Here is a 57,671-nt window from a genome sequence, read left to right as displayed (position 1 = left end):
CGTCCGGGGGGTCGTCGAACTCACACCCGTCCTGCTCACCTCTCCGGACGACGGCGGGGCGCTGGTCTACGCCGCGGATCCGGGGCAGATCGCCGAGGTCCTGCGCTCCCAGGGAGTACAGCTCACGGACGGGATGGTCCTGGCCCCGCAGGACTGGACACAGCGGGAAGTGACCCTGGAGACAGCCGACGGGGCACGGACCCTGCCGGTCACGACGACCGAGGCGGCGTTCTTCCTGCCGCTGATCACCACCGGAACGCTGCAGCAGCTGGGGGGTGCGCCGACCGACGCCCTGACGACCTATCTCGGGGATGCGGGCGGGACCGAACCGGTCGCCGAGGACGAACAGCTCGCCGGATACTTCGGCTCCACCTTCTGGATCACGCTGGACGATGCACAGGATGCGCAGGGCGTCGTCGACATCCAGTCCAGCATCGTGGACGCGACTGGAGTCTCCGAGTACCAGGTCACAGGTGCGGCGATCGAACGCGCGGCCTACAACCAGGTCATCGACGTCATGCTCCTGATCGTGACGGCCCTGCTCGCCGTTGCCGTGCTGATCGCACTCATCGGCGTCGCGAACACCCTCTCCCTGTCGGTGCTGGAAAGGCGCCGGGAGAACTCCCTGCTCCGTGCCCTCGGTCTCACCCGGGGGCAGCTGCGCGGGATGCTCGCGGTCGAGGCAGTACTCATCGCGGGTGTGGCGGCGCTGCTCGGATCAGCACTCGGGGTCCTCTACGGCTGGCTCGGCGCTCAATCCGCACTGGGCGGGACCCTCCCCGTCACCCCCTCCGTGCCGGTCGCCCAGATCGGGCTGGTCCTGGCGGTAGCCGTCGCGGCCGGGCTCATGGCTTCCGTGCTGCCCGCTCGCCGGGCGGCCCGCCTGTCTCCCGTCGCGGGTCTCGCCGCCGACTGACCAACGGCCTACGGCGCCTCCCGACCTCGGCCGACGGCCTATATTAGGAGCATTGCAGGAGAGGTCGGAGAGGACGCCGTGGGGCAGCACGAGGTAGTAGGGACTCGCGGTGAAGCGTTCGCCGTCGTCGCGTCCCCGTCGGCGCAGGAGCGCGCCGAGATGCAGCGCGTCCTCGGCAGCCACGGTCATCGCTCGACCACCGTGGCCACGGCACCGGACGTGCTGAACGAGGTCCTCGTCACGCGACCCGACATCCTGCTGGTGGACCTGGACCTCGCGCTCGCCTACGCCGGTTCCCTGGCCGAGGTGGTCGGCGAACATCCCGAGCTCTCCGGCCTCCCGGTCATCGTCCTCCTTCCGGAGGGCGGCGTCGACGCGCTGCCGGCGACGCTGGCGCCCTACGTCTCGGACGTCGTCTTCCGCCCGGTGGACCCCGTCGAACTGCTGCACCGGACGCGTGCCGTGATCTCGCGGCGCCGCCGGTACGAGGAGCAGCGGGCACTCTCGTCGCAGCTACGGGAGGACATGAGGTCCATCTCGGCCAGGATCAGGGCCACGAACGACCCTGCCGTGATGATCGACCAGTTCCTTCCGGGGATCGGGCGGGCGCTGGGCGCCCGCCACCTCGCGCTGCAGATCTTCGACGACGACCGCGTCGGCGTCGGGAGCAGCAGCTGGACCAGCGGACCGGGCGCAACCCGCTCGAGCCCCGCCACCCCCGAGCCGGAGCACCAGGATGCGGCCCTCACCCTGGCGCTGCGGCTGTGGGAGGATGCGACCACCGTGCCCTTCCACACCGGATCTGCCGCTGCCGGGGCCGGTGCCGTCGCGGCGCCGCCCTGGCTCCGGGACGGCCTCGGTGGTGATCGGACCGCCAGCGGTTTCGTGGCCGCGCTCGGCGAGGGCGACACTCCCTTCGGATTGCTCTGGGTCGTCAACGACACAGCACCCCCGGCCCGGTCGGGAGTCGAGGGTGCGCTGACCCAGCACGTCCTCGGCAACCTCGCTCACGGGCTGATCCAGGCCCAGCTCATCTCGCGGCAGCAGCAGGCGGTGCGCAAGCTGCGTGCGCTCAACCAGGCGAAGACCGATTTCGTCGGTACCGTGAACCACGAACTCCGGACCCCGCTGGCGTCGATCTCCGGGTACCTCGAGATGCTCATCGACGGCGCCGGCGGCGAGCTGCCGCCCGAAGCGAGCACCATGCTGCAGGCCGTCGAGCGCAACGCGATGAAGCTGAGTCGGCTCATCGAGGACATCTCGGCCCTCTCGGCGCAGCAGACCGATGCCTCCGAGCACGGGCCCGTGGACATCGTGCACCTGGTGTCGCACCTGACCGACCGCCTGGCGCTGCAGGCGTCGACCGGTGGGATACACCTGGCATGCTCGCTCCCGGACCACCCTGTCACCGTGGCCGGAGATCGTGACGAGCTCTCCGCCGCCATCGTCATCCTGCTGTCGAACGCACTCAAGTTCACCCGCGCGGACGGCAGTGTGTTCGTCGACCTGACGGTCGAGCCCGACAACGGCCACATGGTCCTGGTGATCAGGGACACCGGAATCGGGATCCCCGCGGAGGATCTGCCCCGCCTCTTCGACTCCTTCCACCGGGCCTCGAATGCGCAGCAGTCGCTGCCGGGTGCCGGAGTAGGACTGTCCATCGCGAAGAAAACCTTCGAAGCGCACCACGGAACCATCTCGATCGACTCCACGCTGGGCGTGGGGACGTCGGTCGGCGTCACGCTTCCGCTCCTGAATCATGCTGCCGTAGGGTGATGTGCTGAAGATTCCACGGGAGGAACGCTCATGACGCGCGCCACGGACGGCATTCCGGTACGACAGCTGGACCTGGGCACGCTCCTGCCCTACCTCGACCTGCATCTCGTCGGCGCCACGAACGGCGTGCGGCTCTTCGGGGCGGCCCGGGTGTCTTGGGCGGGGACGCCGTACGAGGAGGACTTCTCACGGCTCCGGCAGGAGATCGGTCAGGAGCGGGCGTTCCTGAAGCGCCTGATCAAGGCCCTCGGGCACCGGCCGAGCCTCCTCAAGATGGCTTTCGCCCGCGTGATGTCCGTCGTCGCCGAACTGGATCCGCTGAATCCGGCGCGCCGGAAGAAGACCGCCGGAGCGCAGCTCGAGCTCGAGGCACTTCAGTCGCTCCTGCGCGGCAAGGAAGCCCTGTGGGCCACGCTGCTCGCCCTCTCCCCCGACACCGGGGCCACTGCCGGCGAGGATGTCCTCGACCGGACGGTCCTCCAGCGGTTGCTCGAGGCGTCCAAGCGGCAGCAGGACACCGTGGCGCGGGTCATGACGGAGACGGCGTCAGCACGCTTCCTGAAGGGCTGACGCCGTCTCCGCTCCTGCCCGTCAGGATTCCGCGGGTTCTTCGTACTTGGGGAACACCGGCGATGGCGCGGGCAACGCGGTTCCGGGCTCGATCCTGCGGGCGATCGCGCTGAAGAGGCGGCTGGCGTCGTCGCTCCCCGTTCCCTGACCGAGTGCGGTGAGGATCTGGCCGGCGCTGGTCGGCATGACCGGCTGGGCAAGGATCGCCACCACCCGGAGCACCTCCAGCGTCACGTACAGGACGGTGTTCATGCGCTCGGTATCGGTCTTGCGGAGCACCCAGGGCTGCTGGTCCGCGAAGTAGGCGTTCGTGTCGCCGAGGACGGTCCACACGCTCTCGAGCGCGCGGGAGAACTCCTGCTTGTCGTACGCCACCCGGCTCGCCTCGAGCAGTGCATGCGCCTGCTCCAGGATCTCCGTGTCGGCAGGTGCGAACTCGCCGGGCTCGGGCACCGCTCCACCGCAGTTCTTGGCGACCATCGAGAGCGAACGCTGCGCCAGATTCCCGAAGTTGTTCGCCAGATCAGAGTTCATGCGTCCGACGACCGCCTCGTGGCTGTAGGAGCCGTCGGCGCCGAACGGGACCTCGCGCAGCAGGAAGAAGCGCACCTGGTCCAGGCCGTACTGGTCCACCCAGTCGGCAGGGGCCACGGTGTTGCCGAGCGACTTGGACATCTTCACGCCCCGGTTGTGCAGGAAACCGTGGATCATCACGCGCTTGGGCGTCCCCAGCCCCGCGGACATGAGGAATGCCGGCCAATAGATGGCGTGGAAACGGGAGATGTCCTTGCCGATGACGTGGACGTCGGCCGGCCAGAACGTCCGGAAGCGCTCCGAATCCGTGTCCGGGAAACCCACCCCGGTCAGGTAATTGGTCAGCGCATCGACCCAGACGTACATGACGTGGCGGTCGTTGCCCGGAACCGGCACGCCCCAGTCGAAGGTCGTGCGGCTGATGGAGAGATCCTCCAGACCACGCTTGACGAACGAGATGACCTCGTTGAACCGGGGCTGGGGTGCGCCGAACTCCGGCTCCGCCTCGTAGAGGTCCAGCAGCTTCTGCTGGTATGCCGAGAGCCGGAAGAAGTAGCTCTCCTCCTCCGTCCAGGTGACCTCGGTGTCGGTCTCCTTCGCGTACCGCACGCCGTCCTCGCGGACCTCCGTCTCGTCCTCGCCCCAGAACGCCTCGTCCCGCACGGAGTACCAACCTGCGTACTTGTCGAGGTAGATGTCCCCGTTCGCCTCCATGCGCTTCCAGATCTCGGTCGCGGCGGCGTAGTGGTCCTCATCCGTGGTGCGGATGAAGCGGTCGTAGGAGGTGCCGACGGCGTCGTTCATGTCCCGAAAAGCCAGCGCGTTCCGTGTGGCGAGCTCGCGGACCGGGATGCCTTCGCGATCAGCCGCCTGCTGCATCTTGAGTCCGTGCTCGTCCGTCCCGGTCAGGTACATGACGTCGAAGCCGTCGAGCCGCTTGAACCGCGCCATGGCGTCGACGGCGATCGTCTCGTAGGCATGCCCGATGTGCGGCACCCCGTTGGGGTAGGAGATGGCCGTGGTGATATAGAACGAGGGCTTTGCGTCTGCGGAGGTCACCCTATGAAATTACCCCGGTCGGTGCGTATTTACCCAAGTGCGAAGGTCCGTCCCCGGTCAGCCCTGCCCTACGGCGTCGATTGCCAGCACGGCGTGGACGCCCCACGTGTGGTTCGCGATCTGAGTGACCCGGAGGTCGACGACGGAGCTGGCGAGGGCGAGCGCCACCTTACGCTCCACCCCGTGAAGCTGCTGGAGCCAGGTGAGCATGGCACCGAGCGCCTCCGCCGTCGCCCGGTTAAGGTCCGCGTCGAACCCGAACGTGATGCGCGACGTCGGAGTGACCGCGTGAATGGAGCGGAGGGGCGCGTCCCGCACGATGTCGACCGTGAGCGTGGTCGTCATGCCGCACTCGATGGCGGTGCCACCCACCTCGCCGTCGCCCTGTGCCGCGTGGCCGTCACCGAGGTGTAGCAACGCGCCGGGCACCGTGACCGGCAGGAACAGCGTCGAGCCGGCCGTGAGCTCACGGCAGTCGATGTTGCCGCCGCCCTGCGTGCGCGGCGGCGTCGTCGAGTGCTCGCCCGGCTCGATCGGCGGAAGCCCCACCACGCCGAGGAACGGAGCGAGCCGGACGACATGCCCATACTGGTTCGTGCCCGTTCCGGCCCCGCTGTCCAGTTCCCACAGGAGCCAGGCCGGATCGGTGCCCTCCAGTCCCATGCTGCGCATGAAGGCGTCATCGCGGCGTCCGGCCGCCGTCCAGCCCCACTCGGCGGTCTCGAGCGTGTCGAAGCCTACCGACAGCACGTCCCTCGGCATGGCGCCGGCCACCTCGATCGGTCCGGTCAGCGCATGGCCCCGACGATCCTCGAACCGGTAGGGTGTCACCGCTCCCGGTGCCTCCTGGCGTTCGAGGTGCCCCCACGCGTCGAGGGATTCGACGACGACACGGTCTCCGGGCTGGATCCGCAGGACGGGCGGGGTGTCCCGCGACAGGACCTGCGTGGCCGTCTCCGGCGCCGCGGGCAATCGGTGGGTCGCCATTCTCGGCTCCCGTCAGTCCTGAAGATCCACTTCCCGGGCCACGGTGGCACCGATCTCGGCGCGGATCGCGTCGAGGACGTCTTGCGGCACGGAGCTGTCGACGGTCAGGAGCGACAGCGCCTGGCCGCCTTCCTTGTTGCGTGCCACCTGCATGCCGGCGATGTTGATGCCGCGCTCCCCGAGGAGCCGTCCCAGGGCGCCGATCACGCCGGGCCGGTCGGTGTACAGCAGCACCAGGAGGTGGTCGCTGATCGGGATCTCCAGGTCGTAGCCGTTCACCCCGACGAGCTTCTCCACCTGCTTCGGCCCGGTCAGGGTCCCGGCGACCGAGATCTGCGACCCGTCGGACAGCGCACCGCGCAGGCGCAGCACGTTACGGTACTCCTCCGACTCCGGCGTGGTGACGAGGCGGCACGTCACGCCGCGCTGCTCCGCCAGGACGGGGGCGTTGACGTACGAGACCTGCTCGGACACGACGTCGGTGAAGACACCCTTGAGCGCGGCGAGCTCCAGGGCCTTGACGTCCAGGGAGGCGATCTCCCCGGCCACCTCGATGTCGATCTGTGTGAGGGAGGCGTGCGTCAGTGCCGTGAAGATGCGACCCAGCTTCTCCATGAGCGGGATGCCGGGGCGCACCGCGGGGTCGATGACGCCGCCCGCGACGTTCACGGCGTCGGGTACGAGTTCACCCGCGAGTGCGAGGCGCACGGACTTCGCGACGGAGATGCCCGCTTTCTCCTGGGCTTCCTCCGTGGACGCCCCGAGGTGCGGCGTGACGACGACGCTGTCGTGCGCGAAGAACGGAAGATCGGTGCTGGGCTCCTTCACGAAGACGTCAACGCCTGCGCCGGCGATCTGGCCCTGCTCCAGCGCCGTGTGCAGCGCCTCCTCGTCGACGAGACCACCGCGGGCCACGTTGACGACGTACGCGGTGTCCTTCATCAGGGCGAAGGCATCGGCGCCGAGCATGCCGACGGTCTCGGGCGTCTTCGGCATGTGGATGGTCACGAAGTCCGACTCACGCAGCAGCTCGTCCAGCGACACGAGGCGCACCCCGAGCTGAGCTGCGCGCGCCGAGGTGACATAGGGGTCGTAGGCGAGGATCGTGGTGCCGAACCCCTGCAGCCGCGCCGCGACCAGTGCACCGATGCGGCCCAGGCCGATGATGCCGATGTTCTTCTCGTACAACTCCGTGCCCGAGTACTTCGAGCGCTTCCACTCCCCCGCCTTCAGGGCCGCACTGGCCTGCGGGATGTTCCTCGCGAGGCTGAGGATGTGGCCGACGGTGAGTTCCGCGGCGGAGATGATGTTCGACGTCGGAGCGTTCACGACCATGACGCCGGCCTGGGTGGCCGCCTTGATGTCGACGTTGTCCAGGCCCACTCCGGCGCGTGCGATGACCTTCAGTTTCGGGGCAGCCCTGATGGCCTCCTCGTCCATCTGCGTCGCCGAGCGCACCAGGACGGCATCGACGTCCGCCAGCGCCGCGATGAGCTGGGTGGGATCGGCGCCGTCGGTGCTGCGGATCTCGAAATCGGGTCCCAGTGCTTCGACGGTTGCGGGTGAGAGTTCCTCGGCGAGGAGGACGACGGGCTTGGTGGTCACGGGATTTCCTTCTGCGGGGAACTGGCTGTATCGAACGGGATCGAACCGGATCAGGCGGGATCGAACGGGATCAGGCGGTGTGGGACGTCCTCGGGCGGTGTCGCGAGCGCACCGGCCGTGAGCCGGACAGGAGCGGACACGACTCCGGCAGGGCACGTGCTCGTCACTGAGCGTCGATCACGTGTCCTGCCGGAAGGACCGAAGGGGGCTGGCGCTAGCGCGCGACCGAACCCTCGGTGTAGTCGTCGTTCGTCTTGATCCAGGAGAAGAGCTTGCGCAGTTCGCGGCCCGTGCTCTCGATCGGGTGATCCTCGCCCTTCTTACGCAGCGCCGTGAACTCGGGAGCTCCGGCATCCTGGTCGTCGATGAAGCGCTTGGCGAAGGCACCGTTCTGGATGTCCGCGAGGACTGCCTTCATGTTCTCCTTCACCTCGGGGGTGATCACGCGCGGGCCGGAGACGTAGTCGCCGTACTCCGCCGTGTCGGAGACGCTCCAGCGCTGCTTGGCGATACCACCCTCGACCATGAGGTCGACGATGAGCTTGAGCTCGTGCAGCACCTCGAAGTACGCAACCTCAGGCTTGTAGCCTGCTTCGGTCAGCGTCTCGAAGCCGTACTGGACGAGCTGCGACGCGCCGCCGCACAGAACGGCCTGCTCGCCGAACAGGTCGGTCTCGGTCTCCTCCGTGAAGGTGGTCTCGATGACCCCCGCGCGGGTTCCGCCGATCGCTTTCGCGTAGGACAGGGCGAGGTCGCGGGCCTTGCCCGAGGCGTCCTGCTCGACGGCGATGAGGTCGGGGACGCCGCGGCCGGCCTCGAACTCGCGGCGGACGATGTGGCCGGGACCCTTGGGGGCCACGAGGGCGACGTCGACGTCCGAGGGCGGCTGGATGTAGCCGTAGCGGATGTTGAAGCCGTGGCCGAAGAACAGGGCGTCACCAGCCTGCAGGTTCGGTGCGATGTCGGCCTTGTACACGTGCCGCTGCACCTGGTCGGGGGTCAGCACCATGATGAGGTCCGCTTCGGCGGTCGCCTCGGCGACGGAGAGCACCCGCAGCCCCTCGGCCTCTGCCTTGGCGCGCGACGCCGATCCTTCCTTCAGCCCAACGCGCACGTCGACGCCGGAGTCCCTGAGGCTCAGGGCGTGGGCGTGGCCCTGGCTGCCGTAGCCGATGACTGCCACGGTGCGGCCCTGGATGATGGAAAGGTCTGCGTCGTCGTCATAGAACATCTCGGTCACGGGTGTTTCTCCTTGGGTGGGTGATGCTGGAAAGGGGTTGGGAAGGGTGCGTCAGGCGCTGCGCAGGGCGCGGTCGCTCATCGACTTCGCACCTCGGCCGATCGCGAGGGTGCCTGACTGGACGATCTCGCGGATGCCGAACGGCTCGAGCACGGACAGGAGCGCCGAGAGCTTCTCGGGGGTGCCCGTGGCCTCGATGATCAGCGAGTCGATCGACACGTCGACGACGGAGGCCCGGAACAGGTCCGCGGCCTGGGTCACCTGCAGGCGCGTCGCGGCGTCGGCCCTGACCTTGATCAGGACGTGGTCGCGCTGCACGGACTGCTCCGAGGTGAGCTCGACGATCTTGATGACGTTGATGAGCTTGTTCAGCTGCTTGGTGACCTGCTCGAGGAGGTCACCCTCGGCTTCCACCACAACGGTGATGCGGGACATTCCCGCTACCTCGGTCGGTCCGACCGCGAGGGAGTTGATGTTGAACGCCCGCCGCGCGAACAGGCTGGCGACTCGCGTCAGGACGCCGGGCACGTCCTCGACGAGCACGGAAAGGGTGTGTCGTGCCACCGTCAGTCCTCCTGTTCCCACGTGGGGGTCATGTTGCGGGCGATCTGGATGAGGTCGTTGCTGACGCCCGAGGGCACCATCGGCCATACCATCGAGTCGCGGCTCACGACGAAGTCGATGACGACGGGGCGGTCGTTGATGGCCAGTGCCTGCTCGATGGTCGCATCGATGTCCTCGTCCCGCTCGCATCGCAGGCCGACGCAACCGTATGCGTCGGCGAGCTTCACGAAGTCCGGGACGCGCACGGTGTCGTGGCCTGTGTTGAGGTCCGTGTTCGAGTAGCGGCCCTCGTAGAAGAGCGTCTGCCACTGCCGCACCATGCCGAGCGACGAATTGTTGATCACCGCGACCTTAATCGGGATGTTGTTGATGACGCAGGTCGCGAGTTCCTGGTTGGTCATCTGGAAACAGCCATCGCCGTCGATCGCCCAGACGACGCGGTCCGGGTTGCCCACCTTGGCACCCATCGCGGCGGGGACGGAGTACCCCATGGTGCCCAGGCCGCCGGAGTTGAGCCAGGCATGGGGGCGCTCGTACTGGATGAACTGGGCAGCCCACATCTGGTGCTGGCCGACGCCCGAGACGAAGACGCCCTCGGGTCCGGTCAACTCGCCGATGCGCTTGATGACCTGCTGCGGAGCCGACAGGCCGTCGTCGGGCTGGGTGAAGCCGACCGGGTACGTCTCGCGCAGGTGGCGGATGGTCTTCCACCATGCCGAGATGTCCGGCCGCTCCTGTGCGTCGAACGCCTCGCGTACCGCAGCAGTCAGTTCAGGGATGATCTCCTTGACCGAGCCGACGATGGGGACGTCCGCGGTCCGGTTCTTTGAGATCTCGGCAGGATCGATGTCCGCGTGGATCACCTTCGCATGCGGGGCGAAGCTGGACAGCACGCCTGTCACGCGGTCGTCGAAGCGCGCACCCAGGGTGATCAGGAGATCCGCCTGCTGCAGCGCCGTCACCGCGGACACCGAGCCGTGCATGCCCGGCATTCCCACATGCTGGTCGTGCGAGTCGGGGAACACACCCCGCGCCATGAGGGTCGTGACAACCGGGGCGCCGACGAGCTCGGCGAGCTCCTTCAGCTCGACCGAGGCATGCGCCTTGACCACGCCACCGCCCACGTAGAAGACGGGGCGCTGCGAGGCACCGATGAGGCGTGCAGCCTCGCGCACCTGCTTGGAGTGTCCGCGGACGACGGGCCGGTAACCGGGGATGTCCACCTTGGGCGGCCAGGAGAAGGTCATGGACGACTGCTGGGCGTCCTTGGCGACGTCGACCAGCACGGGCCCGGGACGTCCCGTCGTGGCGATGTGGAACGCCTCGGCCAGGACGCGCGGGATGTCCTCGGCCTTCGTGACGAGGTACGAGTGCTTCGTGATCGGCATCGTGATGCCGACGATGTCCGCCTCCTGGAACGCGTCGGACCCGATGAAGGCGCTGGAGACCTGGCCGGTGATCGCGACCATGGGCACCGAGTCCATGTGGGCATCGGCGATCGCCGTCACGAGGTTGGTGGCACCGGGACCCGAGGTGGCGATGCAGACACCAGGACGCCCTGTCACCATGGCGTACCCCTGTGCCGCGTGGCCGGCTCCCTGCTCGTGGCGGACGAGGATGTGACGGAGCTTCGTCGACGCCAGCAGCGGGTCATAGGTCGGGAGGATGGCTCCGCCGGGGAGACCGAAGACGTCGTCGACGCCGAGCTCCTCGAGGGACCGGACGATCGCCGCCGACCCGAGCATCTCGGTGGGCGGGACGACCCTGTTCGGGCCGCGCACCGCGCTCACAGGGACGACGGGGGCCGTCTCACGCGCGGGTGCTGCGGGAGGTGCTGGCCTTGCTGCCAGCAGCGCTGGGCTGATGGGCGATCCCTTGGACATCTGAGACTTCCTTTGGAACGGGTGCTGCACTGCTGCAGCTATGACTGCGGACGGACTTCCACGGGCTTCCTTGCCGACAGGTTGTGTCAACAAAAAAACCCCTCAGCCGTATGAGGCTCTGCGAGGGGTTGCGCGTGACTGTAGTCGTCTACCGGACGGGGTTCAGGCCACGCGCTGTATAAGGACGACGACTACGGGTTCGAGCTGCATACCTGTAGTTTCCACGCCCTGCGGAAAGGGTGTCAACCGCACCTGTCCCCGTCTCGCATCGTGGACAGGCTGTCCGGTGAGTGGACGTCACCCGCCTGATCGGCACGATCCGGGCCGGAGTTCCTCCTCCAGCCCGGATCCCCCTCTGGCACCCCTAGCCCGTGTACGCACCCTCGGATGCGGAGTGCACGAGCTTTGCATACTTCGACAGGACGCCTTTCGTATAGCGGGCCGGCAGGGGCGCCCAGCCCTCCTTGCGCCGCTCGAGCTCCGCTTCGTCGACCAGGAGGTCGAAGCTCTTGGCTGCGATGTCGACGCGGATGCGGTCGCCGTCACGGACTAAGGCGATGGGACCGCCGTCGACAGCCTCCGGGGCCACATGGCCGATGCAGAGGCCGGTCGTGCCTCCGGAGAAGCGGCCGTCGGTCAGCAGGAGCACGTCCTTGCCCAGACCGGCACCCTTGATCGCGCCGGTGATCGCGAGCATCTCCCGCATGCCGGGTCCGCCCTTCGGCCCCTCGTAGCGGATCACGACGACGTCGCCCGCGTGGATCCCGCCGGCGTCGAGTGCGTCGAGCGCCCCCTGCTCGCGCTCGAAGACGCGCGCGGTGCCCTCGAAGACGTCGGCGTCGAAACCCGCGCTCTTGACGACGGCACCCTCGGGAGCCATCGAACCGTGCAGGATGGTGATGCCACCGGTCTTGTGCATCGGGTTGTCGAGCGCGCGGAGGATCTTGCCATCGAGGTCCGGCGGCTCGATCTCCGCGAGGTTCTCCGCAAGGGTCTTGCCGGTCACCGTCAGGCAGTCCCCGTGCAGCAAGCCGGCCTCGAGCAGTGCCTTCATGATGACCGGCACGCCGCCCACCTTGTCGACGTCGAACATGACGTAGCGGCCGAAGGGCTTGAGGTCGCCGAGGTGCGGGATCCGGTCACCGATCCGCGTGAAGTCGTCGAGCGTCAGTTCGACCTCCGCCTCGCGGGCGATCGCCAGCAGGTGCAGCACCGCGTTCGTCGAGCCGCCGAACGCCATGGTGACTGCGATGGCGTTCTCGAACGCCTTCTTCGTCATAATGTCGCGGGCCGTGATGCCGAGGCGCAGCAGGTTCACGACCGCCTCGCCCGACTTCTGCGCGAACATGTCGCGACGGCGGTCGACCGAGGGCGGCGCTGCCGAGCCCGGCAGGGACATCCCGAGGGCCTCGCCGATGCAGGCCATCGTGTTCGCCGTGTACATCCCACCGCACGCGCCCTCGCCCGGGCAGACGGCGCGTTCGATGCTGTCGAGGTCCTTGAGGCTCATCTTGCCTGCAGCGCAGGCTCCGACCGCCTCGAAGGCGTCGATCAGGGTGACCTCCTTCTCGGTGCCATCCTCGAGTTTCGCGAAGCCGGGCATGATGGTGCCCGCGTACAGGAACACGGAGGCGAGGTCGAGGCGGGCCGCCGCCATGAGCATGCCCGGAAGCGATTTGTCACACCCGGCGAGGAGCACCGACCCGTCGATACGTTCGGCCTGCATCACCGTCTCCACCGAATCCGCGATGACCTCACGGGAAACGAGCGAGAAGTGCATTCCCTCGTGGCCCATCGAGATGCCGTCGGACACCGAGATCGTACCGAACTGCATGGGGAACCCGCCCGCGTCACGCACGCCCGCCTTTGCGCCTTCCGCCAGGCGGTTGAGCGACAGGTTGCAGGGAGTGATCTCGTTCCAGGAGCTTGCCACGCCGACCTGCGGCTTCGCGAAGTCGTCGTCGCCCATGCCCACGGCTCGCAGCATCCCGCGGGACGGTGCCGCATGGATGCCGTCTGTGACGACCCGGCTTCTTGGCTTGATGTCTGGGGTTGTTTCCGCGCTCATGGGTTCAAGTCTAGGCCCGCGTTACAGGCCCGTTTCGCCGTATGACCCTCCTGTTACAACCCCCCGCGACGGAGACAGAAGCCCGGAGCTCCCGCGCGGCTCCTCGTGCCGTGGGTCGAGCCTCCGGTACAGTGTGGGTTTCGCGGGCGATTCCGGCCCGCAGGCCGAGCGCACCGCGAGCAGTCCCCGAGGGGACACGTCCGACAGCCTCCTACCGCAACGGCGTGACATGACTCCTGACGAGCCCCGCGACCCCGCCCCACCGCTCGACGGCGGGCAGGGACTGAAGAACGCCCTCCGGCGCGTGTTCGACGCCCAGATTCCCAACTACGGCGACTACAACCTCGTGTACGCAGCACGCCATGCCGGGCGGGGGGAAGCGGTCACGGCGGATACCGGTTATGTGATCGGGTACAGGTGGAAGCCCGTCGAGCTCATGATCGCGCCCGTCGACCTCACCGCCATCACCAGCGCCGGCGTGCCCGTCGAGGTCAACATGACGAACCTCGCCCACGCACTGCAGTGGGACGACGACGACAGCTACGAGGTGGGCACGAGCACCGGGCGCGCCTTCCGTTTCGGTGTCTCGGAGGCCCCCGTGCTCGACATCGGTCCCGGCAGTCCCCTGCGGCTGGCGCAGGACGACGACGTGACCGACTTCAGGGCGTTCATGGAGTCGTTCATCTCGATGGCATGAGCCCCGCGGCCCTGTGAGCCGGACTGCGCTAATCCCAGGGGCCCCGCCGCACGAGGTTCAGCGGCTCCCGGCCGCTTCCGAGCCGTTCGACCTGACGCTTGAGTAGCGCGAGGATCCGCGGCGGGAAGGCCTCCGTGTTCCCTCCGACGTGGGGTGTGATGAGAACACCGGGCGCGCTCCACAGCGGATGTCCCTCGGGCAGTGGTTCAGGATTCACGACGTCGAGGGCCGCCATGAGGCGCCCTGCCATCACCTCCGCCGTGAGCGCCCCGGTGTCCACCACCGCACCCCTGGCCACGTTGACCACGAGCGCTCCGTCCGGCAGAGCCGCGAGCACGTCCCGGCCGATGAGGCCCCTCGTCGCCTCGGTCAGCGGCGTGATGACGATGACGACGTCGTGGTGTGGAGCGAGCGCCACGAGTTCGTCGGAGCCGTGGACGTGCCCGAACTCGTCGTCGCGCGCCGCGCTGCCGACGCGCGTCACGGTCGCTTCGAACGGCGCGAGTCTCTTGCGGATCTGCTCGCCGATCCCACCCACACCCACGAGGAGGACCCGACGGTCGGCCAGCCCGGGATAGCGGGCGCTGTGCCATCGGCCCTCCGCCTGCTGGCGCACGGCGTCGTCGATGCCACGCAGCGAGGCGAGGGCGAGTCCGACGGCCAGCTCGGCGGTCGCCGCCGCATGCACCCCTGACGCCGTCGCTATCGCTACCTCCGGGGCCACCAGGTCGGCGACCCCGTCGTAGCCCGTGGACTGCGTCTGGACCAGCATCAGATTGGGAGCGGAGTCCAGCGCGCCATCCAGGTGGGCGCGGCCGGTGTAGGGCAGGACGGCGGCGTCGAGCTCCGTCAGATCGAACCCGTCCGGCGCGTCGAGGAAGTCCCAGAGGACGACCTCGACGGAAGGCGAGACGCCCGCCAGTTCATTCCGCAACTCGGCGGACGGGACGCTCAGGGTTCGGACCTCCTGGCGTGCCGTGTCCGAGTGGTCGTGTCTGGCCGGAGCGGGATTCGTCATGGCGCCAGCCTAGCGCCGGGGCGTCGTCGCGTCCGTCGATTCCACAGAGTGGACACTGCGGGGTCCGCCACGATCGATCTGGGACCCTACGGACCGGCAGAGCCACCCCGATTTAAGGTTTCGGCTCAAGTACTGGTAGAGTTTCATGCTGTTGCGGATGACCCGAGCGAGTGAAATCGGGAGGTAAAACGCCACGCACCTCTAGCTCAATTGGCAGAGCAATTGACTCTTAATCAATGGGTTTCGGGTTCAAGTCCCGAGGGGTGCACCTCGAATCCCCGTTCATCAGGTCTCGCCGCCTGGAGGACGGGGATTCGTCTTTTCTCCGTCGTCCAGGCGATTTCCCGGTCCGGTCAACACCGCAGGGCGTGCCGGATACCCGTTGCCCGGGCGCCGTGGACTCCTGCACGATGGCAGGTATCCGACTCCGGAGGACACCATGTTCAGGAAGGCCGCCGACGCGCCGCCCACCATCGAATTCCATCCGTGGCCCCGACCCATCCCGGCCCACTACCTGTCGTTCCTGCAGGTCGCGGTCCTGCTGGGTCTCGTCACCACCCTGCTCCTGACGGTACTGCCGTCCCTATCGGTCCTGCATCTCCTCGTCAGCGGGCTGATCCTGGCGTCGCTCCTCCGGAGGACGCGAAGGCAGCATCCGGGCCGCGAGCGGTCCGGGGACTGATGCGCCCGGCGCCCCGCCGGCATCCGGGCCTACCATGGACGCGTGAACGAAATCCTGTCCTTCGCCGGTCACTACTGGTGGCTCGTCTTCCCGCTCTCGGGCGTGTTCGCCGTGTGGGGACGGTCCTGGACCGAGGCGAGCGAGCGCCGCCACCAGCGCAGGATGGAGCTGTACCGGCTGAAACACCCGAATGCCGTCGAGGGGCACGGGCCGGCCGAGCACCCCGCACACGGTCAGGAGCGGCCGGACCGCGGGAACGAACGGAGCGTACAGCAGGTCGCACGCCTCCACGACGAGATCGACCGGAAATGGCTGTCCTACGAACTCGACGCGGCGAAGCTCATCGACTACCCGACCATGACCGACGTCAGGGAGCCCCTGACGGTCGCCTTCCTCCGGGCCAAACGGGAAGCGGACTCCCTCCGACCCGAGGATCCCACCACGGTCACTGCCGAGGAGCTCTCCGACTACCGGTCCGCCGTCACCTCGTACGACGTCGCCTTCCAGGTGGCCGAGACCGAGGCCCGCCGCGTGCGGGCGAGCGGCTTCAGCGTGGAGGAGCGGCAACGGCTGGAGACGGCCCGGAAGCTCGTGACGGTGGCGATCGACGACGCCGCCACCGCCGCCGAGCGCCAGACGGCCTACCGCCGTGCCCGGCGCGAACTGGACGGCCTCATCGTCCTGCCGGACGCCACGATCACATCGCTGGAGGAGAAGATCGCGGGCGCGATCAGCGCGCGCCCCGAGCCGACGCCCTCCTGATCGCCCGGAAGCTGCGGACCGCGGCTCCACAGCTGCACAGCTCCACAGCCCCCCGGTTGCAGAACTCCGCGGCCCTCGTCGTCCTGCCCTCCCCTGCTGCCCTTTCCTGCTGCCCTTCCCTGAACGGCCTGGCTGGACCATAATCGCAACCATCACCGGCACCCATCGAGCGTGGCGAGAGCCACCGGTCAGAGGCGGACACCATGGCAGCGACGATCAACACCTACCTCAGTTTCAGGGACACCGCCGCGCAGGCGATGGAGTTCTACCAGTCCGTGTTCGGCGGGGAGCTCCAGAGCAGCACCTTCGCCGAGTACCAGGTGAGCGAGGACCCCGCGGAGCAGTCCAAGATCATGCACTCGATGCTGACCACTCCCTCCGGCCAGGTCCTGATGGCCGCGGACACGCCGAACAGCATGGAGTACTCGGCCCCGGCCGGGCATTCCCTGTCGGTCAGCGGCGACGACGAGACCGAACTGCGCCGCTACTGGGAGGCGCTCTCGCTCAGCGGCAGCGAGATCGTGCCCCTCGCCCTGTCACCGTGGGGGGACAGCTTCGGTATGTGCGTCGACCGCTTCGGGATCACCTGGATGGTGAACATCGCCGGCGGGTCCTCGCAGGATGCGGCGGTGGCAGGGTCGACTCCGGCTCCCGTGGACACGGCCGGGGACGCCACCGGCGTCTGACACGCCGAGCCGCTGCCGTGTTCCGTGGCGTCGGAGCCTCAGGGCGTCAGGCTCCTCCGGCGGCGGCCCCGTTCCCCGCCGGGAAGGAGAGAGCAGGTTCGTCGCGCGTGGACAGCGTGAGAACGGCTTCCTCGATCCGTTCGTGCTGCTCGATGTTGCGCTCCACGCCCCTGAGCGACACCGCGACGTCGTGCTCCCGGCGGTCACCCACCAGGTCTACCGCGGCCACGAGGTAGAGGCGCTCGGGGCCCACGTACTCGAGGTGCAGGTAGGTCACCCGCTCGATGCTGCTGTGGGCCGTCAGCCGGGCGGCGACGGCTTCCAGCGTCGACGGCGACACGGCCTGGCCGACGAGGAAGCGGCGGTTGCGGTCGATGAGGATGAGGGCGATCACGCCGAGGAGAACCCCCACGAGGATAGAACCGACGGCATCCGGCACCGGGGATCCGGTCAGCTGGTGCAGCAGGATCCCGAGGAACGCGATCACGAGGCCGATCAGCGCCGCCGCGTCCTCCGCGAACACCGCACGCAGTGTCGGGTTCGACGTGGTGGAGACGCTCCGCAACGTGGTGGTGCCCCGCTCGCGCCCGGCCTTCTTCGCCTGCCGGAACGCCTGCGTGAAGGAGATCCCCTCGAGGACGAAGGCGACCGCGAGGACCGCGTAGGCGACGCCGTAGTCCCCCGCTGGTTCCGGCTCCAGCAGTTGCTGCACCCCGTGCGTGATCGACACGACGGCACCGGCCGTGAACAGCCCGAAGGCGGCGAACATCGACCAGACGTACGCTTCCCGGCCGTAGCCCATGGGATGCGACGTGTCCCGGCGCCGCCGGGACGTGCGCTCCGCAATGAGCAGGAACACCTGGTTGCCGGTATCCGCCCAGGAGTGCGCGGCCTCCGCCGTCATCGAGGCGGAACCGGTGATGATCGCCGCGACGGTCTTGGCGGCCGCCACCAGGAGGTTCGCGACGAACGCGATGATGACGGTCAGCACGCCCTCCCCACCCGACGCTCCCGTCCGGTCCCCGTGGTCCTCGGACTCGGACTGCCGGCCATCGTGCGATGCCTGGTTCTTCATGCCGTCCTTCCGGGACGCCCCCGCCGATGACGGCACTTCCCCGGCGTGCGTCGGAAGTGCCGTCACCGGTGTGGTTCTACTTGGACGCTTCCTTGTTCACATCCGTCGGCGAGTCGAACTCGCGGTCAGGCAGGCCGTTGAGCGTGTCCAGGACCGCGTCGTCGGCGCCCTTGTCCTTCGCGTGCTGGACGAGGTCCTCCTTCGATGCCGGATACTCCATGCCGCCCAGTGCCTTCTGGATGTCGATCGGGCTCGGATCTGCCATGTGGTGCTCCTTCGTATCGGTTACCTTGCACGGTGGTGCTCCCGGCTGGAGAGCACCGTCACTGGCCCAGGATCACGTGGGCAGCGTCTATCTCACGGTCCGTCACCGTGGTGGGCGCCTCGAGGTGGACGGCTCCCGACGGGATGATGCCCGCGCCTCCGTAGCGCTCCATGACGCGCCACTGCGCGGCGACGTCCTCTCCGGCATGCTCCGGAGGCAGTTGGTCCCAGAAGTCGAACCCACCGCACTCCACGAGGTACTCCCTGTCGAACAGGACGCACCCCCCGACCCAGGCGACCCTGTACAGCAGCCACTCACCGGGCGGTACCGCGAGGTCGGCGGCGGCGTGCGCCAGGTTCGCCGCGTTGTGGAGCGGCCACCGGGCGAACCCTGCGGTTCCCGGGCGGATCCGCTCGGGCTGCACCCTGTTGCCGGGCCACAGCGCCAACTCGGTCCGCTCATGGGGCCGACGGTCGTCGAGGTAGGACAAACCCTGCACGGCGGACCCCACGAAGCCGCAGCCAGCAGCCCGCAATGCCTTGCACATGCGGTCGAGGGACCCGGGCTCGAGCCAGACGTCGTTGTCGAGGAAGAGGACGAACGGAGCACCTGCCAGTCCCAGGAGGTACTCGCGGTGTTCGGCCAGCCCCCTACGCGGCAGGTGCCGCTCGAGGCGGATGTGCCGTCCCTGGGCTTCGAGCACCCGCACCATGGCGCTCACGGCCGGCGCCGTGAAGGATGCCACTTCCCCTTCGGTCTGGTCGCTCACGATCACGCGGAACGGTACGCCCTCCTGCGCGGCGAGCCCCGACAGTGTGACGGCGAGTTCCGCGGGACGCCCGAAGGAGGGGATCAGCACATCCACGAGGGGCTCCTCGGCGGGCGCTTCGACGGCCCACTCCCCCGACCAGCGCGGTGTCACGGCACATCACCGGCGAGCGGCGTCGAACGGATCCTGCGGACCACCGCCGCGGTGGAACGCTCCGGGACGTAGTCGAGGATGCTGACCCTGCCGCCGCAGGCTTCGACGGCGGGCGTCTCCTCCAGCATCTGGGCGGTGTAGTCGCCGCCCTTCGCGTAGACGTCGGGCCTCAGGAGTTCGATCAGCGGAACCAGCGTGTCCGTCCCGAAGACCGTCACGTAGTCGACGCAGCTCAGCGAGGCGATGATCGCCGCGCGGTCCGCGATCGGGTTGATCGGGCGGTCGGGGCCCTTGAGGCGTCTGACGCCGTCGTCGTCGTTGAGCGCGACGACGAGCACGTCGCCGAGCTGCTTCGCCTGGTTGAGGTAGCGCGTGTGGCCCCGGTGCAGCACGTCGAAGCACCCGTTCGTCAGCACGATCCGCTTCCCGGCGGCTCGGTCCTCCTTCACCCTCCTCAGCAGCTCCGCGGTCGCCAGCGCGGTGTCGGCGAACTGCTGCAGGTGCGCCGCCAGGTCGCCCGTGGTGCACACCGACGTGCCCGGGCGGTGCACGACGACGTCGGCCGCTGCCTGCGCGAGGTCGAGGCTCGTGGTCAGGGGAAGACCGGCAGCGCGTGCGGCGGTGAGGCTGGCGACGAAGGTGTCACCGGCGCCGGAAGCCTGCTTCTCGGTGGCGGGTTTGGCCCACGTGCGGTGTTCCTCGCCGTCCTCGCCGAGGAGTACCGTGCCGTCACGATCCAGCGTCACCACGACGGCGGAAGCATTCGTCGCGGAGAGGAGCCGACTGCTCAGTCCGGTCACCGTGGCAGCACGGTCGGACCGCGGATCGAGGCGCGTCCCGAGGACCTGCGCGGCCTCCTGGGCATTCGGCGTCACGATGTCCGGCGCCAGGGCGGACCACACGGCAGTGTCGTGCGCGTCGACGACGACGAGCATGCCCGGGTCCAGCCTCGAGGCGTGCCCGAGTGCCTCGCGGACCTCGTCGCCCAGGGCTCCGGAGCCGTAGTCGCACACGACGACGGCATCAGCCCCCGCGACCGCGTCCGGGATCCTTGCGGCGAGCGACGTGATGGCAGACGGTGGAAGGCCGTCGTGCGTGTCGTCGAGCCTGAGCATGACCTGGTCCCCACCGAGGATGCGGTACTTCGTGGTGGTGCCGACCCGCTCGTCCTGCACGAGGTCCGTGGTGTCCACGCCCGCGGCGTGGAGGATGCCCCGCAGGCGGCGCCCGGCGTCGTCCGTTCCGATCAGGCCGCACATCCGGACCCTCGCCCCCAGGGCGGCGAGGTTCATGGCGGTGTTCGCCGCGCCTCCTGCGGCATAGTCCCGCCGGGTGACGTCCACGACGGGCGCGGGCGCCTCACGGCAGAACCGTTCGATGGTTCCGCTCCACCAGCCGTCCAGCATCGCGTCGCCGACGACCGTCACACGCGGCGACCGGTCGGCGATGGCCGGGGGGACCCACGCCGCGAGGCCGCGTACCTCCGAGAGGTCGCCGGCGATGCCGTCCGCGTCGTGTACGCCCGGTACCCGCTCGTCCGGCAGGAGCTCCGGACGGTCCGCCTGGTCGTTCCGGCGCGCGTCGTCCATCAGGCGCCCTCCTGCGGCGCACTGATGTGCACGACCTTCACGAGGGCGAACTCGTCCAGCAGTTCCGGTCCGTAGCCGAAGCCCGCCCCGCTGATGCCCCGCGGCTGCGCGGACCCGCCCGGCGCACCGCCGAAGACGGCGTTCACCTTGACCGTGCCCACCGGCAGCCCGGCGATGGCCTGCTGGGCGTGCGCGATGCTGCCCGTCAGCACGGAGGCGGCGAGGCCGTAGGGGCCGCCCGCGGCACGCCGGAGGCCCTCGTCGAAGCTCTCCACGACGGTCACCGGTGCGACCGGTCCGAACGTCTCCTCCGTCATGACGGTCATCGCCTCGGTGCAGCCGGCAAGGACGGTCGCCGGGTAGTGGGCGCCCGGCCCGTCCGGCACCGAACCACCCTCGAGGCATTCCGCGCCGAGCCGGATGGCCTCGCCGACCTGCCCGTCCACGATCTCCCGCATGCGGCGGTCGACGAGGGGCTGGCGAATTCCGCCGGCGTTCCGCCGCCGTGCCTCGTCGACGAGCGCGGCCAGGAACGGCTCGGCGATTCCCCGGTGGACGTAGATCCGCTCGACCGAGGTGCAGATCTGGCCGCTGTTGGCGAAGGCACCCAGTGCCGCCTGTGAGGCCGCCCAGACGGGATCGACATCGGCGTCGACGATCAGCGGGTCGTTGCCGCCGTTCTCCCGGATGACGTGTGCGCCGGTGAGTGAGGCGGTCCGCGCGATGCGTGCTCCCGTAGCGCTGGAGCCGACGTGGGCGAAGACGTCCACGCCGGTCTCCATGGTCAGCATCTGGCCCACCTCGGCGCCACCGGTCAGGGTGGTGAGGACTCCCTCCGGGAAGGCGGGCTGGAGCAGGCGCCCCAGCAGTTCGCCGACGTGCGGGCAGCGCTCGCTCGGCTTATGGATGACGACGTTGCCGGTGACCAGGGCCGCACCGATGAGTCCGGCGGCGACGGCCACCGGATCGTTCCACGGCGTCAGGAGCACGGCTACGCCGCGCGGCTCCGCGACGGTGTAGTCGGTCGCAGTGACCGCGCCACGAAGGCTCAGCCCACGGTGCACCGGACCCAGTTCCGCATACTGCTCGAGGGTCGAGATCCCGGCCTCGATGCCGCCGAGCGAGTCCTCGAGCAGCTTGCCGGTCTCCCGCGTGTTCAGCTCCGCCAGTTCCTGCGCGCCCTCCCGCAGCGCGGCGGCAGCTCGGCGCAGGGCAGCACCGCGGTCCGCCGGGCTCGTCGCGGCCCATTCCGGCTGCACGGTCCGTGCCAGTGAGATGGCGAGTGCCACCTGCTCGCGAGCGACGCAGGGCAGGGTGCCGACCTCACTGCCGTCCCGCGGGTCATGGATCGTGATCGATCGATCGGCCTGCACATCAAGCAGAGTGTCTGCCTGGGAGTTGATGGACATTGCGCTCCTTGATGTCGAGTACCGGCGCGGCTCGTTCCCACCGCGCGGCTAGTGATCCCGTACCCAGCGTGCGCCCGTTCACACACGTCACCGTCCGATTTCTGCGCCGCTCGCGCAACCATCAGCACGCTTAGCATAGTGTGGCACCAGGAGAAGAGGCGGCCGCCCACCCGCAGCGAGAAAGGCATGGACAGCAGGAGCACTGCAGTCCGTACGGGCAGCCGTACCGGCGAAGCCACCAGCAGATGAACGGGGAAGAACGTGATGCAGCAGGATACGACGGCGGATTTCGGCGGACGGCAGGACACCGCGAGGTCGGTCGGACCGGTGCTCGAACCGTTCGAGGACGTGCGGAGCATCGCCGTCCTGCGCGGTGGAGGGCTCGGCGACCTCATGTTCGCGATGCCTGCCATCGCCGCCCTGAAGGACGCCTACCCGGAGGCGGAGATCACCCTCCTCGGTATGCCGGGGCATGCGGCGCTGCTCGCCGGGCGGCCAGGGCCGGTGTCGGCGGTGCTGGAGCTCCCGTTCTCCCCCGGCGTACGCCCCGGGGACGAGGACCCGGAAGCCGTCGAGCGGTTCTTCACCGGGATCCGCGGCTCCTTCGATCTCGCCGTCCAGCTACACGGCGGCGGGCGGAACTCGAACCCGTTCCTCCTGCGCCTCGGCGCGCGCCACACCGTGGGCACGCGGACGCCGGACGCCGTCGCGCTGGAGCGCACGATCCCGTACGTCTACTACCAGCACGAGGTGTTCCGCGCGCTGGAGGTGGTGGGACTCGCCGGCGCCGTTCCCGTGGACCTGGAGCCACGGGTGCACGTGCTGCCGGGCGAAGCAGACCGCGCCGCACAACTCACCGGCGAGGGCGCCGTGATCGCCCTTCACCCCGGCGCCACGGACCCCCGCAGGAGATGGCCGTCGTCGTCGTTCGCGGAGGTCGCGGTGCGCGCGGCAGCGGACGGGTGCGAGGTGCTGGTGGTCGGGGACGAGACGGACGTCCCGACGGCGGAGGACATCGTCCGGCTGGCCCTCGAGGCGGATCCGACGGCGAACGTGCGCTCGCTCGCCGGTCAGCTGTCGCTCGGGGAGCTGACCGGCGTGCTGGACCGCAGCGCCGTCATGGTGGGCAACGACAGCGGGCCGCGCCACCTCGCCCAGGCGGTCGGCACGCCGACGGTCGGCGTTTACTGGATCGGCAACGTGATCAACGCCGGGGCGATGGGACGCACGCTCCACCGCGTGCACTTCTCCTGGGTGACGCACTGCCCCGTGTGCGGTGTGGACGTGACCCAGGTGGGCTGGACGGCGGAACGATGCGAGCACGATGACTCGTTCGTCGCGCCGGTCCAGCCCGCCGCCGTCTACGCGGACGTGGCCGAACTCAGGGCCACGAGCCTTCTTCTGCGTGGGCGATGACCATCTCGCGGATCTCGCAGCTCTTGGGCTGCGACAGCGCGAACAGGATCGCCTCGGCGACGCGCTCGGGATCGTTAAGCCGTGAGTCGTCCTGGGGCTTGTACTGCTCGTCGCGATCGTCGAAAAAGCGCGTCTTCATCCCGCCGGGGATGATCGTCGTCACACCGATCTGGCCGGCGGTCTCCGCTGCCAGGGCCTGCGAGAAGCCCATCACGCCGAACTTCGAGGCGCAGTAGGCCGTCGCGTCGCCGACCGCCTTGATGCCGAGCGTCGAGGCGATCGTCACGACGCGCCCGTGGGTCTTCTTCAGGTAGGGCAGCGCGGCACGGGCGGTCGACGCCGTGCCCATGAGGTTCACACCGATCACCTTCTCCCACTGGTCCGCGGGCACCGTGTCGAGCGGTCCGCACCGGTCGATACCGGCGGCGGTGACAACGGCGTCGAGGCCGTCCATCATCTCTGCCGCCTCGCGAACCGCCGCCTCCACGGCCGCCCGGTCGGCGACGTCGACCTCGAAGGCCTTGACGCCCGTGACGCGACTGATGTCGCGGTCGAGCACCACCGGCGTGCCACCTGCGGCGATCACGCCCTGGACGATGGCTGCTCCGAGGCCGGAGCCCCCGCCCGTCACCAGGACGCGTCCCGGATTGAATCCTGTACCTGCTGTGGTTCCTGCGTTCTCGGTCATGCTGTTCCTTTCGTTGCTTGGTCCCGGCCGGCTGGATCGGTCCGGGCCCGTCTCTGCAGCCCGTCAGCCTACTCGGGCGAGCGCGGCTGCAAGTTTGGTGGTGGAGCGGGCTGGGATGTAGGGGACGGTGACGGTCCTGCCACCCCAGCTGGCGACGAGCGCGGCCTCGGGAAGGTCCTCGGCCGCGTAGTCGCCACCCTTGACCCAGATGTCCGGCTGCAGGCGCGAGATGGCATCCTCCGGGGTCGACTCGCCGAAGACGAGGACTGCGTCGACGCACTCGAGGGCCGAGAGCAGCTCGGCGCGGTCCTCCTGCTTGATGATCGGCCGGGTCTCGCCCTTCAGACCACGCACCGACTCGTCGGAGTTGAGACACACGATGAGGCAGTCGCCGAGCCGCCGGGCGGCGGCAAGGGTCCGCGCGTGGCCGGCGTGCAGCAGGTCAAAGCACCCGCCGGTGGCCACCACGGTCCCGCCCGCCTCCCGCGTCCGGCGTGCCACGGTGAGAGCGTCCAGGCCGTCGACCGGCAACTGTTCGGGAGCTGCAGGCCGCTCCCGGCCCATCGCTCCGACGCCGCCGGAGCCGAGGAAATGCGCCGCGGCCTCCGTCGCCTGCTGGGCCGCGTCGTCGATCGCAGCTCCCTGGGCGAGCCCGACCGCGAGCGCGGAGGCGAAGCGGTCGCCCGCCCCGCAGGGGTCGGCCGCGGTGACGCGGGGGGCGGGCACCACCTGGGGCAGGAGCCCTCTCGCCCCCACGAGCGCGCCGTGTTCGCCCATGGTCACCAGGACGGCGCGGCTGCCCCACTTCTCGAGCAGGACGTCGGCGGCGGCCGCTGCGGCCTGGGTGCCCGAACCTGCGACGTCGGCGAAACGCAGTGCCTCACCGATGTTCGGCGTCACTGCTGCGACTCCCGGGACGGGACGTGCGCCCGACGGATGGGGGTCCCACACCACGGGGACGGACACCGCAAGCGTCTCGAGCCGCGCACGGAGCTCGTCGTTCGCGAGCAACCCCCTGCCGTAGTCCGCAGCGACGATTGCGTCGGCGTCCTCGAGTGCCGCGAGCATCTCCTCGGTGCAGCCGGGCACGGGCGGTGTCGCGCAGCCCTCGTCGAAGCGCACCACGGGCTGTCCCGAAGCGCGGACCCTGGTCTTGACCGGCGTCGGCGCGCCTGAAGGCCCGGCGACCACGGCCACGCCGTCGAGTTCCGCGCGCAGCAGTCCCGCCGCGTCGTCGTCCCCGAGAACGGTGACCAGGACGGCGTCGTGCCCGTCCGACTGCAGCATGCGGGCCACGAGACCGGCTCCGCCCGCCCGGCGGTGCACGGCGTCGACGTCGACGACGGGCACCGGCGCGTCGGGCGAGAGCCGCCCCGCGCCGCCCGAGAGATCGGTATCGAGCAGGACGTCGCCCACCACCACGATCCTCATCGCTGTGCCTCCCGCCGGCGGTGTACTTCGGCGTCGAACGCCCGGCAGATCGCGTGGAGTGCAATCAGGTGGCCCTCCTGGGCGTTGGCTGACGTCGCGTCGATTGGCACGTAGTCGTCCACGCGGTCGGCCAGCGGGTTGGGGCCGGGCCCTGTGAGCGCCCAGGTCGTGACGCCTGCCGCCCGGGCGGCGTCGACGGCGTGGAGCAGGTTGGGGCTCTTGCCGCTCGTGCTCAGGAGGATCAGGATGTCACCGTCCCGTCCATGGGCGCTGACCTGCCGGGCGAACATGTGGTCGAATCCGTAGTCGTTCGCGATCGCGGTGACCGCGGAGCTCTCGGCGTGGAGCGAGATCGCGGAGAAGGGCTCGCGCTCGCCGTCGAAGCGGCCCACGAGCTCTGCGGTGAGGTGCTGCGCCTCGGCAGCCGAACCACCGTTGCCTGCGGCGAGCAGCCGCTGCCCTGCCATGAGCCGACTGGCCATCTCGACACCCCATCCGGCGAGGGTGCCGGCGTTCTGCACCAGGGACTCGAGCGCGGGGGTGACCGCGCGGAGGTGGTCCAGGACGAGGCGTCGCGAATCCTCCTGCACTGCGTCCGTTGCGCGCTGTCCGGAGGGGATCGTCGGTGCTGGGGTGTCGGTGCGCGTCTGGGTGAAGACGTCCGAAAGATGCGTGGTCACAGTGCCCTGCCTCCCGTGCTCTCGAGTCGACGCGCGGCGCTCCGCCGCGCGGTGGCCGGTTGTGCGGGCGCTGCCGCACCCAGGGCCGTCTGGTATGCCTTCTCCGTGTCCGCAGCAATGCGGCTCCAGGAGTAGCGGGCGCGTACGCGCCGGTAGCCGTTGTCACCGAGTTCGCGCGCCCATTCGGGGTCCCCCACGATGTCCGCGATGGCTGCCGCGATGGCGGCCGGATCCTGGGGCGGGACATGGAGACCGGTCTTGCCGTCCACGACCGTGTCCACCAGTCCGCCGACGGCCGCCGCGATGACCGGGACGCCGCACGCCATCGCCTCCAGCGGCACGATCCCGAACGGTTCGTACCACGGGGCGCAGACGACTGCGTCTGCACTTCTCAGGACCGCCGGCATCTCGGCGCGGGAGACCTGACCTCGAAGGACGACCCGGTCGGCTACGCCGAGCTCGACGGCGAGCGCGCGGAGCCGCTGCGCTTCCGGGTCGTCCTCGAGGCTCGTCGAATTGCCCGCGCCCCCGACGATGACGAGTTCGACGTCGTCCCGCCCCAGCTCAGCGAGGTCACGGAGGGAACGGATGACGAGGTCCATGCCCTTGCGGGGGACGAGCCTGCCGACACTGACGATGCGATGTGCGCGGCCTCGCTCCTCCACGGGACCCCGTGGCGTGAACAGTTCGAGGTCGACGCCGCACGGCGCGATCGAGACACGGCTGCCGGGAACACCCATCGCCTTCAACTCGAAGACCTCGTCGGAGCACGTCGCCACGATCCGGTCGGCGCTCCGGCCCACCATGGTCTCGAGCATGAGCCGCTCGGACGGGCTCGTGTCCTCCGCCCCCTGGTGCCGGCGCTTCACCGTCCCGAGGGCGTGGAAGGTCTGGACGACCTGCACCGGGCGGCCTGCTGCCCGCGACTGCCCTGCGGCGTCGAGCGCGGCCAGCCCGGACATCCAGAAGTGCCCGTGCACGATGTCCGGCGGCTCCTGGCCCCAGTCCGCCACGATGCCGTCTGCGAGTTCACCCATGTACGGCAGCAGCATGTCCTTCGGAACGCTCCTCACGGGGCCGGCGGTGATGTGGACGACCTCGAGCCGCGGCTCGGTCCGAACCCGGTCGGGAACGGCAGGATCGTCGCGCCGCGTATATACCGTCACCTCATGACCGCGGCGCGCGAGTGCGAGGGACAGCTCGGCCACGTGGACGTTCTGCCCGCCGGCATCGACGCCTCCCAACGCCGCAAGGGGGCTTGCATGCTCAGACACCATGGATATCCTCACTGCGCTTTCCTTTCTGTAGCCGCCAGGACGCGGTGCCGCGTCGGTTCCTGCTCCAGGACGTCGTCCCAGTCGGCGAGGAACCGTGCGAGACCGTACCGTGCGAGTGCCGCTTCCCGTGCAGCCAGCCCCCGTGCTCTGGCTTCGTCCGGGTTGTCGATGAGGCGTGCCGCCATGCGGACGAGGTCATCGATGCTGGTCGAGATGGCTCCGGCCTCCGGTGGCACCGCACGGGCCGCTTCGGTCGTCGCGAGCGCCAGGACGGGGAGTCCGACATGCATGGCTTCCAGGAGCGAGAGCCCGAGCGATGTCCAGCGCAGCGGGTGGACATAGGCACGCGACCGTCCGAGCCGGGCATGCAGCTCGGCCATGGGCAGGTCGCCGCCGATGCGGAGCTCCCCCGGCCCGAGGTCGAGCGCGTCGGCGAGCCTGTGCGTCCCCATGCCGAAGACCTCGAGCGGCGCGACGCCCGCGAATCGTGGGAGCAGATCGGTGCCGGTGATGCGCCCGCGCCGGACGGGCTCGTTGATGACGGCGGCGAGCTGCTCCAGTTCGCCCGTATACAGGTAGCCGGGATCGACGATGCCGTGCTCGATGACCCTTGTCCGCGCGTTCCCGTTGTCCCAGAAGAGTTCATTGAAGTGGGTGACGTGGATGACGGGGATCCCCGACTGGTCGGCCAGCGGGTGGACGGTGCCGACGATGTCCCGACGGGGCGTGTTGTGCTCGAGGAACACCGCGGACAGGTCCTGGCCAGGAGTCCTACCGAGGAGGCGCTCGCACTCGGCGATCTCCTCGAACCGCTGCAGGACGACGACGTCGATGTCGGCATCCGCGAGGTCGTGCGGAGCGACTTCGATGGCGGAGGCGGGCCAGTCCCGGCCGGCCCTGCCCAGGCCCCAGGCGCCACCCTCGGGCGTCGTGGGCAGCACGTAGGTGTGCTCCCCCCTCACGAAGGCGTCCGTCCACCCTCCGTGGACGTGCCATAACAGGATCCTCATCGGTTTCCCCTCGTTGTTCGGCGGCCCTCTGTACGGCCGATGGTGCGGCGCGAGCCGAGTGACGATACTCCGGAGCTGAGCCGCAGGGCGGCATCCACCACATCCTCCGGGGAGACATTGGACAGGCACGGGTGTCCCTGCACCGGGCAGATGCGGGCGCGGCTGAGCGCGCACGCCGCCTGCTGGTCGCCGAGCAGTTCGACGGGGACACGGTACGGCGCCCAGCGGATCGCGGGCACCACGGGCGAGAACAAGCAGACGACAGGTGTGCCCACCGCTGCCGCCAGGTGCGCGGGACCGGTGTTCCCCGTGATGACGACGGTCGCTCCGGCGAGGATGGAGCCCAGCGCCGCCAGATCCGTCCGGCCGCCCAGGTCGACGGCCTCCGGACCTGCGACGGTGGAGGTGAGGTCTGTCTCGTTCGGTCCACCGGTGACGACCACGCGGAAGCCCGCCGCGGTCAGCAGTTCGACGGCGGCCGCGTGGTGCAGTGGCGGCCACGCGCGCGCGGGCACGGAAGCCCCCGGGTGGACGACGACGTAGGGTCCGCGGCCGACGAGATCGGAGGCGTCCGTGAGGTTGGTGACCTGGAGCCGGCCGTCGTCCCCGGGCGGCAGGGCGTAGCCGGCAGCCTCCGCAATGCCGAGGGCGCGTTCCGCTTCCGGCTGGTCCTCGGGGAAGTCCTCCCCCGGCTTGAGCCGCACGTCGAGGAGCGACCCCGCGTAGTCGACCGATGCACCCGCGATACGCCGCACGCCCGCGAGCCGCAGCAGGAGCGCCAGGGGCAGGGGCGACTGGTGGAACGAGGTCAGGATCACCGCTTCGTGGACACCTGCGGCCTCGACGGCGTCGTGCAGTTCGCCCAGGAGTTCCGGTGTGACCTCCGGTGGCGGATCCACGATCCAGGGCGCGGCCCAGGTGAGGACGTCGACGACGCCGGGCAACAGCCTCGCTGCAGCGGCACCCTGCGGGCCGCACAGCATGACGACGTCGTTCGGCGAGTCGCCGTGGTCGCCGGCCGCGATCGCACGGACGGCGGGGCCTGCGAGCAGGACGTCGCCGGCGCTGTCGAGCCGGACCACCAGCACGCGCCGCCTCATGGCGTCCCGGCCCAGAGGGAGTCGACGGCTTCGGCGAGATTCCCGGCGACGACCGGGGCTGACCGGATCTCCTCCTCGAGCGTGATGTCCGTGGGCACGAGCACCGCGCGGGCACCGGCGGCGGCAGCGGCGCCCATGTCCGCTCCGATGTCGCCGATCACGGCGACGTCCGATGGAGCGAGGCCGAGGCGGGCGCTGGCCGAGAGGACCATCCCGGGACCCGGCTTGCGGCATGCGCACCCGTCGTCGTTCCCGTGCGGGCAGACCTCCCAGACATCGAAGGGGCCGAGCAGTTCTTCCACGCGGGCATTGACGGCGTCGACCTGCTCCCGCGTGACGAAACCGCGGGCGATGCCGGACTGGTTGGTGACCACGCCGACCGGGATACCCCGTGACCGCAGGCCGTCGAGGACCTCGCGGGCTCCTGGCATGGGCTGTACGAGCGACGGGTCGCCGTTGTACGGAACGTCGATGACGATGGTCCCGTCGCGGTCGAACAGGACCGCCCGGGGAGCTGTCTGCGTCAGTCCGGCCGAAGTGTGCATACAGGCTTAGTTCCCGAGAAGGAGCAGTACTAAACACTTTGTGCAGAACTTCTTCTTCTGCTCCTCCTCCTGCTCCTCCTCCGCGCCGTCCCTCGGCCGCGATTCCACCCTCGTGCAGGGCCCCCTGCGGGCCTCGGGTCGGCCCGTGCCGACCCGCACCGACCCGTACCGACCCAGGGCTCGCGCTGCGACGGGCGCCCGCCGATCCTCTGGCAGGATGATTTGCATGACTTCCGAGGGCACCAGCGCCGACAGCGCTCATCAGGCGTTGCAGGGACACCACGAGCACAGATCGGCCGACGCGACCACCCGCGCCATCCCCAGCACGACACCCCCGCCGGACGGGCGTCCCGAGATCCTGGCCCTTCGCGCCTTGAAACTCGGCGATCTCCTCGTCGCCGTGCCGGCCCTCCGGGGATTGCGTCGCGCGTTCCCGGACCACCGGATCCTCTACGCCGCGCAGGAGTGGCTGCGACCCGTCGTCGCCCTCACCGACGCCGTGGACGACCTGCTGCCCACGCACGGGCTCGACGACCCCCTGCCCATCGAGCACGGGCGGATCGACCTGGCCGTGAACCTCCACGGCAACGGCGCGGAGAGCCGGGGACGGCTCGAGGAGATCGGCGCCAGCCGCCTCATGGGCCACAGGGCGCCGGGCTGGGAGGGGCCAGAGTGGGACAACGACGCGCTCGAGCGGCAGCGCTGGGCCTCGCTCGTCAGCTGGCACGGCGTCCCGGCGGATCCACTGGACTGCCGCCTCCGCGTGCCCGACGGCGACAGCCCCGCTCCGGACGCCGTCGTCGTCCATGTCGGAGCCGCCTATGGCAGCCGTCTGTGGCCCGTGGAGCGGTTCGCGGCGGTTGCGCGTTCCCTTGCCGCAGCCGGGCACCAGGTGGTGTTCACGGGAAGTGCGAAGGAGCGCCCCCGCGCCCTCGCGGTCGCCGACGCCGCCGGGCTGCCCGAGGAGACCGTCGCGGCTGGGAACCTCCCGCTCGACCGCTTCGCACGACTCATCGCAGGGGCGTCCCTCGTGATCTCCGCCGACACGGGTGCCGCCCACCTCGCGTCCGCCTATGCGAGACCGTCGGTCATCCTGTTCGGTCCGGCACCGGTGTCGTCATGGGGTCCCCCGCCGGGCCCCCACACCGTGCTGACCGACGAGTCGGTGCGTGTCGGCGAGACGTTCTCGCCCACACCCGACCCGGCTCTGCTGGCGGTGACCGTGGATCAGGTGCTGGCAGCAGCAGCCGATCACGGCATCTCCTGACGACGCAATACCCGCCGTGGTGGAGCTGCTGACCAGCGGCTCCACCACCGGCCGCGCGCTGATGACCGGGCCACATCGGCGGCAAGCACCGACGGCGCCCTCAGGCGATCCTGGAAGGGGCCTCCCGCTCGTCCTGCTCGGCGGGAGCACCCAGGAGCCGCTTCTGCAGCTTGACCAGGATCCGCGCCAGTGCCCGCGACACCTGCATCTGTGACATCCCCAGTTCATCGCCGATGCTCTGCTGGGTCTGCTCCATGAAGTAGCGGCGGTACAGCAGTTCCTTCTCGCCGGCGTCGAGCTCGTTGACGGCGCCGCGCAGGGAGATCATGTCGTCACTGCGCTCCATGCCGTTGGAGTCGGTTGCGAGGGTATCGGCCCAGCTCCGGCCCTCGAAGGGGGCATCCAGCGAGTCCGGACGGAGGCTCGAGTGCGATGCCTGGGCCTCGAGAATCTTCTCCTCCGGCCACCCGAGCTCGATCCCGAGCTCGCGGGCCGTCGCTTCACGACCGAGCCGCTGGGCCATCGCGGGCGCCGTACGGGCGATCTCGGTGCGGAGGTCCTGCACATCCCTGGGCGGCCTCACCACCCAGCACGAGTCCCGCAGGTAGCGCTTGATCTCCCCGTTGATGGTGGGGACGGCGAAGGAGGCGAAGGGTACCCCTCGCGCAGGATTGAATCGCTGCACCGCCTTGATCAGGCCGAGATACGCCACCTGCCTGATGTCGGATGCCTCCGGACCGGACACGGCGAAGGAGCGGGCCACCGACTCGGCGATGTCCATGTGGCGCAGGGCGATGTCGTCCTGCAGTGCTGCCTTGAGGGGGCGTTCCGAGTAGTTGTCTCCCTCGGAGTCACTGCCGCTGCCGCCACCCGCAGCCCGGTGATCGACGACGTCCATCGCCTCCACGGTGCGTCGTGCGGGGGCCCCGTGGTTCACGAGGGGTGCGGCGGTACTCGGCATGCTGTGTTCTCCGTCTGGCGTTGGGCACTAACGCTTCCCAACAAAACAGCAGCCTGCCGAGTACGCAAGCACTTCTTCCCTTTCGAGGAATGTGCGCCGAGGACTACCCATTTCGTGACACCCGTTGTAGGAGCTGTCGATCACATGAGGTCCCCGAGCAGGCAAAAGCCCCCTGCCGGAAACGGCAGGGGGCTCGATGCATCGTTCCGGGCGGCCAGATCAGCTGAGGACGGTCGCTGCCGGCCCGGATGCGCCCGGACCATCGAGTGCGGCGTCGTCCTGCCGCGCTCCACCCGGCGAGGACACGCTCCACCGAGGCGCCCCCAATTCCCTGACGACCGCCTGCAGATGGCTCCGGAGCTCGTCGGACACCAACCCGCCGCCGGCGACCAGCGTGCGCTCGATGTCGTCGGCCGCATCGAGTGCCTGACGACCGGCCGGCGAGATGGAGACCATGTGCGACCGGCGATCGAGGTCGTTCCGAACGCGCGTCACGTGGCCCCTGGACTCGAGCCGCGCCAGGGTCTTGCCCATCGTCTGGGCCTGCACCCTCACGATCTGGGCGAGGCTCGCCTGCGTCATGGCGCCCTGGTCCGCGAGGACACCCAGGGCGATCACGCCCGCGTGAGTCACGCCGATGTCGACAAGGCGCTCATTCCAGGCGTGCTCGACGAGGCGCGCCGCCGTCGTCAGCAGTCGACCGGTGGGCCATTGCTCCAGATCCGGCATGAAACAGTGCACTTCCTCTCGCTTGGGACACCGGCGCCCGCGTCTGGGATCGGGTCTTCCACCTATGATAGCTAGGCTTACTAATCACGATCGCTCAGCCCGCGATGAGGCCTCGCAGCGTCAAGGGTCGCCCTCCGGCCGTCCCCCCAACAACACCAGCGAGAACAACAGGAGTATTCATGTCGCAACGACTCGCCGTCGGTGATAGTGCCCCCGACTTTACGCTCAACGACGCCGAAGGCAACGAGGTGTCACTGTCCTCGCTTCGCGGCGGCAACGTCGTCGTGTATTTCTACCCGGCAGCTGCGACGCCCGGCTGTACGACCGAAGCGTGCGACTTCCGGGACAACCTGGCGTCCCTACGCGCCGCCGGGTATCGGGTCCTGGGTATCTCACCCGATCCGGTCGGCAAGCTGGATGCCTTCATCGAGAAGGAGTCCCTGAACTTCCCGTTGCTGTCCGACGAGGACCACGCCGTCGCGGAGGCCTACGGCGCCTGGGGAGAGAAGAAGAACTACGGGAAGACCTACGAGGGGCTCATCCGTTCGACGGTCGTCGTCGATCCCGAGGGCACGGTCGCGCTCGCGCAGTACAACGTGCGGGCAACCGGCCACGTCGCCAAGCTGCGCCGCGACCTCGGCATCGACCAGTAGGGATCGGAAGCGCTGCCTCGTTGGCGCTAGAGTGAAGGAAAGGGACGCGCTCTGCGGAGCGGCGCCCGAGCGCGAGTGGCGGAATTGGCAGACGCGCTGGATTTAGGTTCCAGTGTCTTCGGACGTAGGGGTTCAAGTCCCCTCTTGCGCACTACGAGTACCTGCAGGAGCCGTCCTCGGACGGCTGTTACGAGCCCCGCCGGGTTCCATTCCCGGTGGGGCTTTTTCATGCCCGACGGCGGCCTTCCGCTCATCGACCCGCACATCGATGCAGGTCACGGGGAGGTCACGAAGCAGCAGCCTTTCAACGGGCCGAGATTTCTTCGCAGATCCAACCCATCCACGCGCGCCGGGTGCCCGAAGTAACTGTGAGACATCGACACGATGTGTTTCACCAAACAGTCACCGACCACAGGCACCCGCCGGGTCACATCTATGGAGGAAATCTCATGGAAATCACCAAGCGCAGGAACCTTTCGATCCTCGGAATCGCAGCAGTCTCGATGTTCGGTCTCGCAGCCTGTGGCGGCGGCGACGAAGCGTCGTCGGAGGCCGCCCCCAGCAGCATGGCCAGCGAGACCAGCATGGCCAGCGAGTCCGCATCGCCGGAGGCGTCCGAGAGCATGAGCCCGTCCGCATCGGCATCCGCATCGGCCGACGCCATGGCGGACCCCGCGGCGAACCTCGTCGGACCCGGCTGCGCCGGATACGCCGAGACGGTCCCCGACGGCGCCGGCTCGGTAGCCGGCATGGCGCTCGATCCCGTGGCAACTGCAGCGTCGAACAATCCCATCCTGACCCAGCTGACCGCCGCGGTCTCCGGCGGGATCAACCCTGAGGTCGACCTGGTCGACACGCTCAACGGCGGCGAGTTCACCGTCTTCGCACCGGTCGACGAAGCCTTCGCCGCTCTGCCGGCCGAGACCGTCGAAGGTCTGAAGACGGACACCGCGGGCCTCAGCGGCATCCTGACCTACCACGTCGTGCCCGGCAAGATTCAGCCTTCCGAGCTCGAGGGCACCATGCAGACGACAGTCCAGGGTGCCGACCTCGAGGTCACCGGCTCCGGCGACGAGCTCATGGTCAACGGCGCCAGTGTCATCTGCGGTGGCGTCCAGACGGCCAACGCCGTCGTGTACCTGATCGACACCGTCCTCACGCCCCCCGCCGGCTAAGGAACATCAGCCCCCTGGTTCATGCCTCTAACCTGCTCCAGGGACCTAGAACGGACCCCTTCACCCCTCGGTGGAGGGGTCCGTTCCTGTAGGTCCTGCTGCCGCGCCTGGACCGCAGCAACAGGACCATCACCTAGACTTGGGTCTTCCAGACTCCCGGTCCCCCGGACCGGGGCCCGCCTGCCTTTCGGAGATCCTGCTCGTGAACATCCCCGCCGCGTGCCGAAACCGCCCGGGTCGGTCCGTCCACAGGGGCATCAGAATCGTCGCGGCGCTGGCTTCGGCAGCACTCCTCGCCTCTTGCACCGCACGGGACGTCCCCGCACCGCAACCGTCCCCGACCGCATCGGCCGCGGCGGAGGTGACGGCGACGCCCGAGGCCTCCACTTTCACTTTCGGTACCGCTGCGGATCCGCGGACGCTCGACCCGGCGCTGGCCAACGACACCGAGTCCTACCGCGTGACGCAGCAGGTCCTGCAGGGTCTCGTCGGAGTCGATCCGCTGACATCGGAGCCGACGGCGCTGCTGGCCGAATCCTGGGAGGAAAAGGACGACGGCCGCACGTACGAGTTCACGCTCAGGGAGGACGTCGTCTTCCAGGACGGCGAGCCGTTCGACGCCGAGGCCGTCTGTGCCAATTTCGACCGCTGGTACACGCTGCCCGCCGGTGCCCGTTCCGGAACAGCGAGCCTGCCGTTCAAGGACGTGTTCAAGGCCTTCTCGGACCAGCCTGACGTCAGCCTCTACAGCGGGTGCACGGCGACAGCGAAGTACTCCGTCGACCTGAAGCTCACGAGCAGGATCACCGGACTCATCTCCGCGCTCGCCGCGCCGGCCTTCGCCATCTCCTCGCCCGCTGCCCTCGAAGCCGGCGCAGCGGACGAGCTCAGCGAGAGCCGCGAGGGAGCGGAGATCTCACGGTACGGCCAGGGGCCGGTCGGTACCGGCCCGTTCCAACTAGCGTCCTGGCAGCCGGGCACGGTGGAGCTGTCGTTCTTCGACGGGTACTGGGGCGAACGGGGGGAGATCGACCGCGTCGTCTTCACGACCATCCCCAATCCCGACTCCCGCGCACGGGCGCTCACGGCAGGCAGGATCGACGGCTACGACTTCGTCTCGGTCGACAGCGCGGTCGACCTCGCGCGCAACGGGCTCCAGTTCCTGCAGCGCGACCCCTACTCGGTGCTGTATCTCGGTCTGAACGAGGACTTCCCGGGTGTCGACAACGCGCTCTTCCGCGAAGCGGTCGCGCACGCCATCGACAAGGAGGCGCTCATCGACGGCCGCTTCCTGAACGGGACCAAACCCGCCCGCCAGTTCATCCCGGAGAAGCTCGGGGTCAGCAGCGAGAGAGTCGAGGACTACGGCTACGACCTGGATCTCGCCAAGGATCTGCTGAAGCGATCCGGCTACGACGGACGCCCGCTCCCCTTCTACTACCCGCGCAACGTCTCACGGGCCTACCTGCCCTCGCCCGAGAAGGCGTACGCCGAGCTGAGCAGGCAACTGACCGAGGCCGGCTTCACCATCAAGCCCGTGCCCGTGGAGTGGAGCGACGGTTATGCCGCCACGGTCCAGCGGTCCGGCGACAGGGCCTTCCACCTCCTCGGCTGGAGCGGGAGCTACGACGACCCGGACAACTTCGTCGGTGCGCTCTTCGGCAGTTACAGCGACGAGTTCGGCTACGACGATCCGCAGTTGATCAGCAAGATCAATCGAGCGCGAGGGCTGCCGGATGGTGAGGACCGCTCCGACGCCTACGCGGACATCAGCGCGCAGATCGCGGCCCGGATTCCGGCGGTGCCGCTGGCCTTCCCCATCTCGGCACTCGCCATGAGCGCCCGCGTCAGCACATACCCCGTCAGTCCCGTGATGAACGAGGTATTCAACCGCATCGACCTCGCTGATGTGGAGCCCCGCCCCACCCCGTCCGGCTGAGCGACAGGCTCCCGCCTGTTCGGGCGATCCGGAGCCCCCGGTGGATTTAAGTAAGGTCACTACCAGACGCTAGGCTTTCCCTGCTAGGACCTCGCGACTGGAGACAATGTTGAGCACTATGAGCCAGGGCACACCCGCCAAGACAACCGACGTCATCCTCATCGGCGGCGGGATCATGAGTGCCACGCTCGGCGCTTTCCTGCGGCAGCTCCAGCCCGACTGGGACATCTCACTCTTCGAACGGCTCGACGCCGCCGGCCTCGAGAGCTCCGACCCCTGGAACAACGCGGGGACCGGGCACTCCGCACTGTGCGAACTCAACTACTCGCCTGCAGGCAAGGACGGCTCCGTCGATCCGGCCAAGGCGGTCGCGATCAACGAGCAGTTCCAGGTTTCCCGACAGTTCTGGTCCCACATGGTGTCCGAAGGGCTCGTCGGCGACCCGCGCACGTTCATCAACCCCGTACCCCACATGAGCTTCGTGTGGGGCCAGGCGAACGCTGAGTACCTGCGCAAGCGCTATGAGGCGCTGAGCGCCCAGCCGCTCTTCAGCACAATGCAGCACAGCGAGGACCATGACACCATCGCCGAGTGGACTCCCCTGGTCATGAAGGGCCGCAACCCCTCCCAGCCCGTCGCGGCCTCGCGCGTGGAGGGCGGGACCGACGTCGATTTCGGCGCACTGACGCGGCAGCTCACCAGCTACCTGCAGGGGACCGGCGTCGAGGTCAACTACGGCTTCGACGTACTCGACGTCGCTCGGGCCTCCGACGGGCGCTGGGACGTCAAGGTGAGGAACAAGGCGACCGGCGAGACGAGTACCGTCACCACGAAGTTCGTCTTCATCGGTGCGGGCGGCGGCGCCCTGCACCTCCTCCAGCGCAGCGGAATTCCGGAAGGCCGCGGGTTCGCCGGCTTCCCGGTATCCGGACAGTTCCTCCGCTGCACGGACCCGGAGCTCGTCAAGCAGCACAATGCGAAGGTGTACGGCCAGGCCTCGGTCGGCGCTCCCCCGATGTCCGTCCCGCACCTGGACACGCGCTTCGTCAAGGGCGAGCGCTCGCTGCTGTTCGGACCGTACGCGGGGTTCTCCACCAAGTTCCTGAAACGGGGCTCCTACCTCGATCTCCCGACGTCCATCCGGACGTCGAACCTGGTACCGATGCTCGCGGTGGCCAAGGACAACATGTCCCTCACGAAGTACCTCATCACCGAAGTCCTCAAGAACCGCGACGCCAAGAACGAGTCGCTCAACGAGTTCCTCCCGACCGCCGAGGGCGGCAGCTGGGAACTGATCTCTGCCGGGCAGCGTGTACAGGTCATCAAGAAGGCCCCCAAGAAGGGCGGCGTACTGCAGTTCGGCACCGAGGTCATCACCTCGGCGGACGGTTCGGTCGGGGCTCTTCTCGGCGCGTCTCCCGGCGCCTCGACGGCCGCACCGATCATGGTGGAACTGCTGAAGCGCTGCTTCCCGGGCAAGATCTCGGACTGGGAGCCGAAGCTGAAGGAGATGCTGCCAGGGTACGGGGTCAAACTCAACGAGAACCCGTCGCTGGCCGCAGAGGTGCAGTCCCTGACCGACCGGGTCCTCAAGCTCAAGTAACTATCGGCGGAGCCGGCGGGCCGGGCGATCGTCAGCACCGAAGGCAGGTTCCGTGTTCCGTCTGGCTCAACTATCCCTGGGTAATCGGGCGCTCATCGCGCTCATCACGATCCTCGCATCGGTCTTCGGCGTCATCACGCTCGGATCGCTGAAGCAGGAGCTCATCCCGTCACTCGAGTTCCCCCAGATCACGGTGCTGTCCAACGTACCGGGAGCATCTCCGGAGTACCTCGACGAGCAGGTCAGCGAGCCGCTCGAAGCCGCACTGAGTGGCGTGGAAGGCCTCGAGTCGTCGTCGTCGACCTCGCGCACGGGCGTGTCGACCGTCAGCCTGGTCTTCGTCTACGGCACGAACCTGGACCGTGCGCGTGCGCAGGTCGACCGTGCGATCTCCACCGTCCGTCCGGCGCTGCCGGACGACGTCGAGCCGCAAGCCCTCGCCGGGAGTATCAGTGACCTGCCGATCGTCTTCATGGCCGTGTCGTCGGAGCAGTCGCTCAGCGAGCTGAACGGCGACCTGACGCGACTGACCGTGCCACGCCTGCAGAAGGTCGACGGCGTGCGCACCGCCGACATCTCCGGCGGAACACGGCAGCACGTCGCGATCCTGCCGCGGGACGGCGCGCTGCAGGCGGCTGGACTCACGATCGGGGACGTCACGAGCACGCTCGAGGACAACGGCGCCCTGTTCCCGGTCGGAACCCTCGAGGAGTCCCCACGGTCGCTCACCATCCAGGCAGGGAGCAGGGTGGGCTCACTCGACGACATCAGGGCCCTGCCCGTGCTGCCGGCCTCCCCCGCGAACGACGCCCCTCCCGATGGCCCGGCGCGGACCGACGGCACGGGCGGCACCGGATCCGTCGTCACCATCGGGGCCATCGCCGACGTGAGCCTGGCTGACGACGAGCCGACCTCCGTGACGCGCACCAACGGGGTCGAGACCCTCGCCCTGACCGTGACGAAAGTGCCCGACGCCGACACCGTCCAGATCTCGCAGCGGATCGTGGACCTGGTTCCCGACCTCGAGGCGGAGCTCGGGAACGCAGCGGAGATCACTGTGGTGTTCGATCAGGCGCCCTTCATCGAGCGGTCCATCGACGACCTCACCACCGAGGGGATCCTCGGTCTCGGATTCGCCGTGCTGATCATCCTCGTCTTCCTGCTGTCGGTCCGCTCGACCCTGGTCACCGCCATCTCGATCCCCCTGTCGCTGCTCGTCACCTTCATCGGGTTGTACGCCGCGGGTTACTCCCTCAACCTGCTGACACTGGGCGCCCTCACCATCGCCATCGGCCGCGTCGTCGACGACTCGATCGTCGTGATCGAGAACATCAAGCGTCACCTCGGGTACGGGGAGGAGAAACGGGAAGCCATCCTGACGGCGGTCCGGGAGGTTGCGGGAGCCATCACGGCGTCCACGCTCACCACGGTGGCCGTTTTCGCGCCCATCGCGTTCGTGGGCGGTCTCGCGGGCGAACTCTTCCGCCCCTTCGCGGTGACGACCGGCATCGCGCTGCTGGCCTCCCTCGCGGTGTCCCTGACGATCATCCCCGTCCTCGCCTACTGGTTCCTCCCGCGGGCCTCGTCTCCCACCGGTCGGCGCGGAGCGCGTCACACCGCAGCCGCCCAGGCCGGACAGACAGGGGACGGAGCCGAGCACGCCTCGGTCCCGGACAGGCCGTCACTCCTGCAGCGAGGCTACCTTCCTGTCCTTGCCGGGACGCAGCGCCACCCGGTCGTCACGCTGATCAGTGGCGTGATCGTCCTCGGTGCGACCGCGGCCATGGTTCCGTTCCTCCCGACGAACCTCCTCGGCGCGTCGGGCCAGAACAGCTTCTCCATCACACAGACCCTCGCTCCGGGTTCCAGCCTTGCGACGACGACGGAGGCTGCCGGCCGAACTGAGGCGATCCTGGCGGACGTTCCGGAGATCCGGGACGTGCAACTGACAGTCGGCACGGCGGACGGCGCCTTCGCGGCGCAGTTCTCCGGCGGGGCCTCCGTGGCGACCTTCACGGTCACCACGGACGAGGACGCCGACCAGGAGGCCCTGCAGGCGTCCGTGCGCCAGGAACTCGAGGGACTCGAGGAGGCGGGGACGTTCTCCCTGTCGAGCCAGCAGGGCGGGTTCGGCACCTCCAGCACCATAGACATCGACATCACCGCACCGGTCAGCGACGACCTGGCAGCGGCGAACGCCGCTGTCCTCGACGGCATGCGGGGCTTCGAGGGGGCCGGCGAGGTCTCCAGCAATCTCTCGGCCGCGCAGCCGCAGGTGCAGATCGACGTGGACCGGACCGCCGCCGTGGAAGCGGGACTGAGCGAGGGCCAGATCGCCGCACTTCTCGGTGGCAGTATCAGCCCTGTTCCGGTCGGCTCCGTCCGTTTCGATGCGGAAGACCTACCGGTCCTCGTGGGAGAAGGGACACCGATCACGAGTCTGGACCAGCTTCGGAACCTCCAGATCCCCACCGCGCAGGGTCCCATCGCATTGACCGAGGTTGCGTCCGTCCAGGAGGTCCAGGTCCCAACCTCCGTCACGAGCTCGAACGGGGAGCGGACGGCGCGTGTCTCCGTCACGCCGTCGGGGGATGATCTCGGTACCCTCACGACGGCGGTCAACGAGCGCCTCGACGCCATCGCGCTGCCTCCGGGGACAACCGCGACCGTGGGCGGCGCGTCGAGCCAGCAGGCGGAGTCCTTCGACCAGTTGTTCCTGGCCCTGTGGGCGGCGGTCGCCATCGTCTACGTCATCATGGTCGCGACGTTCAAGAGCCTCGTGCAGCCCCTGATCCTGCTCGTGTCGATCCCGTTCGCCGCGACCGGTGCGATCGCCCTGCTGCTGATCACGGGTATCCCGCTCGGGCTGCCCTCGCTTATCGGGCTGCTGATGCTCGTGGGCATCGTGGTCACCAACGCGATCGTCCTCATCGATCTCATCAACCAGTACCGGCTCCCGCGTGACGGCGCACCCGGTCTGCGGGTCGAGGACGCGATCCGCGAGGGTTCGCGGCAGCGTCTTCGTCCCATCCTCATGACGGCTCTGGCCACGATCTTCGCCCTGACCCCGATGGCACTGGGCCTGACCGGCCAGGGGGGCTTCATCTCGCAGCCCCTCGCGGTCGTCGTGATCGGTGGGCTCGTCTCTTCGACGGCATTGACGCTCGTACTCGTCCCGGTCCTGTACCGGCTGGTCGAGGGTGGCCGGGAGAAGCGGGCGCTGCGCCGCATGTCCGCGGCGGGAGCCTGACCCGTCCGTGAGGAAGGGGTACGACGGCGTATACTAGATGCATATGTATATAGTTGCCGGTCTTTCCGGCAGGAGGCCGGGAGCGACCATGGCACAGAACGTGGAATCCGCCGTCGAACAGGACGAGAACCAGGGCAGAAGCGATGATGCTACCGGCAGGCCGTCGGTGCGTCAGGCCTCCGAGACGTGGGAGTCCCTCTTCCGGGCGCAGGTGGGGGTCATGCGTCGGATCCGGAGGGATCCGGTCTTCCGCGAGCTGGCCGTCGCCGAGTACGACGTCCTGTTCAACCTCAGCCGCTGCCCGACGGGCTGGACCCGCCTGAACGAACTCAACAACCACCTGTTGATCAGCCAGCCCAGCCTCAGTCGCATGGTGGATCGGCTCGAGGCGAAGAACCTGGTGCAGAAGCGCCCGGCCCAGAACGACCAGCGGGGTGTCGAGCTCGCATTGACGGACGAGGGCAAGGCCCTGCAGCGGCGCATCGGCTCTGCCCATGTGCGCCGTATCCAGGAGGTACTGGCGCCAGTCCTGGACAGCGACGAGATGGAGCAGCTGAAGGCGCTCACGGACAAGATCAACGCTCGCCTGGGCTAGCTCCTGTGCTGGGAGACCCGGGGCCGCCCCGCTCAGCGCAGCGGCAGGTGCTGGGCGCTGTCCTCCATGGGCAGATCGTCGACCGTGGCCGTCACCACCAGGCTCGAGAGCTGCAGTGACCCGCCGACCGTCGACAGGAACGCGGTGTCAGCGGCGTCCCGGCCGGTCCCGATGCGCAGCATGCAGGCCCGCGGCGCCAGGCCGGTCGCGTCCACCAGGTGCCACGCCCCGTCCACCCAAACCTCGACGACAGCGTGGAAATCCATCGGGTTCAGACCCGGCGCGTACACGGACGCGAGCCGCGCTGGAACATCACGCGCCCGCAGCAGCGCGATCACGAGATGAGCGTAGTCCCGGCAGACACCCCTGCGTGCGAGGAGGGTATCGGCCGCGCCATCGGTGAAGCGGGAGGACCCGGGCACATAGGACAGTTCGCGCGATACCCAGTCCCGCACGCCGTGAACGAGATCCAGGCCCTGCAGGTGGGGAAACTGAGCGTAGGCCGTCGGCAGGATCTTGTCCGATTCGCAATAGCGGCTGGGCCGGACGTACCGCACCAGGTCGAGGTCGTCCCCCGACGCAGGGGCCGCTACACCCGTGACGGTCGCGCGGTAGTGGACCCGGAGCGTCGATGCTCTTGCCGTCGTCAGCAGGTGCAGCCTCGTGCCGTCCCCGTCCTGTCGCTCGCGGACCTGCGCCGGTTCCCCGTCGACCAGCACGGACAGGTCCTCCTCCACCGACCGGTAAGCGCCCGGGCCTGCGACGGCGATCGACAGGACCACCGCCGTTCCCGCGACGGTGGTGGCACTGAGGTCTGCGGAGACAGTGCGTTGCATGGTTCGTTGCTCCCGGTAGACAACTGGATCGCCTCCAACTCTAAGCTGAGGTGGGCGGCAACCCTCGACGCCGGCGGGCGCCACCCTGCCGGGCAGGATGACCGGCTGGAAAGGACCACCATGAGCGACTTCACTGCGGAGGCGATCGGCGACCTGACGGGTCGTCGTGCCGTCATCACCGGGGCCAACAGCGGGCTCGGCCTGCAGACGGCCGTCGGACTGGCGAGGAAGGGTGCCGACGTCGTGCTGGCCTGCCGGAACGAGCAGCGGGGGCGCGACGCCGAGCAGAGGATCCGAGCCCTGACGGGTAGCGACCGGCTCCATGTGCACGTCCTGGACCTCGCGAGCCTGGCGTCCATCCGGGCTTTCGCGGCCGCCCTGACCGGGCCGGTCCACATCCTCGTGAACAACGCAGGGATCATGGCGACACCCAAGGGCACCACCGCGGACGGCTTCGAGCTGCAGTTCGGCACGAACCACCTGGGCCACTTCGCGCTGACCGGTCTCCTGCTGCCGAACCTGCAGGAAGCGCGGACGGCCCGGGTCGTCACCCTCTCCAGCGTTGCCCACAAGGGGGGCCGCATCAACTTCGACGACCTCCAGTCCGAGCGCGGGTACCGGCGGTGGAGGGCCTACGGACAGAGCAAGATCGCCAACCTGTACTTCATGGTCGAACTCGACCGTCGGGCGCGCGCGGCCGGGTGGGACCTGCTGTCGGTCGCTGCCCATCCTGGCCTCGCCAACACGAACCTGACAGCCGGCATGCGGGCTCCGGCCATGCTCGACGTCGTCGGCGGCTTCTTCAAGCTGATGAGCCAGTCCGACGCCGCGGGTGCGCTGCCGACCCTGTACGCCGCGACGCATCCGGACGTCAGGGGTGGCGACTTCTACGGCCCGTCCGGGCCCGGCGAGACCCGCGGAGCGCCCCGCCTCGTCGCGCCTGCCGCCCGCGTGCTGGACCGCGACATCGCCGTCCGGCTGTGGGATCGAAGCGTCGAGCTGACCGGCGTCGATTACGCGGCACTGGCACCCGCCGGCTGATCATCCACCCTGGCCGGGAGGATCGGTCGCGATCTGCACCGACTGGATCATGGAGCGGATGGTCGCAAACTCAGGAGTCCCGTAGTACGCCTCCGCCTCGCCGATGGTGCCGAAGGACACCGTGGCCGGTCCGGTGTTCGCCGGAGCTTTCGGTGCGAGCACCTCGAAATCACCGAAGCTGAACCGTCCCAGGGCCTCACTGCCCTGGACGGTATTGGACAGGGAGCACGCCAGGGCGTCCGCTCCGCCCACCTGGTCCGTGATGCCGTAGGAACCGAAGAAGCGGAAGCCCGTGATGAGCCGGATCACGAAGCGGGGCTCGATGTTCGTCGCGGCTGGGGGCTGTCCGGTCAGAGCCAGCGGCTCACTGCCGATGACGTAGTACGGCGTGCGGTCTGCATCGGGACAGGGCGCCTCCTGCGTCAGGATGCCGGAGTGGAGTTCCGCGGCGGTCGTCCCCTCCGGCGTGCGGACGGCATAGTGCAGCGAGTCCGGCGCGTAGGCACCGGGTTCGGGCTGCAGCGGCTGCACCACCCAGGCCTCGGGCAGTTCGAAGCTCACGAGCCTGCTCGGATCGGTGAACACCTTCCACCCCTCGCGTGCCTCCCGCAGTGGAGCCGTGGTGGGCTCCGGCGTGGGACTCCCAGCGGGCACCGAGGATTCCGCCGCTCCCCCTCCGCCCTCCTGCGTACCGGTGCACGACGCCAGCACCAGGCAGGCGAGCACCGCCGCCACAACCGTGTGCACGTGGCGCTGCCTGTCCGCACGTGGAGATGATCTCCTGCGCATGGTGTCCCTCCCTCGGACCGCTGGGTGCCGCCAGTCTAGGCCTTCATCGAGCTCCCGACCGCCTGTGTCGCGCCGAGAGAGCGGGCGGCGCGGACCGCATCGGCGACAGCTCGGGCCGCCTCCTCCAGATCGCCGGGCGTGGTGTCCTGCGTCCAGGAGAATCGGACGGCGCTGGAAGCAGTCTCGGCATCGATTCCCAGCGCCAGGAGCACGGCCGACGGCTCCGAGGACCCGGCCGCACAGGCGGAACCGCTGGAACAGACCACTCCCCTGCGGTCGAGCTCCAGGAGGACCGACTCGCCGCTGACACCCGGGAAGCAGAAGGACGCGAGGTTGGGGAGCCGGTGATGGGCATCGCCCGTCAGCACCGCCTCCGGAACATCGGCCAGGACCGTGCCGATGAAGGAGTCCCGTGCTGCACTCGCGAGCGCGGCTGCGGCGGGGAGGGCCCGCTGTGCGAGTTCGAGCGCCCGTGCCACTCCGACGGCCCCGGCCACGTTCTCCGTGCCGGACCTTCGCCCGCGTTCCTGTCCGCCGCCGTGCAGCACGGGCTCGCAGGGCGTGCCCGACCTGAGGTACAGCAGACCGATCCCCTTGGGCGTACCCAGCTTGTGGCCCGAGATGCTGAGCGCACTGACGCCCAGCGCGTCGACGTCGAGTGGAAGCCAGCCCGCGGCCTGCACCGCGTCCGAGTGGAAGGGGACGCCGGCTCTCCTGCAGACGTCCGACAGCGCGGCGATGTCCTGGAGGGTACCCACCTCGTTGTTCGCGTACATCACGGTGCACAGCGTCGTCCCGACCTCGAGCGCGGCTTCCAGGGCTTCGGGCGTGATTCGGCCTGTGGCCGATACGGGCATGACCGTGAGCCGGAAGCCGTGGAAGTCCCGGAGGTAGGCCAGCGTCTCGAGGACCGCCGGGTGCTCGATCGCGCTGGTCACGATGTGCCGGCCCCTGGGCGCTGCAAGGGCCATACCCTTGAGCGCGAGGTTGTTGGCCTCGGTGCCGCCGGAGGTGAACACCACCTCGGCTGGACGGCAGCCGAGCAGGTCGGCTACACCCGCTCGTGCCCGCGCCAGTTCTGCCGCGGCGGCTTCACCGATCGCGTGATGGCTGGAGGGATTTCCGAAGACGGAGGTCAGGAGGGGCCACATCTCCTCCAGGACCTCGCGCCGGGCCGGTGCAGTGGCTGCGGCGTCGAGGTAGATCATGCTCGGGACCCGGTGCGGTCGGGCTGCAGGTCGAAGTCGAGGCCGAGGTCGAGGGACCGGACGCTGTGCGTGAGCGCGCCTGCGGAGATGATGTCCACGCCGGTCGCCGCGATGGCCGCCACCGTGTCGAGGCGGACGTTTCCGCTGGCTTCGACGAGCGCCCGGCCACCGATGACCCTCACTCCCTCGGCGAGGTCGTCGAGGGAGAAGTTGTCCAGCATGATCGTGTCCACTCCCGCTGCAAGGACCGGTCCGATCTGCTCGAGCCTGTCCACCTCCACCTCGACGTGCACGGTGTGCGGCAGTCGTGACCGGACGTCCCGCAATGCCTGCGTCAGGGCTTCAGGTCCGTCGAGGGCCAGCAACGCGAGGTGGTTGTCCTTGACCATGACTGCGTCGGAGAGGCTCGATCGGTGATTGGACCCTCCGCCGCAGCGCACTGCCCAGCGCTCGAGCACCCGGAGTCCCGGGGTGGTCTTGCGCGTATCGACGATCCGCGCGGGGGCGCCGTCCACCGCGTCGACGAACGCTCTCGTCATGGTCGCGATACCACTGAGCCTTTGTGCGATGTTGAGCGCGGTCCGCTCCGCCGTGAGGATGCCGGACGCCGGACCGCTGATGTCCGCGATCGTGTCCCCGGCGTCGAACCGCGTACCGTCCGGTCGTGGGAACGCCACGCTGATGCGCTCGTCCGTGAGCCTCATCGCCGCTTCGATCGCGGTCGTCCCGCAGAGGATGCCGGGCTCGCGTGCGGTGATCGCAACCGCCGTCCGGACGTCGGGGTCGATCAGCGCCTGGCAGGTGATGTCCCCCCACGGCGCGTCCTCGGCGAGCGCGGACGCGACGACCGCATCGACCAGGTGCTGCGGAGGTGGCGCCAGGACGACGGCGGTGCTTGGGGCGGCGGATGCAGTACCGGATGTGGCGGGAGTCATCGGGTTCCTTCGATGGAGCATGCGTAGGTCCTGCTCGGGGCTGGAATGCGGCTGATTTCGGGGTGGTCGGAGCGGTAGTGCGCTCCGCAGGACATCGGGCGCTTGAGCGCGGCATGCACGAGCAACCGCGCGCAGAGCAGCAGGTTCGCCAGCTCGGCGTCTGCCGGGTCCCGATAGGAGGCGAGGTGTTTCAGCGCGAGGACCAATCCGTCCCCGGAGCGCAGGATCCCCGCGTGGTCGGTCATCAGTGCCTGCAGGTCACGTCGCGTGAAGGACTGCGTACCGCCTCCGGAAGCAGCCAGGTCGAGGTGCTCGACGTCGAACCGGGGTGCTGCTCCACCCCCCGCGGCAATCGCCGCCGCGCACCGCGCCCCGAAGACCACGCCTTCGAGCAGGCTGTTGGAGGCGAGCCGGTTGGCGCCGTGTACACCGGTCCGGGCAACCTCCCCGACCGCGAAGAGGCCTGGCACCGACGTCCGACCCTCCGTGTCCGTCCGCACCCCACCCATCCAGTAGTGCGCAGCCGGAACGACGGGCACGACGTCGGACGACCAGTCGTAGCCGTGCAGCGCAGTGAGTGCGCTGAGCGACGGGAAGCGTGTCGACAGGAACTCCCCGCCGAGCGCCGTCGCATCGAGGTACACCCGGCTCCCACGGCCGTCCGATGCGCTCGATGCCCGGCGGGAGAGGTGGCGCGCGATGCTGCGGGAGACGACGTCACGCGGCGCGAGATCCCCCTCCGGGTGGTAATCGGTCATGAAGCGGTGTCCAGCGGCGTCGACGAGCCGAGCGCCCTCGCCCCGGACGGCCTCCGAGATCAGCGGGTTGCCCGGTACGTCGAGCGACGTCGGGTGGAACTGGAAGAACTCCAGGTCCGCCACGGCCGCGCCCGCGCGCCAGGCGAGAGCCACGCCGTCGCCTGTGGCGATCGAAGGGTTGGTCGTGTGCTCGAAGAGCTGCCCTGCACCCCCGGTCGCGAGAACGACGGCGTCGGCCGGGAGCTCGCGCCGACTGCCGCCCTCGAGCACCTCGACGCCGGTCGCGCGCCGAGGAGCGGTCCGGGAGTCCTCAAGCAGCACCCGTGTCACGAGCGTCTCCTCGAGCACGCGTATACCGGCATCGCGCCGGACGTCGGCGGTCAGGGTGTCCACGAGTCCGGCCCCGGTGGCATCACCACCCAGATGGAGGATCCGTGCTGCGGAATGTGCTGCTTCCCGCCCGCGCGCCGGCATCCCGGGATCGGCCGCATCGGCGTCGAAGACAATCCCGGCCCGTTGCAGCTCACCGATTCCGCGCTCTCCACCGTGGCAGAGCACTGCGACGGCATCCGGGTCGCCGAGCCCGGCACCGGCTGCGAGCGTGTCGGCGATGTGCGCGTCGACGGTGTCGTGCTGCAGGTGCTTCCGCCCGTCACCGCCGATGCTGACGGCCGACGCTCCAGGAACGACGGCGGCGATGCCACCCTGCGCGTAGCGCGTGTTGCTCTCCGCGAGCGAAGCCTTCGACACCAGGACCACGTCGAACCCCGGAGCGAGGCGTCGGAGCACCAGGGCGGTCTGCAGCCCGGCGATGCCGGCACCGACGACGACGACGCGGTGCATGCCACCCGCTACCGGACGGCGGGTACCCGGACGCTCGGGTGTCATGGCTGGACCGCGAGCATCCGGTTCAGGGCTACGCGGGCGTGCTCGGTCACGTTCGCGGACACGGTGATCCGGTTCAGCACCTGCCCGTCGACGAGTCCCTCGAGCACCCAGGCGAGATACCCCGGGTGGATCCGGTACATCGTCGAACACGGACAGATGACAGGATCCAGGCAGAAGATGGTGTGCTCCGGGTACTGGGCGGCAAGCCGGTTCACCATGTTGATCTCCGTGCCGATCGCGAAGGTGCTGCCGGGCTCGGCTGCCGCGATCGCCTTCCGGATGTAGTCCGTGGATCCCGACTCGTCCGCGGAGTCGACCACGGGCATGGGGCACTCGGGGTGGACGATCACGCGGACGCCGGGGAACTCCGCCCGCGCCTTCTCGATCTGCGCGACGGTGAAACGCTTGTGCACCGAGCAGAAGCCGTGCCACAGGATCACGCGGGAATCGATGAGGGTCTGCTCGTCGGTGCCGCCCCAGGGCTTGCGCGGATTCCACATGGGCATCTGTTCGAGCGGCACGCCCATGGCTTTGGCGGTGTTGCGCCCAAGGTGCTGGTCGGGGAAGAACAGGACGCGCTGGCCGCGTTCGAAGGCCCATTCGAGCACCGCGGCCGCGTTCGAGGACGTGCAGACGATGCCGCCGTTCTCGCCGCAGAAGCCCTTGAGCGCCGCGGAGGAATTCATGTAGGTGACAGGGATGACCGGCTGGCGGCCGTCGGCGTCGGGTCGCGAGCCGAAGAGTGCTGTCAACTGGTCCCAACACTCCGACACCGAGTCGATGTCAGCCATGTCCGCCATCGAGCAGCCGGCCGCGAGGTTCGGGAGGATCACCGCCTGCTCCGGGGTCGACAGCATGTCGGCTGTCTCCGCCATGAAGTGGACGCCGCAGAAGATGATGGCCTCCGCTGCGGTGCGCTCCGTGGCGGCGCGGGCCAGCTGGTAGCTGTCCCCCACGAAGTCGGCGTACTGCACCACTTCGTCGCGCTGGTAGAAGTGTCCGAGGATGACGACCGATTCTCCGAGTGTCTTCTTCGCGGCGAGGATCCGCCTGTCCAGCTCGTCGGCCGGAGCGGCTCGGTACTCCTCGGGAAGTTCGCCCTGGCGCGGAGTCGCGGACGGGGCTTGGTCGTGCATGGAGGCACCGGGGCCGTAGTCGGGCATGGGAAGGGCGTCGAAGGCCCAGGGATCACGGGCGAGGTTCGGCGAGCACGTTGCAGTCGCCGCGGCGGCTCCTGCCTCGCCGCGCGGGATCAGCTTGATGGCGGTCGTGACGGACACTGGTTCTCCCTGGGGTGGGGACCGCCGCTCTGTGATCGCGGCGATCGGGTTCGGGTCGGGGGTGATGACGCTGCTGGGCTAGGGCGGAGCATCCGGAGCGGGCCCTGCGGCGGATCGGGATGCTTGCGGAGCCTCTCGTGGAGGGGTACCGGCGTCCGGTCCGGTGTACCGGTAGAGGCGGGGCGGCCGGTTCCGCCCGCCCTGGAGTACCTCGTCCGTTGCGGAGATGTCCCTCGCCGAGCGGAGCTGGCGCCTGAAGTTCGCTGGGTCGAGGTGCCTGCCGAGCACCGCTTCGTAGACGCCCCTCAGTTGCGCAAGCGTGAAACGCTCACCCAGGAAGTGGTAGGCGACGGAACCGTACTCGATCTTGCCGCGGAGGCGTTCCAGCGCGTAGGCGACGATCTCGTCGTGGTCGAAGGCGAGGCCGACCGCCTCGGCGGCGCGGAACCACCGGACGTTCTCCGACTCCTGCGCCAGATCCGCCTGGTCCGGCCGAACGAGGGCCCAGTAGACGATCGACACCAGACGCTGCGTCGCCGATCGGTCAAGTCCCCCGAAGGCGTAGAGCTGCTCGAGGTAGGTCGGGTCCAGGTTCGTCGTCTCCCTGAGATTCCGCGCTGCAGCGTCATGGAGCGACTCGCGACCGCCGAGGGGTCCACCGGGAAGAGCCCACTTGCCGAGGTGCGGCTGTCGGACCCGGCGCACGAGCGGGAGCCATATTTCGAGACGGCCCGATCCGGCTCCGGGACGGAGCGCGAAGATGACCGTCGAGATGGCGAGCGACGGCGGTTGCACCTGCCGTTCGGAGACGTTGGCGGAACTGTACATGCCGGCTCTCCTGCCTGCTCCGCTGGGGCCCTTGTTAGGGTCATGATGACTGTAACTCATGGGTACCTGGAGTCAAAGGTGGCCGCTCTCCATGACGCGTGCCGTCATACAGGCACTCGGCTTGCCCCTGACGCAGGAAGTGCCTAAAGTCACACCGCCGGCCGTTCGAGGCCGCGCGGCGGGGATGTGTTCAACGGTGCACACGTCTCTGCCGCCCTTACGATGGGGACATGGACCACCACGCTGTACACGAGGTCGAAGGCGTCGACCCCCATTTGGCCATCTCCCGCAGCGATGCGACCGGCGACATCAGCCTCCGGCCCATCCTGCTGCTGCACGGCTTCGGGTCCTCCTCCAGTCGGAACTGGGTGGACTCGGGCTGGGTCCGGTTCCTCAATGACGCGGGCCGCTCGGTGATCATGGTGGATCTGCCTGCCCACGGGGACAGCGCCGCGCCGGCGGATGCAGGCGCCTACGCCCCGAGCCGTATGCGCGCAGACATCCTCCAGGCCCTGTTCGACGAACGCGTCCTGCCGATCACAGAGGGCCGGCCCGACTCCGGCGTCGACGTCATCGGATATTCGCTCGGGGCTCGCCTGGCCTGGGAATTCGGTGCCACGCAGCCGGAGCTGGTGCGCAGGATGGTGCTCGGCGGGCCGGGTACGGCGGATCCGCTGGCCGGTTTCGACCTCGATGGCGCCGAGCGATTCCTCGCAGGCGGACCGGCGCCGGAGGACCCGACGACGGCGGACCTCCTGCGCATGGCAGAGGCACTACCCGGCAACGACCTGCCGTCACTCCTGGCAATGGTGTCGGCGATCAAGACCGAGCCGTTCGACCCGGCGGGCGCCGTCCCGAAAATGCCGCTGCTCCTGGTCGCCGGGGACCAGGACGAGTACGCCGACGGCATCCAGGACCTCAGGAACCTGGCTCCGCGCGCCGAGATCGCCGTCCTTCCTGGCAGGAACCACACGAACGCAGTCACCTCGAGGGCCTTCAAGGACGGCGCCCTCGCCTTCCTGGCCTGAGGATGTACCACTGTCTGAAGGTGCGGTACACCGCGTGGCTAAGCGGCGGAAGGACCCACCGGCCGCGTTATACTGACAACTGATCAGCAGCCTTATCAAGAGGTTCAGCGATCGACACCCACAACCCGTCGCAGGAGGACACGCATGGATGTGCTCCTTGCTGAGCGGTACCAGACCACCGGCCTTCTCGGCGTCGGCGGAACCGCCTCGGTCTACCGAGCCGTCGATCGCAACCTCGGACGCGACGTCGCCATCAAGATCTTCAACCCGACGACGGCGGACGACGACAACTACCGACGCCAGCACACCGAGACCATGCTGCTGTCCACACTGAACCATCCCGGGCTCGTGACGTTGCATGATGCAGGGATCCATGAGGACGACGACGGCCGCACGACGGGTTTCCTGGTCATGGAGCTCGTCGACGGCGAGGACCTCCGCCACCTGCTGAAGCGTGGCGCCCTTCCCGCCGAGGACGTCGCCCAACTGGGAGCGGATCTCGCCGACGCCCTGGCCTATATCCACTCCGAAGGCGTCGTCCACCGCGACGTGAAACCCGCCAACATCCTGATGTTCCACAGCCGGGACAACGAGACGCGCCTGTATCCGAAGCTCACCGACTTCGGCATCGCGCGCATGGTCGAGGCGACCATGGCCACGGCCGTGGGTGCGACGATCGGAACGGCCAACTACCTCAGCCCCGAGCAGGCCAAGGGCGATCCGCTCGATGAACGCAGCGACATCTACTCGCTCGGACTCGTGCTCCTCGAGTGCCTGACGGGCGAGAAGGCTTTTCCCGGACCCGTGGTGGAGGCCGCCCTGGCGAGGCTCCTGCGCGATCCCGAGGTCCCTGATTCGCTCGGCCCCGAGTGGAGCGACCTGCTCCGGCGGATGACATCGAGGGATCCCTCGATGCGGCCCTATGCCCACGACGTCGCGCTCCAGCTACGCAGCCACGCGGACGAGCAGGCTCCTGCCGTGCCGTCGGGGGCGGAACCGGGTGACGGCAATGTTGCCGTGACCGGTCGTGGAAGGGATGAGGCGGACGCCGTGACCGGTGGGGTCTTCACGGGCAACGTCCGCATTCCCGACCCGCCCGACCGCGCTCCCCGCATCAGCTGATCGCCCCGGCGCGGCCGGACTCTCCGGCCCCGGAACGAGCTGCAGGTTCCCCCAGGAACTCCTGGCGGGACCTGCAGCTGGTGGGCCGGTGAGGCAGGTGCACGCCTAGGCAGGGCGCCTGCCTGGACAGTGCCGCCGTCGAGGGGGATTCCCGCTCCTCCCCCACCCGCGGCACGTCGCCCGGGCGCTAGTCGTTCTTGCTGCCGCCGTCGTCTTCCTCGGGCTCGAAGTTGCTCGGCTCCGCCATCGAACCCGCCGCTACTCCGTCATCGCTCGCGGGAATGGTCCCGTCCGGCCCTACGCCGCCCGCCGCGTCGGTACTGTCGTTTCGCTCGGTACTGTCGTCTCGCTCGGTGCCTTCGGTGCTCATGGATCCTCCTGCGTCTCGATGTCTTCCGATCCTATGCTCGGGGCCTGCCAATTGACAGCAGCCTGATCATCGACGGTCGGGATGCGTCAACTCCTGGTGGACCGCAGGGCGAGGGCGGACAGGGTTCCGAGGATGAACAGAACGACGGCGGCGAGTGCGGGCACGACCGACGCTCCGGCAGCCCCTCCGGACTCCGCAAGGGTGCCGGCGAGCGCGGAGCCGATGGCGGTGCCGGCCACGATGCCGCTGGCGAGGAACGTCATGACGGTGCCCAGGCGATGCGCCGGCGCGACGGCCGAACCGATCGAGAAGATGGTCACCATGGTGGGACCGACGAAGATGCCGAGGAGGAACAGCACCACCAGCATTGCGGGAAGAGAACTCGGCAGGGCCAGGGCGCACGCTGCCAGTGCCATCGCGCCTGCAGACGCGACCCACCGGCTCGTGTGCCTGAAGCGCGGGGACCAGTACGCCACGGTCAGCGCGGCGATGGCGGAACTCGATCCCATGACCGCGTAGAGCAGCCCGGAGGATTCGGCGGCACCGAAGGTGCCTGCGAACGCGGTGAGGAAGGTCTGGGTGGACCCGAAGAACGTCCCGATGGCGATCATTCCCGCCACGGGCAGCAGGACCAGCCCGAACGTGCGTGCGCGCGGGACCCCTTGCGAACTGCCATCCTCGTCGCCGCCGACGGGGGCCGGGCCCGCGTCACTGTGGGCGACGGTCGGATGCACGGCGAAGGCGCTGACGAGGGTGATGGTCAGGGCCGCCGCGAGCGCCAGCGGGAGCCACGGTGCGATCAGGCTGGCGAGCATCCCTACGAGCGCCGGCCCGAGGACGAATGTCAGTTCGTCGGCTGTTCCTTCGTACGACAGCGCCGTGTCCAGCGCGCTCCGCGGACTCCGACGCGTCAGGGCCATCCAGCGGACCCGGGCGAAGGGACCGATCTGCGGGCAGGTGAAGCCCACGGCGAGGGAGGCGACGAGCACGAGGACGAGGGCGCTGCCCGTGAATCGTTCTGCGGTCAGCGTCATCACGAGCAGGCCTGCGATGGCCAGCGTGTTCAGGATCGCCGATGCGAGCAGCACGATGCGCTGGCCGCGCTTGTCGGCGAGGATGCCGAGGAGCGGCGCGCCGATGGCCGAGCCCAGGCCGACGGCGCCGGCCGCGAAACCGCCTGCCGCATAGGAGCCGCTGGCAGTCGTGACCAGCGTGAGGGCTCCGACGGTGAGCATCGCCAAGGGCAGCCGCGCGAAGAAGCCGATGATCAGGAAGGAAGAGCCGGCAAGGTGCGGAAGGACACCGAACTTGCCGAGGCGTGACCGGCGCGGGATGCCGAGCTGGGACTGGTCCGGGGAACGAAGAGGGTCCGGCGTGGCCGGGGAGGGGTTCTTGTACATGCGCTTTCCGGGTGCATCGAACGCGCATCGTCCCCCCTCCCGATGCGCCCGACCCGGTAACGCATCAAGTTTACACGCTGGCCGGCTGCTCCACGAAGCGCAGGCTCGACCCTTGCCGGCCCTTGATGACCTGCAACTGCGCCCCCACCCGTTGTTTGAGCTCGGGCACGTGACTGACCAGTCCCACGACACGCCCGCCGCTCCTGAGTCCTTCCAGCGCGTCCATGACCTGTTCGAGCGCCTGGTCATCGAGAGAGCCGAATCCTTCGTCGACGAAGAGCGTCTCGATGTCGATCCCTCCCGATTCCTGCTGGACGACGTCGGCCAGGCCGAGCGCCAGCGCAAGCGAGGCCATGAAGGACTCGCCACCCGAGAGCGTGGAGGTATCCCTCCGATTCCCGGTCCAGCCGTCGATGACGTTCAGGCCCAGCCCGGACCGCTTGTTGCCCGCCGTGGCGTCGCTGTGCACCAGTGCGTACCGGCCGTCGGCCATCTGCAGCAAGCGTTCGGTGGCGGCGGCCGCTACCTGCTCGAGGCGCGAAGCGAGCACATACGTGGCCAGCGGCATCTTGTACAGGTTCTCTCCTCCTCCTCGCGCAGTGTCAGCAACGGCTGCGACCAGCCGGGAATGCGCGCGCAGCGGCTCGATGACCTGCTCGAGATCGGCGAACCTCCGCGCGTAGGTCTCGAGCTGCGCCACGGAGTGACCGAGCACTTCGGCGCTGATGCCCGCTCGCTGCGCCCGACCTCGGAGGTCGTCGGCGGCGCCGGCGGCCAGTCGCTGGTCCTCGTCCGTGGGTCGCTCGATGCCCTCCTGCTCCTCACGCAGGCCCTCCCGCACGCTTTCCTCGTCCCACGCTGCGTCGAGGCGGTGCGCGCGTGCCTCGTATTCCCGTATCGCGCCGAGGATCCGCGCATGGTCGTCCTCCGCAAGGAGTGCCGCGCGGGCATCATCAGCCGATTCGAACGGGGTGTCGCGCAACGCCTCACTCACGCGCCGACGGCTGTCCTCCTGTCGAGCCTCGGCCTGGGCGAGGGCGTCGAGGGATTCCCGGACGGACTCGAGATCGTCGCCGGCACTCTGCACCGCGCTGATGCGGGCCGCCAGCGACGGCGCGTCCCCGCACAGCCCCGCAAGCCGGGACGCCAGCGCGTCCTCCTGGTCGAGCAACGAGGACCGCCGAGCATCGGCGACGGAACGCTTCTCGCGCAGTGAGTCCCGGAGCAGGCACGACCGTTCCTCGTCATCGCTCCCGCGCTGGATACGCTCCTCGACAGCCGCACACTCGGCATGTGCCGCCTCGGCGTCCGTCAGCTTCTTCCGTGCAACCCGCGTTGCTGCCGCAGCATCCTCTGGAGAGGCCCCTCCCCCGCGCGCGGCGAGGTCCGCCACCTCGAGGCGCGCCCGGTCCCGGAGGTCACGGGCGGCGTGCAGCACCTTCTCGGCTTCCGCTTGCAGGCGGCGTGCCGCCTGTTCCTCCGCCAGGCTGACCCTGTCACCACCCGGAGAGGCCACGGGCGAGGGGTGCTCGGGGCTGCCGCACACCGGGCACGGCTCGCCGTCCACCAGACTCTCGGCAAGTTCCTCGGCGGCCTGTTCCAGGCGGAGCTGGAGCTTGGTGAGCCACTGCTCCTTCAGGTCGAGGAACCGCTCCGAAGCCGCCGCGTGATCGGCGTCCGCCGTCACCTGCCGTTTCTGCGCCGCACGGAACTGCCTGGTCGTCTCCTCCGTAGCAACAGCAGCGGCGAGGTCGGCACGCAGGTGCGTCAGGCCGTCGGCAGCTTCCCGCAAGGGAGCGAGCCTCTCGGTATCTGCTGCGCGCTCGAGCTGAACCCGGGCGATGACCGCGTCGATATCCTCTATCCGCGTGTCCAGCTCCACGAGTTCCTTGCTCCTGGCGTCGAGTTCGGAGCGGACCTCCAGGAGCCTGTGCTCCTCGGGCAGCGCCGCGCGGAGCACCGCGAGCGTGGACGACGACGACGCACACGCCCCGGTCAGTCGTTCGCGCGTGAGGTGCGCCGGCTGGTCCTCGGAATCCGCGCCGCGCAGGAATTCGGTGGAGGCCGCATCGTCCCTCAGGCGGCGGAGCGCCTCGTCGTACCGGGCCCGTGCACTGTCCGCTGCCGTTAATGCCTCGTGGTCCAGATGCAGCAGCGCGGCCAGCCTGTGCGCCTCGTCGTGGCGCCTCGCCAGGTCGGCCATGCGTGCGATGTCCTGAGCCCGCTCCCGGTGGGCGCTCTGCTGAGTCCGGACCCGCTCGAGCGCGTCGAAGCGATCCTGTCTCCGTCTGAGCGCCGCGAGCGCCCCGTCTGCGAGCGCACTTCGTTCCGCAAGTTCGGTGCTCTCGCCCGCGGCGGCATCACGGCGCTCCGCGAGTGCCGCGACGAGCACCCGCATCGATGCCGCCCATTCCTCGGCGGACAGAGGATCGATGCCGAGGTCCGCCACACCGAGATCATGGCGTTCGGCCTCGTCGATCGCCCGCAGGAAGAGATTCCGTTGCCTGCCCTCCTGCTCGGCGAGGGCCCGGACCGCGCGCTGGCTCTCCTCCGCGAGCAGCC

General features: G+C 69.1%; 50 protein-coding genes and 2 tRNA genes (2 of these 52 cut by a window edge). 20 read left to right on the top strand and 32 right to left on the bottom strand.

What is annotated here, in order from left to right; genetic code table 11:
• The 3 genes from FDK12_RS02880 to FDK12_RS02870 all read left to right on the top strand — a co-directional run.
• A protein-coding gene (locus tag FDK12_RS02880) for an ABC transporter permease (protein ID WP_137368108.1) crosses the window boundary here: on the top strand, positions 1-916 show its 3' portion. The gene continues 1,655 nt to the left of window position 1, outside the view; only the last 916 of its 2,571 coding nucleotides appear in the window; its start codon lies off the left edge, out of view; the stop codon is at positions 914-916.
• Positions 917-994: 78 nt separating this feature from the next.
• Complete coding sequence (locus tag FDK12_RS02875; protein WP_137368107.1) at positions 995-2,692, top strand: ATP-binding protein; 1,698 nt, start codon at positions 995-997, stop codon at positions 2,690-2,692.
• 30 nt (positions 2,693-2,722) lie between these two features.
• Complete coding sequence (locus FDK12_RS02870) at positions 2,723-3,262, top strand: hypothetical protein (RefSeq protein WP_137368106.1); 540 nt, start codon at positions 2,723-2,725, stop codon at positions 3,260-3,262.
• Between the two features lie 21 nt (positions 3,263-3,283).
• Here the strand turns inward: FDK12_RS02870 and metG are convergent, their stop codons facing one another.
• From metG to ilvD, 7 genes are all read right to left on the bottom strand, one after another.
• The gene (gene metG / locus FDK12_RS02865) at positions 3,284-4,855 is read right to left on the bottom strand and encodes a methionine--tRNA ligase (RefSeq protein ID WP_137368105.1); all 1,572 of its coding nucleotides are present in this window, start codon (positions 4,853-4,855) and stop codon (positions 3,284-3,286) included.
• Between the two features lie 57 nt (positions 4,856-4,912).
• Positions 4,913-5,842 carry an acetamidase/formamidase family protein gene (locus FDK12_RS02860; RefSeq protein ID WP_137368104.1) on the bottom strand — a complete coding sequence of 310 codons (930 nt, stop codon included), beginning with the start codon at positions 5,840-5,842 and terminating at the stop codon, positions 4,913-4,915.
• 12 nt (positions 5,843-5,854) lie between these two features.
• Positions 5,855-7,447 carry a phosphoglycerate dehydrogenase gene (serA, locus tag FDK12_RS02855; protein WP_137368103.1) on the bottom strand — a complete coding sequence of 531 codons (1,593 nt, stop codon included), beginning with the start codon at positions 7,445-7,447 and terminating at the stop codon, positions 5,855-5,857.
• A 214-nt stretch (positions 7,448-7,661) separates the two neighbouring features.
• A complete protein-coding gene (gene ilvC / locus FDK12_RS02850) occupies positions 7,662-8,687 on the bottom strand; it encodes a ketol-acid reductoisomerase (RefSeq protein ID WP_137368102.1) in 1,026 nt (341 codons plus the stop codon).
• Positions 8,688-8,738: 51 nt separating this feature from the next.
• Positions 8,739-9,251, bottom strand: coding sequence for an acetolactate synthase small subunit (ilvN, locus tag FDK12_RS02845; protein WP_104117994.1), 513 nt, complete (start codon positions 9,249-9,251; stop codon positions 8,739-8,741).
• Between the two features lie 2 nt (positions 9,252-9,253).
• Positions 9,254-11,134: an acetolactate synthase large subunit gene (locus FDK12_RS02840; RefSeq protein ID WP_137368101.1), complete on the bottom strand. Its 1,881-nt coding sequence runs from the start codon at positions 11,132-11,134 to the stop codon at positions 9,254-9,256.
• Between the two features lie 364 nt (positions 11,135-11,498).
• Positions 11,499-13,202 (bottom strand): dihydroxy-acid dehydratase, encoded by a 1,704-nt coding sequence (gene ilvD, locus FDK12_RS02835; RefSeq protein ID WP_137368100.1) that lies wholly within the window; start codon positions 13,200-13,202, stop codon positions 11,499-11,501.
• A gap of 229 nt (positions 13,203-13,431) precedes the next feature.
• Between ilvD and FDK12_RS02830 the strand changes: the two genes are divergently transcribed.
• Entirely contained in the window at positions 13,432-13,899 is a 468-nt protein-coding gene (locus FDK12_RS02830; RefSeq protein WP_137368099.1) for a hypothetical protein, read from the top strand.
• 28 nt (positions 13,900-13,927) lie between these two features.
• On the opposite strand, the gene FDK12_RS02825 is transcribed toward FDK12_RS02830, so the two are convergent.
• Positions 13,928-14,917: a 2-hydroxyacid dehydrogenase gene (locus FDK12_RS02825; RefSeq protein ID WP_137368098.1), complete on the bottom strand. Its 990-nt coding sequence runs from the start codon at positions 14,915-14,917 to the stop codon at positions 13,928-13,930.
• 195 nt (positions 14,918-15,112) lie between these two features.
• Here FDK12_RS02825 and FDK12_RS02820 point away from each other — a divergent pair.
• The 4 genes from FDK12_RS02820 (at position 15,113) to FDK12_RS02805 (ending at position 17,047) form a co-directional block, all read left to right on the top strand.
• Positions 15,113-15,185, top strand: a tRNA-Lys gene (locus FDK12_RS02820).
• Between the two features lie 171 nt (positions 15,186-15,356).
• Positions 15,357-15,599 carry a hypothetical protein gene (locus FDK12_RS02815; protein ID WP_137368097.1) on the top strand — a complete coding sequence of 81 codons (243 nt, stop codon included), beginning with the start codon at positions 15,357-15,359 and terminating at the stop codon, positions 15,597-15,599.
• Positions 15,600-15,641: 42 nt separating this feature from the next.
• Positions 15,642-16,361, top strand: coding sequence for a hypothetical protein (locus FDK12_RS02810; protein WP_137368096.1), 720 nt, complete (start codon positions 15,642-15,644; stop codon positions 16,359-16,361).
• Between the two features lie 203 nt (positions 16,362-16,564).
• Positions 16,565-17,047, top strand: coding sequence for a VOC family protein (locus FDK12_RS02805; protein WP_137368095.1), 483 nt, complete (start codon positions 16,565-16,567; stop codon positions 17,045-17,047).
• Between the two features lie 46 nt (positions 17,048-17,093).
• Here FDK12_RS02805 and FDK12_RS02800 read toward each other — a convergent pair whose 3' ends face one another.
• From FDK12_RS02800 to FDK12_RS02780, 5 genes are read right to left on the bottom strand one after another with little or no spacing between them, the layout of a single operon-like run.
• Positions 17,094-18,188 carry a cation diffusion facilitator family transporter gene (locus FDK12_RS02800; protein ID WP_223263042.1) on the bottom strand — a complete coding sequence of 365 codons (1,095 nt, stop codon included), beginning with the start codon at positions 18,186-18,188 and terminating at the stop codon, positions 17,094-17,096.
• A gap of 10 nt (positions 18,189-18,198) precedes the next feature.
• Positions 18,199-18,387 carry a DUF2795 domain-containing protein gene (locus FDK12_RS02795; RefSeq protein ID WP_137368094.1) on the bottom strand — a complete coding sequence of 63 codons (189 nt, stop codon included), beginning with the start codon at positions 18,385-18,387 and terminating at the stop codon, positions 18,199-18,201.
• Positions 18,388-18,445: 58 nt separating this feature from the next.
• A complete protein-coding gene (locus FDK12_RS02790; RefSeq protein ID WP_137368093.1) occupies positions 18,446-19,309 on the bottom strand; it encodes a glycosyltransferase family 2 protein in 864 nt (287 codons plus the stop codon).
• Positions 19,306-20,898 (bottom strand): PfkB family carbohydrate kinase, encoded by a 1,593-nt coding sequence (locus FDK12_RS02785; RefSeq protein ID WP_137368092.1) that lies wholly within the window; start codon positions 20,896-20,898, stop codon positions 19,306-19,308. Before FDK12_RS02785 ends, FDK12_RS02790 begins: the two co-directional genes overlap by 4 nt.
• Positions 20,898-22,307: an aldehyde dehydrogenase family protein gene (locus FDK12_RS02780; protein ID WP_137368091.1), complete on the bottom strand. Its 1,410-nt coding sequence runs from the start codon at positions 22,305-22,307 to the stop codon at positions 20,898-20,900. Before FDK12_RS02780 ends, FDK12_RS02785 begins: the two co-directional genes overlap by 1 nt.
• Positions 22,308-22,571: 264 nt before the next feature.
• Here FDK12_RS02780 and FDK12_RS02775 point away from each other — a divergent pair, with 264 nt between their 5' ends.
• Positions 22,572-23,723, top strand: a complete 1,152-nt coding sequence (locus tag FDK12_RS02775) for a glycosyltransferase family 9 protein (RefSeq protein WP_137368286.1) — start codon at positions 22,572-22,574, stop codon at positions 23,721-23,723.
• On the opposite strand, the gene FDK12_RS02770 is transcribed toward FDK12_RS02775, so the two are convergent.
• The 7 genes from FDK12_RS02770 to FDK12_RS02740 all read right to left on the bottom strand — a co-directional run bounded on the left by FDK12_RS02770 (position 23,689) and on the right by FDK12_RS02740 (position 30,454).
• A complete protein-coding gene (locus tag FDK12_RS02770) occupies positions 23,689-24,411 on the bottom strand; it encodes an SDR family oxidoreductase (RefSeq protein WP_137368090.1) in 723 nt (240 codons plus the stop codon). The genes FDK12_RS02775 and FDK12_RS02770 overlap by 35 nt on opposite strands.
• A gap of 63 nt (positions 24,412-24,474) precedes the next feature.
• Positions 24,475-25,842, bottom strand: coding sequence for a PfkB family carbohydrate kinase (locus tag FDK12_RS02765; protein ID WP_137368089.1), 1,368 nt, complete (start codon positions 25,840-25,842; stop codon positions 24,475-24,477).
• On the bottom strand, positions 25,839-26,522 hold the full coding sequence (locus FDK12_RS02760; RefSeq protein WP_137368088.1) for an SIS domain-containing protein: 684 nt from the start codon (positions 26,520-26,522) through the stop codon (positions 25,839-25,841). Before FDK12_RS02760 ends, FDK12_RS02765 begins: the two co-directional genes overlap by 4 nt.
• On the bottom strand, positions 26,519-27,811 hold the full coding sequence (locus tag FDK12_RS02755) for a glycosyltransferase (protein WP_137368087.1): 1,293 nt from the start codon (positions 27,809-27,811) through the stop codon (positions 26,519-26,521). Before FDK12_RS02755 ends, FDK12_RS02760 begins: the two co-directional genes overlap by 4 nt.
• Positions 27,808-28,809 (bottom strand): glycosyltransferase, encoded by a 1,002-nt coding sequence (locus tag FDK12_RS02750; protein ID WP_137368086.1) that lies wholly within the window; start codon positions 28,807-28,809, stop codon positions 27,808-27,810. Before FDK12_RS02750 ends, FDK12_RS02755 begins: the two co-directional genes overlap by 4 nt.
• Positions 28,806-29,909, bottom strand: coding sequence for a glycosyltransferase family 9 protein (locus FDK12_RS02745; RefSeq protein WP_104118011.1), 1,104 nt, complete (start codon positions 29,907-29,909; stop codon positions 28,806-28,808). Before FDK12_RS02745 ends, FDK12_RS02750 begins: the two co-directional genes overlap by 4 nt.
• Entirely contained in the window at positions 29,906-30,454 is a 549-nt protein-coding gene (locus FDK12_RS02740) for a D-glycero-alpha-D-manno-heptose-1,7-bisphosphate 7-phosphatase (protein WP_137368085.1), read from the bottom strand. Before FDK12_RS02740 ends, FDK12_RS02745 begins: the two co-directional genes overlap by 4 nt.
• A gap of 226 nt (positions 30,455-30,680) precedes the next feature.
• Between FDK12_RS02740 and FDK12_RS02735 the strand changes: the two genes are divergently transcribed.
• The gene (locus FDK12_RS02735; protein WP_137368084.1) at positions 30,681-31,721 is read left to right on the top strand and encodes a glycosyltransferase family 9 protein; all 1,041 of its coding nucleotides are present in this window, start codon (positions 30,681-30,683) and stop codon (positions 31,719-31,721) included.
• Positions 31,722-31,821: 100 nt separating this feature from the next.
• Here FDK12_RS02735 and FDK12_RS02730 read toward each other — a convergent pair whose 3' ends face one another.
• Both FDK12_RS02730 and FDK12_RS02725 read right to left on the bottom strand, forming a co-directional pair.
• Complete coding sequence (locus FDK12_RS02730) at positions 31,822-32,682, bottom strand: sigma-70 family RNA polymerase sigma factor (protein WP_137368083.1); 861 nt, start codon at positions 32,680-32,682, stop codon at positions 31,822-31,824.
• Between the two features lie 219 nt (positions 32,683-32,901).
• A complete protein-coding gene (locus FDK12_RS02725) occupies positions 32,902-33,411 on the bottom strand; it encodes a MarR family winged helix-turn-helix transcriptional regulator (RefSeq protein WP_137368082.1) in 510 nt (169 codons plus the stop codon).
• A gap of 179 nt (positions 33,412-33,590) precedes the next feature.
• On the opposite strand from FDK12_RS02725, the gene bcp reads away from it, so the two are divergent.
• From bcp to FDK12_RS02690, 7 genes are all read left to right on the top strand, one after another.
• Positions 33,591-34,064, top strand: coding sequence for a thioredoxin-dependent thiol peroxidase (gene bcp / locus FDK12_RS02720; protein ID WP_137368081.1), 474 nt, complete (start codon positions 33,591-33,593; stop codon positions 34,062-34,064).
• Between the two features lie 69 nt (positions 34,065-34,133).
• Positions 34,134-34,215: transfer RNA gene (locus tag FDK12_RS02715), tRNA-Leu, on the top strand.
• A gap of 298 nt (positions 34,216-34,513) precedes the next feature.
• Entirely contained in the window at positions 34,514-35,239 is a 726-nt protein-coding gene (locus FDK12_RS02710) for a fasciclin domain-containing protein (RefSeq protein WP_137368080.1), read from the top strand.
• A 361-nt stretch (positions 35,240-35,600) separates the two neighbouring features.
• Positions 35,601-37,178: an ABC transporter substrate-binding protein gene (locus FDK12_RS02705; RefSeq protein WP_223263041.1), complete on the top strand. Its 1,578-nt coding sequence runs from the start codon at positions 35,601-35,603 to the stop codon at positions 37,176-37,178.
• Between the two features lie 118 nt (positions 37,179-37,296).
• Positions 37,297-38,781: a malate:quinone oxidoreductase gene (locus FDK12_RS02700; RefSeq protein ID WP_137368079.1), complete on the top strand. Its 1,485-nt coding sequence runs from the start codon at positions 37,297-37,299 to the stop codon at positions 38,779-38,781.
• A 52-nt stretch (positions 38,782-38,833) separates the two neighbouring features.
• Positions 38,834-42,031: an efflux RND transporter permease subunit gene (locus tag FDK12_RS02695; RefSeq protein WP_137368078.1), complete on the top strand. Its 3,198-nt coding sequence runs from the start codon at positions 38,834-38,836 to the stop codon at positions 42,029-42,031.
• Between the two features lie 88 nt (positions 42,032-42,119).
• Complete coding sequence (locus FDK12_RS02690; protein WP_137368077.1) at positions 42,120-42,626, top strand: MarR family winged helix-turn-helix transcriptional regulator; 507 nt, start codon at positions 42,120-42,122, stop codon at positions 42,624-42,626.
• Between the two features lie 32 nt (positions 42,627-42,658).
• Here the strand turns inward: FDK12_RS02690 and FDK12_RS02685 are convergent, their stop codons facing one another.
• Positions 42,659-43,462: a transglutaminase-like domain-containing protein gene (locus tag FDK12_RS02685; RefSeq protein ID WP_137368076.1), complete on the bottom strand. Its 804-nt coding sequence runs from the start codon at positions 43,460-43,462 to the stop codon at positions 42,659-42,661.
• 120 nt (positions 43,463-43,582) lie between these two features.
• Here FDK12_RS02685 and FDK12_RS02680 point away from each other — a divergent pair, with 120 nt between their 5' ends.
• Complete coding sequence (locus tag FDK12_RS02680) at positions 43,583-44,503, top strand: oxidoreductase (RefSeq protein WP_104118023.1); 921 nt, start codon at positions 43,583-43,585, stop codon at positions 44,501-44,503.
• On the opposite strand, the gene FDK12_RS02675 is transcribed toward FDK12_RS02680, so the two are convergent.
• From FDK12_RS02675 to FDK12_RS02650, 6 genes are all read right to left on the bottom strand, one after another.
• On the bottom strand, positions 44,504-45,292 hold the full coding sequence (locus FDK12_RS02675) for a hypothetical protein (protein WP_137368075.1): 789 nt from the start codon (positions 45,290-45,292) through the stop codon (positions 44,504-44,506).
• Between the two features lie 35 nt (positions 45,293-45,327).
• Positions 45,328-46,500, bottom strand: a complete 1,173-nt coding sequence (locus FDK12_RS02670; protein WP_137368074.1) for a cysteine desulfurase family protein — start codon at positions 46,498-46,500, stop codon at positions 45,328-45,330.
• Entirely contained in the window at positions 46,497-47,435 is a 939-nt protein-coding gene (nadC, locus tag FDK12_RS02665; RefSeq protein WP_137368073.1) for a carboxylating nicotinate-nucleotide diphosphorylase, read from the bottom strand. The genes FDK12_RS02670 and nadC overlap by 4 nt, the downstream gene beginning before the upstream one ends.
• Positions 47,432-49,081 (bottom strand): L-aspartate oxidase, encoded by a 1,650-nt coding sequence (gene nadB, locus FDK12_RS02660; protein ID WP_223263040.1) that lies wholly within the window; start codon positions 49,079-49,081, stop codon positions 47,432-47,434. The genes nadC and nadB overlap by 4 nt, the downstream gene beginning before the upstream one ends.
• Positions 49,078-50,361, bottom strand: coding sequence for a quinolinate synthase NadA (gene nadA / locus FDK12_RS02655; protein WP_137368072.1), 1,284 nt, complete (start codon positions 50,359-50,361; stop codon positions 49,078-49,080). The genes nadB and nadA overlap by 4 nt, the downstream gene beginning before the upstream one ends.
• Before the next feature lie 78 nt (positions 50,362-50,439).
• Positions 50,440-51,189: an NUDIX hydrolase gene (locus FDK12_RS02650; RefSeq protein ID WP_137368071.1), complete on the bottom strand. Its 750-nt coding sequence runs from the start codon at positions 51,187-51,189 to the stop codon at positions 50,440-50,442.
• Between the two features lie 230 nt (positions 51,190-51,419).
• On the opposite strand from FDK12_RS02650, the gene FDK12_RS02645 reads away from it, so the two are divergent.
• Both FDK12_RS02645 and FDK12_RS02640 read left to right on the top strand, forming a co-directional pair.
• Positions 51,420-52,217, top strand: coding sequence for an alpha/beta fold hydrolase (locus FDK12_RS02645; RefSeq protein WP_137368070.1), 798 nt, complete (start codon positions 51,420-51,422; stop codon positions 52,215-52,217).
• A gap of 144 nt (positions 52,218-52,361) precedes the next feature.
• Positions 52,362-53,339: a serine/threonine-protein kinase gene (locus FDK12_RS02640; protein WP_137368069.1), complete on the top strand. Its 978-nt coding sequence runs from the start codon at positions 52,362-52,364 to the stop codon at positions 53,337-53,339.
• Between the two features lie 187 nt (positions 53,340-53,526).
• Here the strand turns inward: FDK12_RS02640 and FDK12_RS02635 are convergent, their stop codons facing one another.
• The 3 genes from FDK12_RS02635 to FDK12_RS02625 form a co-directional block, all read right to left on the bottom strand.
• On the bottom strand, positions 53,527-53,709 hold the full coding sequence (locus FDK12_RS02635; protein ID WP_137368068.1) for a hypothetical protein: 183 nt from the start codon (positions 53,707-53,709) through the stop codon (positions 53,527-53,529).
• An 86-nt stretch (positions 53,710-53,795) separates the two neighbouring features.
• Positions 53,796-55,109, bottom strand: coding sequence for an MFS transporter (locus tag FDK12_RS02630; protein WP_137368067.1), 1,314 nt, complete (start codon positions 55,107-55,109; stop codon positions 53,796-53,798).
• A 70-nt stretch (positions 55,110-55,179) separates the two neighbouring features.
• A protein-coding gene (locus FDK12_RS02625) for an AAA family ATPase (protein ID WP_137368066.1) crosses the window boundary here: on the bottom strand, positions 55,180-57,671 show its 3' portion. The gene runs 568 nt beyond the window's last position; only the last 2,492 of its 3,060 coding nucleotides appear in the window; the start codon falls outside the window, past its right edge — the gene reads right to left on this strand; it ends in the stop codon at positions 55,180-55,182.

Source organism: Arthrobacter sp. NamB2 (genome assembly GCF_005281365.1).
GTDB lineage: Bacteria > Actinomycetota > Actinomycetes > Actinomycetales > Micrococcaceae > Arthrobacter_D.
The sequence above is the reverse complement of the archived record's forward strand: the minus strand, read 5'-3'. Positions and strand labels throughout refer to the sequence as shown.

Bases quoted from the DNA above. Each gene is read 5' to 3' on its own strand.
- FDK12_RS02870 (WP_137368106.1), top strand. From the start codon at position 2,723: ATGACGCGCGCCACGGACGGCATTCCGGTACGACAGCTGGACCTGGGC.
- FDK12_RS02860 (WP_137368104.1), bottom strand. From the start codon at position 5,842: ATGGCGACCCACCGATTGCCCGCGGCGCCGGAGACGGCCACGCAGGTC.
- FDK12_RS02840 (WP_137368101.1), bottom strand. From the start codon at position 11,134: ATGTCCAAGGGATCGCCCATCAGCCCAGCGCTGCTGGCAGCAAGGCCA.
- ilvD (WP_137368100.1), bottom strand. From the start codon at position 13,202: ATGAGCGCGGAAACAACCCCAGACATCAAGCCAAGAAGCCGGGTCGTC.
- FDK12_RS02830 (WP_137368099.1), top strand. From the start codon at position 13,432: ATGACTCCTGACGAGCCCCGCGACCCCGCCCCACCGCTCGACGGCGGG.
- FDK12_RS02825 (WP_137368098.1), bottom strand. From the start codon at position 14,917: ATGACGAATCCCGCTCCGGCCAGACACGACCACTCGGACACGGCACGC.
- FDK12_RS02815 (WP_137368097.1), top strand. From the start codon at position 15,357: ATGTTCAGGAAGGCCGCCGACGCGCCGCCCACCATCGAATTCCATCCG.
- FDK12_RS02805 (WP_137368095.1), top strand. From the start codon at position 16,565: ATGGCAGCGACGATCAACACCTACCTCAGTTTCAGGGACACCGCCGCG.
- FDK12_RS02795 (WP_137368094.1), bottom strand. From the start codon at position 18,387: ATGGCAGATCCGAGCCCGATCGACATCCAGAAGGCACTGGGCGGCATG.
- FDK12_RS02785 (WP_137368092.1), bottom strand. From the start codon at position 20,898: ATGGACGACGCGCGCCGGAACGACCAGGCGGACCGTCCGGAGCTCCTG.
- FDK12_RS02780 (WP_137368091.1), bottom strand. From the start codon at position 22,307: ATGTCCATCAACTCCCAGGCAGACACTCTGCTTGATGTGCAGGCCGAT.
- FDK12_RS02775 (WP_137368286.1), top strand. From the start codon at position 22,572: ATGCAGCAGGATACGACGGCGGATTTCGGCGGACGGCAGGACACCGCG.
- FDK12_RS02770 (WP_137368090.1), bottom strand. From the start codon at position 24,411: ATGACCGAGAACGCAGGAACCACAGCAGGTACAGGATTCAATCCGGGA.
- FDK12_RS02765 (WP_137368089.1), bottom strand. From the start codon at position 25,842: ATGAGGATCGTGGTGGTGGGCGACGTCCTGCTCGATACCGATCTCTCG.
- FDK12_RS02750 (WP_137368086.1), bottom strand. From the start codon at position 28,809: ATGAGGATCCTGTTATGGCACGTCCACGGAGGGTGGACGGACGCCTTC.
- FDK12_RS02745 (WP_104118011.1), bottom strand. From the start codon at position 29,909: ATGAGGCGGCGCGTGCTGGTGGTCCGGCTCGACAGCGCCGGCGACGTC.
- FDK12_RS02740 (WP_137368085.1), bottom strand. From the start codon at position 30,454: ATGCACACTTCGGCCGGACTGACGCAGACAGCTCCCCGGGCGGTCCTG.
- FDK12_RS02735 (WP_137368084.1), top strand. From the start codon at position 30,681: ATGACTTCCGAGGGCACCAGCGCCGACAGCGCTCATCAGGCGTTGCAG.
- FDK12_RS02730 (WP_137368083.1), bottom strand. From the start codon at position 32,682: ATGCCGAGTACCGCCGCACCCCTCGTGAACCACGGGGCCCCCGCACGA.
- FDK12_RS02725 (WP_137368082.1), bottom strand. From the start codon at position 33,411: ATGCCGGATCTGGAGCAATGGCCCACCGGTCGACTGCTGACGACGGCG.
- bcp (WP_137368081.1), top strand. From the start codon at position 33,591: ATGTCGCAACGACTCGCCGTCGGTGATAGTGCCCCCGACTTTACGCTC.
- FDK12_RS02710 (WP_137368080.1), top strand. From the start codon at position 34,514: ATGGAAATCACCAAGCGCAGGAACCTTTCGATCCTCGGAATCGCAGCA.
- FDK12_RS02700 (WP_137368079.1), top strand. From the start codon at position 37,297: ATGAGCCAGGGCACACCCGCCAAGACAACCGACGTCATCCTCATCGGC.
- FDK12_RS02690 (WP_137368077.1), top strand. From the start codon at position 42,120: ATGGCACAGAACGTGGAATCCGCCGTCGAACAGGACGAGAACCAGGGC.
- FDK12_RS02685 (WP_137368076.1), bottom strand. From the start codon at position 43,462: ATGCAACGCACTGTCTCCGCAGACCTCAGTGCCACCACCGTCGCGGGA.
- FDK12_RS02680 (WP_104118023.1), top strand. From the start codon at position 43,583: ATGAGCGACTTCACTGCGGAGGCGATCGGCGACCTGACGGGTCGTCGT.
- FDK12_RS02675 (WP_137368075.1), bottom strand. From the start codon at position 45,292: ATGCGCAGGAGATCATCTCCACGTGCGGACAGGCAGCGCCACGTGCAC.
- FDK12_RS02670 (WP_137368074.1), bottom strand. From the start codon at position 46,500: ATGATCTACCTCGACGCCGCAGCCACTGCACCGGCCCGGCGCGAGGTC.
- nadC (WP_137368073.1), bottom strand. From the start codon at position 47,435: ATGACTCCCGCCACATCCGGTACTGCATCCGCCGCCCCAAGCACCGCC.
- nadB (WP_223263040.1), bottom strand. From the start codon at position 49,081: ATGACACCCGAGCGTCCGGGTACCCGCCGTCCGGTAGCGGGTGGCATG.
- FDK12_RS02650 (WP_137368071.1), bottom strand. From the start codon at position 51,189: ATGTACAGTTCCGCCAACGTCTCCGAACGGCAGGTGCAACCGCCGTCG.
- FDK12_RS02645 (WP_137368070.1), top strand. From the start codon at position 51,420: ATGGACCACCACGCTGTACACGAGGTCGAAGGCGTCGACCCCCATTTG.
- FDK12_RS02640 (WP_137368069.1), top strand. From the start codon at position 52,362: ATGGATGTGCTCCTTGCTGAGCGGTACCAGACCACCGGCCTTCTCGGC.
- FDK12_RS02635 (WP_137368068.1), bottom strand. From the start codon at position 53,709: ATGAGCACCGAAGGCACCGAGCGAGACGACAGTACCGAGCGAAACGAC.
- FDK12_RS02630 (WP_137368067.1), bottom strand. From the start codon at position 55,109: ATGTACAAGAACCCCTCCCCGGCCACGCCGGACCCTCTTCGTTCCCCG.